The 57,191-nt window shown below is 64.4% G+C and carries 55 protein-coding genes (1 of these 55 running past the window's edge); 35 read left to right on the top strand and 20 right to left on the bottom strand.

Annotated elements, in window-relative coordinates:
• The 5 genes in view from Q319_RS0104130 to Q319_RS0104110 are tightly spaced (at most 40 nt apart) and all read right to left on the bottom strand, a layout consistent with a single transcriptional unit that may run on beyond the window.
• Positions 1–121: the beginning of an ABC transporter ATP-binding protein gene (locus tag Q319_RS0104130; RefSeq protein ID WP_029480730.1), read on the bottom strand. Its footprint begins 1,745 nt before the window's first position; 121 of the gene's 1,866 nt are visible here — the first part of the coding sequence; it begins with the start codon at positions 119–121; its stop codon lies beyond the left edge, outside the window.
• A gap of 40 nt (positions 122–161) precedes the next feature.
• Positions 162–605, bottom strand: coding sequence for a hypothetical protein (locus Q319_RS0104125; protein WP_245618961.1), 444 nt, complete (start codon positions 603–605; stop codon positions 162–164).
• Positions 592–969 carry an ArsR/SmtB family transcription factor gene (locus Q319_RS0104120; RefSeq protein WP_029480728.1) on the bottom strand — a complete coding sequence of 126 codons (378 nt, stop codon included), beginning with the start codon at positions 967–969 and terminating at the stop codon, positions 592–594. Before Q319_RS0104120 ends, Q319_RS0104125 begins: the two co-directional genes overlap by 14 nt.
• A gap of 23 nt (positions 970–992) precedes the next feature.
• Positions 993–1,130 (bottom strand): glutaredoxin domain-containing protein, encoded by a 138-nt coding sequence (locus Q319_RS0104115; RefSeq protein ID WP_081845884.1) that lies wholly within the window; start codon positions 1,128–1,130, stop codon positions 993–995.
• A gap of 3 nt (positions 1,131–1,133) precedes the next feature.
• A complete protein-coding gene (locus Q319_RS0104110) occupies positions 1,134–3,377 on the bottom strand; it encodes a heavy metal translocating P-type ATPase (protein WP_051655090.1) in 2,244 nt (747 codons plus the stop codon).
• A gap of 90 nt (positions 3,378–3,467) precedes the next feature.
• Between Q319_RS0104110 and Q319_RS0104105 the strand changes: the two genes are divergently transcribed.
• The 6 genes from Q319_RS0104105 (at position 3,468) to pepF (ending at position 8,209) form a co-directional block, all read left to right on the top strand.
• Positions 3,468–4,175, top strand: coding sequence for a hypothetical protein (locus Q319_RS0104105; RefSeq protein WP_034413684.1), 708 nt, complete (start codon positions 3,468–3,470; stop codon positions 4,173–4,175).
• A gap of 59 nt (positions 4,176–4,234) precedes the next feature.
• Entirely contained in the window at positions 4,235–4,747 is a 513-nt protein-coding gene (locus tag Q319_RS0104100) for a LeuD/DmdB family oxidoreductase small subunit (RefSeq protein ID WP_029480722.1), read from the top strand.
• Positions 4,748–4,770: 23 nt separating this feature from the next.
• Complete coding sequence (locus Q319_RS0104095; RefSeq protein WP_029480721.1) at positions 4,771–5,127, top strand: hypothetical protein; 357 nt, start codon at positions 4,771–4,773, stop codon at positions 5,125–5,127.
• Between the two features lie 49 nt (positions 5,128–5,176).
• Positions 5,177–5,350, top strand: coding sequence for a lysine biosynthesis protein LysW (lysW, locus tag Q319_RS0104090; RefSeq protein WP_029480720.1), 174 nt, complete (start codon positions 5,177–5,179; stop codon positions 5,348–5,350).
• Positions 5,351–5,428: 78 nt separating this feature from the next.
• Entirely contained in the window at positions 5,429–6,295 is an 867-nt protein-coding gene (lysX, locus tag Q319_RS0104085; RefSeq protein WP_029480719.1) for a lysine biosynthesis protein LysX, read from the top strand.
• Positions 6,296–6,370: 75 nt separating this feature from the next.
• Positions 6,371–8,209, top strand: coding sequence for an oligoendopeptidase F (gene pepF, locus Q319_RS0104080; protein WP_029480717.1), 1,839 nt, complete (start codon positions 6,371–6,373; stop codon positions 8,207–8,209).
• A 150-nt stretch (positions 8,210–8,359) separates the two neighbouring features.
• Here pepF and Q319_RS0104075 read toward each other — a convergent pair whose 3' ends face one another.
• The 3 genes from Q319_RS0104075 to Q319_RS0104065 form a co-directional block, all read right to left on the bottom strand.
• Positions 8,360–8,821: a YbjN domain-containing protein gene (locus Q319_RS0104075; RefSeq protein WP_029480715.1), complete on the bottom strand. Its 462-nt coding sequence runs from the start codon at positions 8,819–8,821 to the stop codon at positions 8,360–8,362.
• A 171-nt stretch (positions 8,822–8,992) separates the two neighbouring features.
• Complete coding sequence (locus tag Q319_RS28950) at positions 8,993–9,337, bottom strand: septal ring lytic transglycosylase RlpA family protein (RefSeq protein WP_281173824.1); 345 nt, start codon at positions 9,335–9,337, stop codon at positions 8,993–8,995.
• A 5-nt stretch (positions 9,338–9,342) separates the two neighbouring features.
• Complete coding sequence (locus Q319_RS0104065; RefSeq protein WP_029480711.1) at positions 9,343–10,392, bottom strand: M24 family metallopeptidase; 1,050 nt, start codon at positions 10,390–10,392, stop codon at positions 9,343–9,345.
• Positions 10,393–10,590: 198 nt separating this feature from the next.
• On the opposite strand from Q319_RS0104065, the gene sucC reads away from it, so the two are divergent.
• The 5 genes from sucC (at position 10,591) to Q319_RS0104040 (ending at position 15,001) form a co-directional block, all read left to right on the top strand.
• Positions 10,591–11,778 (top strand): ADP-forming succinate--CoA ligase subunit beta, encoded by a 1,188-nt coding sequence (sucC, locus tag Q319_RS0104060; protein ID WP_029480709.1) that lies wholly within the window; start codon positions 10,591–10,593, stop codon positions 11,776–11,778.
• A complete protein-coding gene (gene sucD / locus Q319_RS0104055) occupies positions 11,778–12,683 on the top strand; it encodes a succinate--CoA ligase subunit alpha (protein ID WP_029480708.1) in 906 nt (301 codons plus the stop codon). Before sucC ends, sucD begins: the two co-directional genes overlap by 1 nt.
• Positions 12,684–12,831: 148 nt before the next feature.
• Positions 12,832–13,401 (top strand): hypothetical protein, encoded by a 570-nt coding sequence (locus Q319_RS0104050; RefSeq protein ID WP_029480707.1) that lies wholly within the window; start codon positions 12,832–12,834, stop codon positions 13,399–13,401.
• Positions 13,402–13,517: 116 nt separating this feature from the next.
• Positions 13,518–14,255: an alpha/beta fold hydrolase gene (locus Q319_RS0104045; protein WP_342667881.1), complete on the top strand. Its 738-nt coding sequence runs from the start codon at positions 13,518–13,520 to the stop codon at positions 14,253–14,255.
• Positions 14,252–15,001 carry an alpha/beta fold hydrolase gene (locus tag Q319_RS0104040; RefSeq protein WP_029480705.1) on the top strand — a complete coding sequence of 250 codons (750 nt, stop codon included), beginning with the start codon at positions 14,252–14,254 and terminating at the stop codon, positions 14,999–15,001. Before Q319_RS0104045 ends, Q319_RS0104040 begins: the two co-directional genes overlap by 4 nt.
• A gap of 86 nt (positions 15,002–15,087) precedes the next feature.
• On the opposite strand, the gene aspS is transcribed toward Q319_RS0104040, so the two are convergent.
• From aspS to Q319_RS0104025, 3 genes are all read right to left on the bottom strand, one after another.
• Positions 15,088–16,818 (bottom strand): aspartate--tRNA ligase, encoded by a 1,731-nt coding sequence (gene aspS / locus Q319_RS0104035; protein WP_029480704.1) that lies wholly within the window; start codon positions 16,816–16,818, stop codon positions 15,088–15,090.
• A 52-nt stretch (positions 16,819–16,870) separates the two neighbouring features.
• Positions 16,871–18,169 (bottom strand): histidine--tRNA ligase, encoded by a 1,299-nt coding sequence (gene hisS, locus Q319_RS0104030; RefSeq protein ID WP_029480702.1) that lies wholly within the window; start codon positions 18,167–18,169, stop codon positions 16,871–16,873.
• 108 nt (positions 18,170–18,277) lie between these two features.
• On the bottom strand, positions 18,278–18,646 hold the full coding sequence (locus Q319_RS0104025) for an IPT/TIG domain-containing protein (RefSeq protein ID WP_029480700.1): 369 nt from the start codon (positions 18,644–18,646) through the stop codon (positions 18,278–18,280).
• Positions 18,647–18,685: 39 nt separating this feature from the next.
• Here Q319_RS0104025 and Q319_RS0104020 point away from each other — a divergent pair, with 39 nt between their 5' ends.
• The 3 genes from Q319_RS0104020 to Q319_RS0104010 all read left to right on the top strand — a co-directional run bounded on the left by Q319_RS0104020 (position 18,686) and on the right by Q319_RS0104010 (position 21,262).
• Complete coding sequence (locus Q319_RS0104020; RefSeq protein WP_034413678.1) at positions 18,686–19,642, top strand: diacylglycerol/lipid kinase family protein; 957 nt, start codon at positions 18,686–18,688, stop codon at positions 19,640–19,642.
• Between the two features lie 218 nt (positions 19,643–19,860).
• Positions 19,861–20,160: an HNH endonuclease gene (locus Q319_RS27825; protein ID WP_029480698.1), complete on the top strand. Its 300-nt coding sequence runs from the start codon at positions 19,861–19,863 to the stop codon at positions 20,158–20,160.
• A 55-nt stretch (positions 20,161–20,215) separates the two neighbouring features.
• A complete protein-coding gene (locus Q319_RS0104010; RefSeq protein ID WP_029480697.1) occupies positions 20,216–21,262 on the top strand; it encodes a tyrosine-type recombinase/integrase in 1,047 nt (348 codons plus the stop codon).
• Here the strand turns inward: Q319_RS0104010 and lnt are convergent, their stop codons facing one another.
• Positions 21,263–22,732, bottom strand: coding sequence for an apolipoprotein N-acyltransferase (gene lnt, locus Q319_RS0104005; protein ID WP_245618959.1), 1,470 nt, complete (start codon positions 22,730–22,732; stop codon positions 21,263–21,265). It abuts the gene before it with no gap.
• An 85-nt stretch (positions 22,733–22,817) separates the two neighbouring features.
• Between lnt and Q319_RS0104000 the strand changes: the two genes are divergently transcribed.
• On the top strand, positions 22,818–23,522 hold the full coding sequence (locus Q319_RS0104000; RefSeq protein WP_029480695.1) for a metallophosphoesterase family protein: 705 nt from the start codon (positions 22,818–22,820) through the stop codon (positions 23,520–23,522).
• Between the two features lie 62 nt (positions 23,523–23,584).
• Here the strand turns inward: Q319_RS0104000 and Q319_RS0103995 are convergent, their stop codons facing one another.
• Positions 23,585–24,757 (bottom strand): alanine--glyoxylate aminotransferase family protein, encoded by a 1,173-nt coding sequence (locus tag Q319_RS0103995; RefSeq protein ID WP_029480694.1) that lies wholly within the window; start codon positions 24,755–24,757, stop codon positions 23,585–23,587.
• A 190-nt stretch (positions 24,758–24,947) separates the two neighbouring features.
• On the opposite strand from Q319_RS0103995, the gene Q319_RS24200 reads away from it, so the two are divergent.
• Genes Q319_RS24200 through Q319_RS0103970 form a run of 5 tightly spaced genes read left to right on the top strand, consistent with a single transcriptional unit; the run spans position 24,948 to position 29,726 of the window.
• Positions 24,948–25,649, top strand: a complete 702-nt coding sequence (locus tag Q319_RS24200; protein ID WP_029480693.1) for an HAD family hydrolase — start codon at positions 24,948–24,950, stop codon at positions 25,647–25,649.
• On the top strand, positions 25,646–26,629 hold the full coding sequence (locus tag Q319_RS0103985) for a dipeptidase (protein ID WP_081845882.1): 984 nt from the start codon (positions 25,646–25,648) through the stop codon (positions 26,627–26,629). The genes Q319_RS24200 and Q319_RS0103985 overlap by 4 nt, the downstream gene beginning before the upstream one ends.
• A 27-nt stretch (positions 26,630–26,656) precedes the next feature.
• Positions 26,657–27,523 carry a C40 family peptidase gene (locus tag Q319_RS0103980; protein WP_029480691.1) on the top strand — a complete coding sequence of 289 codons (867 nt, stop codon included), beginning with the start codon at positions 26,657–26,659 and terminating at the stop codon, positions 27,521–27,523.
• The gene (locus Q319_RS0103975; RefSeq protein WP_029480690.1) at positions 27,511–28,539 is read left to right on the top strand and encodes a dipeptide epimerase; all 1,029 of its coding nucleotides are present in this window, start codon (positions 27,511–27,513) and stop codon (positions 28,537–28,539) included. The genes Q319_RS0103980 and Q319_RS0103975 overlap by 13 nt, the downstream gene beginning before the upstream one ends.
• On the top strand, positions 28,536–29,726 hold the full coding sequence (locus tag Q319_RS0103970) for a Gfo/Idh/MocA family protein (RefSeq protein ID WP_029480689.1): 1,191 nt from the start codon (positions 28,536–28,538) through the stop codon (positions 29,724–29,726). Before Q319_RS0103975 ends, Q319_RS0103970 begins: the two co-directional genes overlap by 4 nt.
• Positions 29,727–29,811: 85 nt before the next feature.
• Here the strand turns inward: Q319_RS0103970 and pdxT are convergent, their stop codons facing one another.
• The 3 genes from pdxT to rho all read right to left on the bottom strand — a co-directional run bounded on the left by pdxT (position 29,812) and on the right by rho (position 32,806).
• Positions 29,812–30,429: a pyridoxal 5'-phosphate synthase glutaminase subunit PdxT gene (gene pdxT / locus Q319_RS0103965; protein WP_029480687.1), complete on the bottom strand. Its 618-nt coding sequence runs from the start codon at positions 30,427–30,429 to the stop codon at positions 29,812–29,814.
• Positions 30,419–31,318 (bottom strand): pyridoxal 5'-phosphate synthase lyase subunit PdxS, encoded by a 900-nt coding sequence (pdxS, locus tag Q319_RS0103960; RefSeq protein ID WP_029480685.1) that lies wholly within the window; start codon positions 31,316–31,318, stop codon positions 30,419–30,421. Before pdxS ends, pdxT begins: the two co-directional genes overlap by 11 nt.
• Before the next feature lie 195 nt (positions 31,319–31,513).
• The gene (gene rho, locus Q319_RS0103955) at positions 31,514–32,806 is read right to left on the bottom strand and encodes a transcription termination factor Rho (RefSeq protein ID WP_034413673.1); all 1,293 of its coding nucleotides are present in this window, start codon (positions 32,804–32,806) and stop codon (positions 31,514–31,516) included.
• A gap of 618 nt (positions 32,807–33,424) precedes the next feature.
• Here rho and Q319_RS0103950 point away from each other — a divergent pair.
• Together Q319_RS0103950 and ileS are read left to right on the top strand one after the other, a co-directional pair.
• On the top strand, positions 33,425–33,754 hold the full coding sequence (locus Q319_RS0103950; protein ID WP_029480681.1) for a DHCW motif cupin fold protein: 330 nt from the start codon (positions 33,425–33,427) through the stop codon (positions 33,752–33,754).
• 41 nt (positions 33,755–33,795) lie between these two features.
• Positions 33,796–36,990, top strand: coding sequence for an isoleucine--tRNA ligase (gene ileS, locus Q319_RS0103945; RefSeq protein ID WP_029480680.1), 3,195 nt, complete (start codon positions 33,796–33,798; stop codon positions 36,988–36,990).
• A 61-nt stretch (positions 36,991–37,051) separates the two neighbouring features.
• Here the strand turns inward: ileS and Q319_RS0103940 are convergent, their stop codons facing one another.
• A complete protein-coding gene (locus Q319_RS0103940) occupies positions 37,052–37,879 on the bottom strand; it encodes a DegV family protein (protein WP_245618957.1) in 828 nt (275 codons plus the stop codon).
• Positions 37,880–38,115: 236 nt separating this feature from the next.
• Here Q319_RS0103940 and bshA point away from each other — a divergent pair, with 236 nt between their 5' ends.
• The gene (gene bshA / locus Q319_RS0103935) at positions 38,116–39,240 is read left to right on the top strand and encodes an N-acetyl-alpha-D-glucosaminyl L-malate synthase BshA (protein WP_029480676.1); all 1,125 of its coding nucleotides are present in this window, start codon (positions 38,116–38,118) and stop codon (positions 39,238–39,240) included.
• Positions 39,241–39,314: 74 nt separating this feature from the next.
• Here the strand turns inward: bshA and Q319_RS27820 are convergent, their stop codons facing one another.
• Entirely contained in the window at positions 39,315–39,929 is a 615-nt protein-coding gene (locus Q319_RS27820) for a histidine phosphatase family protein (RefSeq protein ID WP_162178616.1), read from the bottom strand.
• Between the two features lie 17 nt (positions 39,930–39,946).
• Entirely contained in the window at positions 39,947–40,660 is a 714-nt protein-coding gene (locus tag Q319_RS27815; RefSeq protein WP_029480674.1) for a hypothetical protein, read from the bottom strand.
• Between the two features lie 147 nt (positions 40,661–40,807).
• Here Q319_RS27815 and uvrC point away from each other — a divergent pair, with 147 nt between their 5' ends.
• The gene (gene uvrC / locus Q319_RS0103920) at positions 40,808–42,658 is read left to right on the top strand and encodes an excinuclease ABC subunit UvrC (protein ID WP_029480673.1); all 1,851 of its coding nucleotides are present in this window, start codon (positions 40,808–40,810) and stop codon (positions 42,656–42,658) included.
• Positions 42,659–42,764: 106 nt separating this feature from the next.
• Positions 42,765–43,685 (top strand): SDR family oxidoreductase, encoded by a 921-nt coding sequence (locus Q319_RS0103915; RefSeq protein ID WP_029480672.1) that lies wholly within the window; start codon positions 42,765–42,767, stop codon positions 43,683–43,685.
• Positions 43,686–43,803: 118 nt separating this feature from the next.
• Here Q319_RS0103915 and Q319_RS26830 read toward each other — a convergent pair whose 3' ends face one another.
• Positions 43,804–43,956: a hypothetical protein gene (locus tag Q319_RS26830; RefSeq protein ID WP_156039160.1), complete on the bottom strand. Its 153-nt coding sequence runs from the start codon at positions 43,954–43,956 to the stop codon at positions 43,804–43,806.
• 195 nt (positions 43,957–44,151) lie between these two features.
• Here Q319_RS26830 and Q319_RS0103905 point away from each other — a divergent pair, with 195 nt between their 5' ends.
• From Q319_RS0103905 to Q319_RS0103860, 10 genes are all read left to right on the top strand, one after another.
• Positions 44,152–44,904 carry a phosphatase PAP2 family protein gene (locus tag Q319_RS0103905; protein WP_245618955.1) on the top strand — a complete coding sequence of 251 codons (753 nt, stop codon included), beginning with the start codon at positions 44,152–44,154 and terminating at the stop codon, positions 44,902–44,904.
• Between the two features lie 294 nt (positions 44,905–45,198).
• A complete protein-coding gene (locus Q319_RS0103900; RefSeq protein WP_051655087.1) occupies positions 45,199–46,233 on the top strand; it encodes a LacI family DNA-binding transcriptional regulator in 1,035 nt (344 codons plus the stop codon).
• Between the two features lie 84 nt (positions 46,234–46,317).
• Positions 46,318–47,565 (top strand): ABC transporter substrate-binding protein, encoded by a 1,248-nt coding sequence (locus Q319_RS0103895; protein WP_029480668.1) that lies wholly within the window; start codon positions 46,318–46,320, stop codon positions 47,563–47,565.
• Positions 47,566–47,683: 118 nt separating this feature from the next.
• A complete protein-coding gene (locus Q319_RS0103890) occupies positions 47,684–48,628 on the top strand; it encodes a carbohydrate ABC transporter permease (RefSeq protein WP_029480667.1) in 945 nt (314 codons plus the stop codon).
• Entirely contained in the window at positions 48,625–49,530 is a 906-nt protein-coding gene (locus Q319_RS0103885) for a carbohydrate ABC transporter permease (RefSeq protein ID WP_029480666.1), read from the top strand. Before Q319_RS0103890 ends, Q319_RS0103885 begins: the two co-directional genes overlap by 4 nt.
• A 2-nt stretch (positions 49,531–49,532) precedes the next feature.
• A complete protein-coding gene (locus Q319_RS0103880; RefSeq protein ID WP_051655086.1) occupies positions 49,533–50,795 on the top strand; it encodes a glycoside hydrolase family protein in 1,263 nt (420 codons plus the stop codon).
• Between the two features lie 72 nt (positions 50,796–50,867).
• A complete protein-coding gene (locus tag Q319_RS0103875; RefSeq protein WP_029480664.1) occupies positions 50,868–52,253 on the top strand; it encodes a GH1 family beta-glucosidase in 1,386 nt (461 codons plus the stop codon).
• Complete coding sequence (locus Q319_RS0103870; protein ID WP_245618953.1) at positions 52,250–53,893, top strand: glycoside hydrolase family 43 protein; 1,644 nt, start codon at positions 52,250–52,252, stop codon at positions 53,891–53,893. The genes Q319_RS0103875 and Q319_RS0103870 overlap by 4 nt, the downstream gene beginning before the upstream one ends.
• Entirely contained in the window at positions 53,890–56,094 is a 2,205-nt protein-coding gene (locus tag Q319_RS0103865) for a glycoside hydrolase family 3 protein (RefSeq protein WP_029480662.1), read from the top strand. The genes Q319_RS0103870 and Q319_RS0103865 overlap by 4 nt, the downstream gene beginning before the upstream one ends.
• Before the next feature lie 37 nt (positions 56,095–56,131).
• On the top strand, positions 56,132–57,142 hold the full coding sequence (locus Q319_RS0103860) for an endo-1,4-beta-xylanase (protein ID WP_051655085.1): 1,011 nt from the start codon (positions 56,132–56,134) through the stop codon (positions 57,140–57,142).
• Positions 57,143–57,191 lie beyond the last annotated feature (49 nt).

The raw sequence follows: 57,191 nt of genomic DNA, 5'->3' as shown, positions 1-57,191 counted from the left end.
TGCTGGCCCGCCACACCAGCCCCAGCGTGTCGGCCAGATCACGCAGGCGGTGCGAGAGGGGCAGATTGTCACTCTGAATTGGAGTTTTTGGAGCTGTATCGAATCTGGGTGGCCGGGTCATTCGCGCCGAGTCTGCCGCAATTCCGTTGTGCTGAAGGTAATTAGGGCCGTCCGCTCAGCGTGATCAGCGTCGTGTCGCCTTCCTGATTCGCCAGATACTGAATTTCCGGCACGCCCGCGCGGCCCAGGAACGCCGAATAATTGCCCGGCCCAATCGGCTCGTCAGTGATCTGGAGGTAGCCGCCCGCCTTCATGGCCGGGAGCAGGGCGCGCGGTTGCCAGCCCTGTACGCGGTACTGTTCCACCCGCGTATCGCCAGAGCGCACCTCTGCCCGGTAACTCTCGCTCTGCGGGCATTCAGGCTCAAAGCCAGACGAAAGCGGTGCCACACCGTTCCAGAGCGTCCCCGCCTGTTCGATGCAGTACAGCGGCCCCCGTGCCTGAATTTGCCGCGCCAGCCAGCCGCCCGCGAAGACACCGAGCAAGACGAACGCAGCCAGAAATGCGCCCAGCCTGAGCCACTGTCCAGTTCTACTCCCTGGCATGGTCAAGCGCGCTCTCGATCAGCAGGGTGACGTGGTGATCCAGCAAGCGGTAATACGCCACGCGGCCCACCTTGCGGAAGGCCACCACGCGTCCCGCCCGCAGCAGCCGGAGCTGGTGGCTCACGGCACTTTCCGACAGGCCCACCACCGCCGCCAGATCGCAGACGCACAGCTCGCGGGTGTTCAGGGCGCTCAGGATTCTCAGCCGCGTGGGATCGGCCACCAGCTTCAGAAAGGCGCTGGCCGTCTCGACATCCTGGCCGCCCGGCAGGGCTGCGCGGGCCTGCGCCACCGCCTCTGGATGAACGCAATTGACCTCGCAGACCGCCTCCTGATCTGCACGTTCTTGAGAGGCAATTATCATTTCCCCAGTGTAGCCCAGCACGCTCATGGATTCCCCGCCAGCGCTGCCGCATCCTCGCGCACGTTCTTCTCGGTGAAGGCGGCCCCCTGGCTGGTCAACAGCCGCCCCACCGCCTCGCAATCGGCGCAGTTGGGCACGGTGTAGACCGTGATTTCCAGCATGGCTTAAACGCTCCCGGACGCGGGCAGGCCAGACGGCGTTGAGGCTTTTTTGACCGTGCCGCCCTTCCACCCCAGCAGCCGCAGCGCGTTCGCCGTGACAATCGCCGTCGCCCCGGTGTCGGCCAGAATCGCCATCCACAGGTTGGTGTAGCCCAGCAGCGTCGTGACTAAAAAGATGGCCTTAAGGCCCAGCGCGAAGGCGATATTCCACTTGATGTTGGTCATGGTGTCGCGCGACAGTTGCACCAGATCGGCCACGTCGCCCACCCGCTCGCGCAGCAGGGCCGCGTCCGCTGTTTCCAGCGCCACGTCGGTGCCGCCGCCCATCGCGATGCCCACATCCGCCTGCGCCAGCGCGGGGGCGTCGTTGATGCCGTCGCCCACCATCGCCACGCCGCCGTGTGCCCGAAGTTCAGCGATGATTCTGAGCTTGTCCTCGGGCAGCAGTTCGGCCTGCACGTCCAGCCCCAGCCCGGCGGCAATGGCCCGGCCCGTGCGGGCATTGTCGCCGGTCAGCATGACCGTGTTCACCCCCATCGTTTTCAGGCGGGCAATGGCCTCGCGGGCGTCCTCACGCGGTTCATCGCGGATGGCAATGACGCCCAGCACCTCTTCCGCACTGTGCAGCACCACTGCTGTCTTGCCCTCTTCCTCCAGCGCAGTCAGCCTGGTCAGCAGGTCAGGAGTCACGCTCAAGGTGCTGCCTGCGTGTTTGGGCGAGCTGATAAAGAGGCTGCGCCCCTCCACCATCGCCGTGACGCCTTTCCCGGCGATGGCTTTTGCGTCCTGTGAGGCAGGAGCGATGACGTTCATCTTTTTGGCCTGATTTGTAATGGCTTGCGCCAGCGGATGGGAGCTGCCCGCTTCCACCGCCGCAGCCAGCCGCAGGACTTCATTCTCGGACACGCCCGCGCCCAGCACATCCGTGACGCGCGGCTTGCCCTCGGTCAGCGTGCCGGTCTTGTCGAAGGCCACCGTCTTGACCGTGCCAATCGTTTCCAGCGCCGCGCCGCCCTTGATCAGCAGCCCGCGCCGCGTGCCCGCGCTGATGCCGCTGGTAATGGCCGCAGGCACGCTCAGCACCAGCGCGCAGGGGCAACCGATCAGCAGCAGCGTGATGCCCTTGTACAGCCACGGATACCACTCCCCGCCGAACAACAGCGGCGGCACCACGGCCACCAGCGCCGAAACCAGCACCACCCCCGGCGTGTAGGAGCGGCTGAAGCGGTCAATAAAGCGCGCAGTGGCGGCCTTGCTACCCTCGGCTTCCTCCACCAGATGGATAATGCGGGCAATGGTGTTGTCGCTGGCCTCCCGGTCCACCACAACGCTCAGCACGCCGTCCGTGTTGATGCTGCCCGCGAATACACTGTCGCCCACGGTCTTGGTGACGGGCATGCTCTCGCCGGTCACTGGGCTGTCGTCCAGGCTGGAGGTTCCTGCCGTGATGGTGCCGTCTGCCGGAACCCGTCCGCCGGGGCGCACCTGCACGGTCTGCCCGATCTGGAGCGAGTCGGCGGGAACCTCGCGCGTTCCGTTGCCCTCCACCAGCAAAGCCGTCTTGGGGGCCAGCGCCGCCAGCGCCTGAATTCCGGCCCGCGCCCGCCCTGCCGCCACGCCTTCCAGCAGCTCCCCAACGGCGAAGAAGAACACCACGACTGCGCCCTCTGCCGCCTCTCCAATGGCAACTGCGCCGATGGCGGCCAGCGAGACCAGCATGTTGATCGAAAACGGATCGCCCAGCCGCGCGCTGGCCCACGCCTGCTTCGCCAGCGGCCACACGCCCAGCACGGTGGCCGCGACATAGCCGTACACCGAATACTGCGGCGCAACAAAGCCCATCGCCCAGGCCAGTGCCAGCAGCACGCCCGAGAAGATCACCAGTTTGCCCTGCCTGCCCGCGTACCACGCCGTCCCGGCAGGCAGCACCTCGTGAACGTGTCCGGCGTGATCGTGCCCGTCGCCGTCATGATCCGCGTGGGCGGAGGCGGCCCTGCTCTGCGCCGTTTGCTGCAACGTGGGCGTGTACCCCAGCGCCAGCAGGTTCTTCTCCAGTACAGTGCGCGGCGTCTGCGTCTCGTCCAGTTCCAGCCTCAATGTCTGTCTGGCAAAACTGGTCTTGACGGCTCCTGTACCGGGCAACCGATTGACCATCCCCTCAACTTTCTGTACGCAGGTGGCGCAGTCCATGCCATCCACGAAATACACCAGGGGCGCGGCACCGGACGTTGGGGAAGAGGAAGTCATGGACGCCAGTATATATGAATGACCGCTCAGATGTTGTGGATCAGCAGGACACCGCAGAGGGGGCAGGCAGATTGAAGTAGCCTCAGGTTCATGCCCGCCGCCAACTACCTGCGCTCCATCTGCGTGATTCCTGTGGCCCCTGGCGCGGACATCCACGATCATGCGCTGTGGGAGCGGGTGTTCAGCGGCTGGCGCTTCATACCCCTGAGGAATGCCGACGGTTCGCTCACGGACCACGGCGAGGCCGTCATCGATCTGGTGATCGCCCATGACCGTGCCGAGGTCCGGGCGGGGGCGCTGGTCCTGCTGTCGTGGCCGCAGGCGGGCGAGAGCCTGCCCGGTCTGGTCAACACCCTCGACGGCGGCAGATTCGTGGTGGTGCGCGTGTTCGGCATCCACCTGACCGAGGTGCAGGACCGCACCGAACGCCTGACCGAGCGGCTGCTCCGGGAGAAGGCATTCGCTTTTTCCGCCGGAACCCGCGTGACCCTGGCCCTGAGCGTGGACGGCGTGCGAACGAACCTGACCAGTGGGCACATCCATACGTCTAGGCGCGGGGCCTGGAGCGGCTTTTACCAGGCAAACAAATACGTCCTGATCGTGATGCTGGTGGTGTTCGTGCTGTCCCTCGCGGTGATGCTGTTCATCACGCCGCAGCGCCCGTACACCACGCTGGGCAAGTTCTACGAGCTGTCGGGCCGGGTGCTGTCCGCTGTCCTGTTCAACATCGTCCTGCTGGGTTCCCAGTTTCTTTTTTACCTGCGCCACCGCAATGTGATCGACTGGGAAAAGCCGTAGCCCTGCCTCCACTTAGACCTTTATTTCCCCATGTCCCTGCCGCGCGCCATACTTCCCCCATGCCCCGCGTCTGGAAATTTGGCGACAGCGTGAACACCGACGACATCCTGCCCGGCAAGTTCGCGCCGTTCATGGCTGGCGAGGACGTGTTCCAGACATTCGCCTTCCACTACACCCGCCCCGAATTTGCCGCCCAGGTGCGGCCCGGTGACCTCCTGATCGGCGGGCGCAACTGGGGCCTGGGCAGCAGCCGCGAGTACGCCCCGCAGGCCCTCAAGAAGCTGCAAATCGGGGCCATCGTCGCCCCCAGCTTCGCGCGCATCCACTACCGCAACCTGCTGAATCTGGGCATCCCCGCCTTCGAGGCCGATCTGACCGGCGTGCTGGAGGACGGGGAAGAGGTCACGCTGGACATCGACACGGGGGTTCTGACCCACCCGCGCGGCACCGTGCAGCTTCCGCCCCCGCCCGAATTCCTGCGTGAGGCACTGGCGGAAGGCAGCATCCTGGCCTTCTTCAAGAAGCACGGACGCTTTCCGGGCGAGAAGCCCACTTCAGACCAGACCCCGTAACCAGACCCCGTAAACTGTGCCTTATGGCTACGCTAGAAATTGAATGCCCCGTCTGCGGCGAGGTGCTGGAACTGAGCGATCAGGACCGCGCCGAATTGCATCCGGGCGACGTGATCGTGTGCGACTCGTGCAGCGCCGAGATGGAAGTGACCCGCAACGGCGGCGGCGAGGACTTCGAGCTGGAACTGCTGGGCATCCTGACCACCTGCCCCAACTGCGGTGAGGAATTCGAGGTCACCGAGGACATGCTCGCCACCGCCCCGGTCGTGCAGGCCAGCGACGGTTCCGAGGTCAGTATCGTGGGCTGTCCGCACTGTCAGGCGGCGATTGAGCTGGAGTTCGAGGACGAGCCGGACAGTGATCCTCTGTCTAGCCAATAGCATCCGAAAAGCTTGAGACACCTTAACCTGTCAAACGAGAGGAGAAAATATGACTGCCATTCAATTTGAAAACCCGGATACGGGCGCACCCATCGAACTGAACAACCCCGAACTGGGCGAACTGGTGATCGACGACGAGACGGGCGTGGAATACGAAGTGGTTTCGGTGGACCCCCCCCGCCTGGCCGCCGCCCCGCAGGAAGCCGAGGACTGGGGAGAGTAGGCCACGTTCAGTGTCGGGCGGTCAGAGCAGTGTTGCGCTGACCGCCCTCTGCTGAGAGGCTCTCTCCCTGCTTTTGCTATGGCCGAACTCGCCGTTCTGTATGACCGCATCCGCCCCGACGAGAAAATGCTTTTTGAGGCGCTGGACGCCCTGGGCACGCCCTACGACAAGGTCTACGTTCCCCACCTGAAACTGACCTTCGACGACGCGGGCGCAGCCGCCGTGCCGTGGAAGGTGGCCATCGAGCGCTGTGTCAGCCAGACGCGCGGCCATGCGGTGACCCGCGCGCTGGAAGGCTTCGGTGTGCAGGTGATCAACCCCGGCCACGTCATCGAACTGTGCGGCGACAAGCTGGCGACGAATGCCCGCCTGTACGCCGCCGGCCTGCCCACACCGCGCACCGGAGTCAGCTTCGACGGCGACGCCGCGCTGGAACAGATCGAATCTCTGGGTTATCCGCTGGTTCTCAAGCCCACCGTCGGGTCCTGGGGCCGCATGGTCAGCAAGCTCAATGACCGCGATGCTGCCGAGGCCGTGATTGAACACAAGGAAGTGCTGGGCGGCTCGCAGCACGGCATCTTCTATGTGCAGGAGCTGATTCACAAGCCCGAACGTGACATCCGCGCCTTCGTGATCGGCGGCGAGTGCATCGGCGCGATCTACCGCACCTCTGAACACTGGATCACCAACACGGCGCGCGGCGCGAAGGCCAGCAACTGCGAGGTCACGCCCGAAATTGCGAACCTCGCTGTGCGGTCTGCCGCCGCCGTGGACGGCAGAATCGTAGCTATTGATCTGGTGGAAGATCCGCAGCGCCAGAACGAGTGGGGCGGCCTGCTGGTCATCGAGATCAACCACACCATGGAATTCAAGAACAGCGTGTCCACCACGGGCGTGGACATTCCCCGCCGGATGGGCGAGTACGCGATTGGATTGCTGGGTTAGAGTCCCGAACACCTCAAGGCTTTAGCCTCTTTGCCATGCTGACTTTTCCATCCCGGATGCTCTAGCCTCGGGGGCATGACAGCATCACAATCCAGCGGCCCACAGTCCAGTGGCCAGTCCCGCCCCCTTCCCGCCCGCGCCGACGTGCCGCGTGAGCAGACCTGGGACATCGAGGCGCTATTTGCCACGCCGGGGGCCTGGGAAGCCGAGGCTGGGGCGCTGCCGGGGTCCATCGACGCCCTGGCCGCCTACGCCGGCCAACTGAACACCCCCGAGTCCCTGCTGACCTATCTGAAGGTTGCTGACGACGTGGAGCTGCGTCTGAGCCGTTTCTTTTCCTACGCCAGCATGGGTGCCAGTGTGGACGGCCACGACGCCGAAGCTGCCGCCCGCCGGGACCGCGCCAGCAGCATTGCCGCCCGCTACGGCAGCGTGTCGGCCTTCTTCCGCCCCGAACTGCTGGCGCTGGACGAAGGCATGGTATCTGGTTGGCTGGAGCGGCCCGACTTTGCCGATCAGCGCGTGCGTTTAGAGCGCATTCTCCGCAACCGCCCCCACGTCCGCAGCGCCGAAGTGGAGGAACTGCTGGGCGCGGTGGCCGCTCCATTCGCCTCCGAGCGCGGCATTCACCCGGCGCTGGCGAACATGGACCTGCGCTTCGGGACGGCTGGTGATGTGCAAGTCACGCAGGGCAACGTGGACAGTTTGGTCAGCGGCCCGGACCGTGAGGTCAGGCGCGAAGCCTGGGAAAACTATGCCGACGCCCATCTGGCCGCCCGCCACTCACAGGCCGCGATGTACGCCACCAACGTGCGCCAGAGCGTTTTCCTGGCCCGCGCCCGCAATTACCCGGATGCCATCACCGCCTCGCTGGCCCCGGACCGCATTCCCACCGAAGTCGTGACCACGCTTCTGGACACCTACCGCGCCAACACTCCCATCTGGCACCGCTACTGGCGGGTTCGTCGCGACTGGCTGGGATTGACGGAGCTGCGCGAGTACGACGTGAAAGCCTCCCTGGTGCCGCCCCGCAAGGTGGAGTACGCGCAGGCTGTGGACTGGATCGCCGAGGGTATGGCCCCGCTGGGCGAGGATTATGTCAAGGATATGCGTTTCGGCCTCACGGAAGACCGCTGGACCGATTATGCCGAGAACGACGGCAAACGCCAGGGCGCATACAGCAACGGCGGCGGGCGGGTCAAGCCGTTCATCTTCATGACCTGGAACGGTACGCTGGGCAGCTATAGCACCCTGGCCCACGAGATCGGCCACTCGATGCACTCGCTGCTGTCCATGCGCGAACACGCGTATTCGGTGCCGCGCTATACGCTTTTCCATGCTGAAGTCGCCAGTAACTTCAATCAGGCGATGGTCCGCCAGCATCTGCTCAAGCAGGCCCGCGCTGCCGGGGACACCACGCTGGAAATTGCCCTCATCGAGGAGGCGCTGGGCAACTTCCACCGCTACTTTTTCATCATGCCCACGCTGGCGGCCTTTGAGTTGGAGTGTTACCGCCGCATCGAGGCCGGGGGAACCCTCAGCGCCCCCGATCTGAACACCCTAACCGCTGATCTACTCTCACAGGGCTACGGGGACGGCGTGACGATGGACCGTGAGCGCAGCGGCATCCTGTGGGCGCAGTTCTCCACACACCTCTACGCCAACTTCTATGCCTATCAGTACGCCACCGGAATAAGCGCGGCGCACCAGCTCCTCGAACAGTTTGGCGAGGATGAGGAGGCTGCCCGCGAGAATTATCTGCGTTTCCTGAAATCCGGCGGCAGTCTCGATCCCATCGACGCGCTGAAGGAGGCCGGGGTGGACATGCTCAGCCCCAAACCCGTGGAGGCCACCTTCCGCACGCTTGAGCAGTACGTGGACCGCCTGGAAGAGTTGCTGGCAGAACGGCAGTAAAGAATTGAAGCTGGGGACTCGTGGATTCAGGACCACGAGTCTCCCCTTTATTTATAGGGGGCAAAAATTTCACGAATAAGATTCATCGTGAATCTTTTCACTTACTGTAGATCAAAGAGAGGCGGGGATCAACCCGCCCACTCCATCAGCTCAGGCCTGAGGCTGCTGCAACTGCGGTCCGGGGACGAAGCCTTCGAGGGTGGCGTAATCGTCCTGGAAGTGCATCAACACGCCGCCAAACAGCGTATCGAAGGTTTCCTGGGGCATCTCGGCCAGGGTGGGGTAGAAGCCCACGTATTCCAGCCAGACGTTGCCGTCGGCGTCGATGCTGCGGGCAAAGGCGCGTTCGCGGTTGCGGTCGTTGAGCATGTTGACCACTTCTTCACGGCGTTCGGTGTAGGTCTTCTGGGTCACGCAGGTGACTTCCAGGCGCGAGGTGTTGTTGGGGCCGTCGTTGACGCTGACCAGCACGGCGGCGTCGCCCATCTCGAAGCGCCAGCCCATGCGCAGGAAGCGCTGGCCGTTGTTCTCTTCCATATCGAGCTGGACTTCCTTTTCCTTCAGGTACTTCGCCAGCGTGTCCAGGGTCAGCAGTGCCGTTTCCATCGTCATTAAAACCATCTCCTTGAGGGGGTAAGCTTCACTCTACAGAGCTTCACTCTACAAAATCGTGGTCCGCAGTTGTGGTGTACAGTCGCGGTGTCATTTCAAGCCCGAACGATTCTAACACCCGCCGCCCTAGAGGAACCTTGAACCCGGGTGCAAAGCGCGGGGGGTGTGCCTTCAGGGTCTGGACAGAATCCGCAGGGACACGGGCGCGACGCCCTGGCTCAGGATGCCCAGCGAGGCGGCGGCGGCGCGCGACAGATCGATGATGCGCCGCGAATTGCCGAACGGCCCCCGGTCATTGATCATCACGTCCACGCTGCGGCCCGTGCCGGAATGCGTTACCCGGACCCAGGTGCCGAAGGGCAGACTGCGGTGTGCGGCGGTCATGACTGTGCCACGCGCCGCCCGCCCGCCGTAATAAACGGCTGAGCCGCTCTGAAACACGGCAGAGGAGGCGCTGGCCGTCTCCAGATCCACGCCGCCAAGAGGGGAGAGGATCAGCGTCAGAGCCAGAGCCACCTGTCTCAAACCGTTTCCTTCGGCGCGTGGCTCAGCACTTCGTGGCCGTCTGCCGTGACCAGCAGCAGGTCCTCGATTCGCACGCCGCCCACGTCCGGCAGGTACGCGCCGGGTTCGATGGTAATCACCATGCCCGCCTCCAGCACGTCCTCACTTGTTCCGCGCAGCCCCGGCCCCTCATGGACCTCCAGGCCGACGCCGTGGCCCAGCGAGTGCGTGAACGCCTCGCCCAGCCCATGACGGGTCAGGATGTCGCGCGCAATCTTGTCCAGATCGGCGGCCCGTACGCCCGGTTTCACCGCAGCGATTGCGGCTTCCTTCGCCTCCAGCACCGCGTTGTAGACCCGCCGCATCTCATCAGGGGGGTGACCCACGGCGACTGTGCGCGTCATGTCGCTGTTGTAACCGTTCAGATACGCGCCCATGTCCACTGTGACCAGTTCGCCGTCCTCGATCACCCGCGCGGAGGCATGTCCATGCGGCATGGCCCCGCGTGGCCCGCTCGCCACGATCACGCCGAAGGCACTCCCGGCTCCGGCTTTCCGCAACCGCGTCTCAATCTCCAGCGCGATGTCCAGTTCCCGCGCTCCAGCGACGATCAGGGGCCGGACCTCGGCGAAGACCCCATCGGCCAGGTCCTGCGCCGCCCGGATCGCCGCGATCTCGTCCGCCGTCTTGATCTGCCGCAGACCCTGGATCAGTCCGCGCAACGGCACCAGCTCGGCGTCCGGCCAGTGTTCCCTCAGGTCTTCCAGGCCCGCCACGGTCAGGCTGTCGGCCTCGAATCCAACCCTCTGCCCCCCGACACTTTCCGCAGCGTGTTTAAAGGTTTCCGGGGGCCGGGCGATGAACTGCGGCAGACCCGATTCCTCACGCGCCTGTACGGTGTAGCGGGCGTCGGTGTACAGCGTGGCCGTGTCCGGCGTGACCAGCACCTTGCCGTCCCCAGGTGACGTGAAACCTGTCAGCACCCGCACGTTGGCCGGGTGGCTGACCCACAACCCCGTGACACCCGCGTCTCTCATCGCGTCTCTCAACTGTTCCAGTCGGCTCATTAATCAAGACGCTAACACCTTGGCCGCCGTCCGTTCGTGCTACCGCCTCCCCCTGTCCCCGTTCAGGAGACAACCCGCCGTTAAGGTTTCGCCCGTGAAAGTGCGCGTCAATCTGACAGGACGCTTATACTCCTCTATCGGGACAACACCAGATTTTTGAGTACAGGCCCACCCAGGCCGCCCCAAGGAGGGAGAAACGTGAAACTTCACGAATATCAGGGCAAGGAAATCCTGCGCCAGTTCGGCGTCAACGTGCAGGAAGGTCGAATCGCCAAGACCCCTGACGAGGTTCGTCAGATCGCGCGTGATTACGGCGACGCTGTGGTCGTCAAGGCCCAGGTCCATGTCGGCGGACGCGGCAAGGCGGGCGGCGTCAAGTTCAGCCCCACCCCCGACAAGGCCTACGAGAACGGCGAGAAGATCCTGGGCATGGACATCAAGGGCCTGACTGTCAACAAGGTGCTGGTGACCAAGGCCGTGGACATTGACGCGGGCGTCGAGTACTACATCGGCATGATCGTGGACCGCAACGTCCAGAGCTTCACCCTGATGGCCTCCGCCGAGGGCGGCGTGGACATCGAAGAGGTGGCCGCTGAGACCCCCGAGAAGATCGTGCATTACCGCGTCGACCCCATTACCGGCCTGCGCCCCTACGAGGCGCGCGACGTGGCGATTCGGGCGGGCTTTAAGGGCAACCTGAACAAGATCGCCGACATGATGGTCAAGCTCAGCCAGGCTGCGCTGGCGCGCGACGCCGTGCTGGTCGAGATCAACCCGCTGTTCGTGGACGCCTCGGGCACCCCGCTGGCGCTGGACACCAAGTTCGAGATTGACGACAACGCCATGTACCGCCACAAGGATCTGGCCGACTGGCGCGAGATGGAAGCCGAACATCCCCTGGAAATCGAGGCCAGCAAGTACGGCTTTGCCTACGTCAAGCTCGACGATGGCAACGTGGGCGTGCTGGGCAACGGCGCAGGCATCGTGATGACCTCGCTGGACGTGGTCAACCGCGCCGGGGCCAAGCCTGCCAACTTTCTGGATATTGGCGGCGGTGCCAAGGCCGAGATCGTCTACAACGCGGTCAAGCTGGTTTCCAAGGACACCGACGTCAAGGCGATCTTCATCAACATTTTCGGCGGCATCACCCGCGCCGATGAAGTCGCGAAGGGCGTGATTCAGGCCCTCCAGGACGGCATTCTGACCAAGCCCGTCCGCATGCGGATCGCGGGCACGGCAGAGGAAGAAGCCAAGGCGCTGCTGGCCGAGGTCAACAGCCCCCTGATCCAGATGTACCCCAACATGTTCGATGCTGCCGCCGAAGCCGCCAAGGAAGCCAACGCCGCCTCAGCCGCTGCATCGGGCAAAACTGTGGAGAACAAGTAATGGGCATTCTCGTTAACAAAGACAGCAAGGTCATCGTTCAGGGCATGACCGGACGCGAGGGCGCAAGCCACAGCCGCGCCATGAAGGAATTCGGCACCCAGGTCGTCGCAGGCGTGACCCCCGGCAAGGGCGGCATGGACTTCGAGGGCTGGCCGATCTACAACTCGGTGGCGGAAGCCAAGGAAGCGACGGGCGCGAACGTTTCCATCATCTTCGTGCCCCCCGCCGGAGCTGCCGACGCTGTGCTGGAAGCAGCGCACGCGGGCATCCCGCTGGTGATTCTGATTACCGAGGGCGTACCCACGGTGGACATGATGCGGGCCGTGCAGGAAGTCAAGATGCTGGATGCCCAGAGCCGCGAAAGCGGTGGTGAGGGCGTGCGCCTGATCGGCGGCAACTGCCCTGGTCTGGTGACCAACGGCGAGGCCAAGGTGGGCATCATGCCCAACAAGATCTACACCAAGCCCGGACGCATCGGCCTGATCAGCCGCAGCGGCACCCTGACCTATGAGGCGGCCAAGCTGCTGAACGACGCCGGAATGGGCACGTCCACCACGGTGGGCATCGGCGGCGATCCCGTGATCGGCACCACCTTCGCCGACGTGCTGCCCATGTTCGAGGCCGACGAAGGCACCGATGCCATCGTGGTCATCGGTGAAATCGGCGGCGCGGATGAGGAAGCCGCCGCCGAGTACATCAAGCACAACATGAAAAAGCCCGTCGTGGCTTTTATCAGCGGACGCAGCGCCCCGGCAGGCAAGCGCATGGGCCACGCTGGAGCCATCATCATGGGCAACGTTGGAACTCCCGAGAGCAAGCTGGCCGCTTTCGCGGACGCCAACGTGCCAGTGGCAGACACCATGCCCGAGATCATCGATCTGGTCAAGGCGGCGCTGAGCAAGTAATTTCAACCTTTCCAAGAGACTGCCGATTCGCTGGCAGTCTCTTTCTTGTTTTACCGACACGTCTTGCCTGACGTGATGCCTTCAACCAGGGCAATTGACGGAATGATGGAGTCACGTCCAGATCAGCCGCACGGCATACACTGGACCCATGAATACCCGCTTCCTGCTGTCTCTGGCGCTGGCCCTGACCGTGGCCCCGGCGTCGGCCCTGACCGTCACGGGCACAGTGCAGGGCAACGTGACCCCGGAGTCGCGTCTCGGCGGCTTCGCGGTCACGCCGTTCGGGCAGCCCGTGCAGGAACTGGTCAGCGCGCCTCTGGACGGCGGAAGTTTCCGGCTTGACATTCCTGCCGCCGCGCCGCCCGCCCGCGCTCAGGCGGTGCTGACCGCCCAGAATGTGTCGTGGCCCGGTGTGATCGATCCCGTGCAGATCAGCGCCGCCGCGCAGGCAGGCGAACTGAAGTTCTTCGTGTACCGCGATCAGAACGGCAATGCCCGTCACGACGACAACGAGGTCCTGCGGGAGGTCAGTCCGATGGTGGGAAAATCGCCACTGTTCGTTCCCTGGGTCAGTGTCGACGTCACTGTGAGCGCAAACAAGGGCTATCAGGTGGCCCTCAAGAAAGGCTGGAACGCCTTTCTGGTGGACGTGGGGCGCACCGTCAATGTGCGGACCTATCCCGACGGCACAGCAGTCCTGCTTCCAGTAGGCCGGTAACTACGAGAACATAAATTTCACGATCTAGAATCATCGTGAATAGATTCACTTACTTAGTATTTTCGTAGAGCTGATCTAACTCAACCCTTCAGGATCGGCGCGCTATGCTGCCCGGCGTGTCCAGCGGTGTCTACGAACGTTCAGGAGTAAAGATGCATTACCGCGTCTCGGGAGAGGGGCCACCGATGGTGCTGGTGCATGGGCTGAGCGGCTCCGGGCGCTGGTGGCGCAGGAATCTCAAGGCCCTGACCCAACGGCACCGGGTTTACGCCCTGGATCTTTCGGGCTACGGTTTGTCTCGCCGCCAACGTGCCCTGTCCGTGCGTGAAAGTGCGGCCCTGATCGCCGACTGGCTGGACGCCGAGGACTTGCAGAACATCACCCTGATCGGCCACTCGATGGGCGGCCACATCTGTATCCGGCTGGCAGCGGGCCATCCGCAGCGCGTGCAGAATCTGGTGCTGGTGTGCGCCAGCGGCCTGCTGAAAGCCAGCGCCTACCGCACCGCCCTGAATCTGCCGCGCGCGCTGATCACCGGGCGCAAACGCTTTGTGCCGCGCATCCTGACCGACGCCCTGCTGGCCGGGCCGCTGAACCTGTGGCGCAACGCCAGCGATCTGCTTAAAGACAGCGTGCAGGACTGCCTTCCCATGATCAGGTCCAGAACCCTGGTGGTCTGGGGCGAGGACGACGCCCTGGTGCCCCTGGCGCTGGGTGAGATGCTGAGCCGCTCGATTGCCGGAGCGCAACTGGAGATCATTCCCCACGCCGGGCATGTGGTCATGGTGGACGCGCCAGAGGCGTTCAACGCCGCCGTGCTGAATTTTGTCGATGGTCCGCAGGCTGCCGGGTGAGTCAGGGACACGCGCTGTATCTGGATGTCGACGGCCTGTCCACCCACGCCTGGGTGCGTGGCAGTGGGCCGCCACTGGTGATCGTGCCGGGCCTGGGCTGCGCCTCGTGGATGTACGTGCGCGTCTCGCGTGAGCTGGCGCGCAGCCGCACGGTCTATGTCTATGATCCGCCCGGCCACGGCTACAGCCAGGGGATGCGCCATCTGCCGGACTGCATCGAGCAACTCACCGATCATCTGGCGGGCTGGCTGGAGGTGGCGGGACTGAAGGGCGCACCCATTTTCGGCCACTCCCTGGGGGGAGAGGTGGCCTTTGATCTGGCCGCCCGCTACCCGGCACATGTGGGCGCACTGATCGCCTGCGCCCCCACCGGCATTCCCGAGAATCCCAGCGTGTTTGCCCAGCTCGTCCGGCTGCTCGTCGACCTGCCCCGCGAGAGGCTGGGCCTGCTCATTCCCGGCCTGCGCGCCTACGCCCACTGCGGTGTGCGCCGGATGCTCAAGCTGGCCCAGGATCAGGACCATCACTACACTGGACCCCTGCTTCCGCAGATCGAGGTGCCGACCCTGTTGATCGACGGAACCTCCGATCCGGTGATCCGCCTGTGGACGCTGGAGGCCATCCGCGAGGCCATCCCCTCCGCCTACTTCTGCGAAATCAAGGGCGGAACACACGCCCTAACCGACGTCTTTCCGCGCACAGTGGCCCGCTATACCCTGGACTTTCTGAAGGCGGTCAATCAATAGAGCATAAAACTTTCACGATATAAGCTTATCGTGAAAAGATTCACTAGATATTCAGAAGAATGAGGAGGCAAGTGCCTCCCCGTTCTTTACTCCTGTACCAGAGCCAATCCCACCTCGGCCATCTGCGCCGGCGAAACAGGGGAGGGGGCCAGGGCCATCAGGTCCGCGCCACGGTTGTTCTTGGGGAAAGCGATGACCTCGCGGATGCTGCTGGCTCCGGCCATGACCATCACCAGACGGTCAAACCCCCAGGCGATGCCGCCATGCGGAGGCGTGCCGGATTCCAGCGCGCTCAGGAAGAAGCCGAACTGCCGCCGGGCTTCTTCGGGGGTAAAGCCGATGGCCGCGAACATCTGCTCCTGCACCACCGGATCGTGAATACGCACGCTGCCGCCGCCGATCTCGAAGCCGTTGAGGACCAGATCGTAGGCCTGCGCGCGAATCTCGCCCTGACGTTCGGTGCCGAAGAGGGCCACATCGTCGGGGTGCGGGGCGGTGAAAGGGTGGTGCATGTAGGTCCAGCTCGCGCTGTCCTCGTCGTATTCCAGTTGGGGAAAATCGGTGACCCAGGACACGTGGAACTGTGGACCATCCGCCGCCAGACCAAACAGATCGCGCAGGCTCAGGCGAACTGCGCCCAGCGCCGTGACCGCCCGCTTCCACTCGCCCGCTGCAAAGAGCAGCGTGCCGCCGTCCTGCACGCCCGTTTTCTCCAGCAGCGCCGCTGTTTGATCGCCGAGGAACTTGCTGATACCCCCGGTAAGTCCTTCCCCGTTTCGCTTGGCCCAGGCCAGACCTTTCGCACCATTCTGTTTGGCTACCCGCTCCAGCTCGTCAATCTGCTTGCGGGTCAATTCCGATGCGGCCAGAACCTTGACCGTCTGGGCGCTGGCGAAAGCAGCAAATTCACCGCCCGCAAACAATTCGGTCACGTCCGCGAACTCCATTCCAAAGCGCAGATCGGGCTTGTCGGAGCCGTAGCGGTCCATCGCGTTCTGGTAGTTCAGGCGAGGAAAGGGGATAGGCAGGTCCACGTCCAGCACGGTCTTGAAAACGTGCGACAGCAGGCGTTCCTGAAGTTCCAGCACGTCCTCCTGATCCACGAAGGACATCTCCATATCGAGCTGCGTGAAGTCCGGCTGGCGGTCTGCGCGCAGGTCCTCGTCACGGAAGCAACGGGCGAGCTGGTAATAGCGGTCAAACCCGGCGATCATCAGCAGTTGCTTGAACAGTTGCGGACTCTGCGGCAGGGCGTAGAACTCGCCAGGATTCAGGCGGCTGGGCACCAGAAAATCCCGCGCGCCCTCCGGGGTGGACTTGGTGAGCATGGGGGTTTCGACGGCCACGAAACCCTCTGCGTCCAGAAAGGCCGTGACCGCCGCCGTCGCCTTGCTGCGGAGCATCAGGGAGCGCTGCATTTCAGGGCGGCGCAGGTCCAGATAACGGTACTTGAGGCGGATGTCCTCGGCCACGTCCGCACCCTTTTCCAGCTCGAAGGGCGGCGTTTTGGCCGTATTCAAGACCTTCACACGCGAGGCGATCACTTCGTAATCCGCCGCGCCGCCCTTGCGCTGGCTTTCGGGGCGCAGTTGATAGAGGCCCTCCACCTCGGCCACGTACTCGGCGCGCAGGCGATCCGCCTCGGCAAAGGCTGGGGAATCCGGCTCCACCTGCACCTGGACCAGACCGCTGCGGTCCCGCAGTTCCAGGAAAATCAGGCCGCCCAGATCACGGCGGCGGTTGATCCAGCCCTGCAAGGTGACGGTCTGAGCGGCGTGGGTGGGGGAGAGGTGGCCGATCATGGCGGTGCGTTTCATGGGGACTCCTGGGGAGGTTGATGGTTAAAGGGTGATGGTTGATGGAAAAAGATCAGGTGGCCTGCTGATCTTGTAGGAATTCGGCCAGGTCTGAAACGTTGACGACACGCTGCTCGCCACTGCTCAGGTTCTTGAGGCTCAGCGTACCGTTCTCGATTTCCTGAGAGCCGAGCAGCGCGATCCAGCGCACGCCCCGGCGTTCGGCATCCTTGAAAGCACTGCCCGGTTTCATGGCACGGTAAGCAAATTCGGTACGCGCCACGCGGCGGGCGTCCATTGCGATCTTCGCCGCATGGGGCACGTTCGCCTCGTCCAGCGCGACGACATAGAGGAGTGGTCCCTCAGTCTGAGGTAACTCGGCACCTTCCGCTTCCAGCGCCAGCAACAGCCGCTCGACACCAAAAGCCCAGCCGATCCCTGGCGTGGCCTGTCCGCCCAGAATCTCGGCCAGACCGTCATAGCGTCCGCCTCCGCCCAGCGCGGATTTTGCGCCCACGCCCTCATGATGCAGTTCCCAGGCGGTGCGGCGGTAATAGTCCAGCCCGCGCACGATGCTGGGATCGAGGTCATATGGCACGCCCCAGTCTTTCAGGTAGCCCTGAACGGCCCCGAAGTGCGTGCGCGCTTCCTCGCCCAGAAAATCGAGCATCGGCTTGACGCTCAGCTCGGTAATCAAGTCCTGATCGCCCTCGCTCTTGGAATCCAGAATTCGCATCGGGTTACGGACCAGTCGGTCTTTGGAGTCGTCCGAAAGCCTGTCGCAATGCGCCGTGAACAACCCACGCAGATAGGCGTTATAAGCCTCTCTATCCGCCGGATCGCCGATGCTGCCCAGCTTGACGCGCACTTCCTTGAGGCCCAGCTCGCGCACCACGTCCACCATCAGGGCAATCGCCTCGGCGTCTACCAGGGGATCGGCGCTGCCCAGTACTTCATAGTCCACCTGATGAAACTGGCGATATCGGCCCTTCTGGACGTTCTCAGCGCGGAAAATTGGCCCGGAAGTCCACATCTTCAGGGGCGTGGGCAACTGCTTGAGGCCGTTCTGGAGGTACGCCCGCACGATGGCCGCCGTTCCCTCCGGGCGCAGGATGAAACCGCCGTGGTCCCCGAAGTAATAGACGATGAACATCTCCTTGCGGACGATGTCGGTGCTGTCGCCCACGCCACGCTTGACGAGGTCGGCTTCCTCAAAGATAGGCGTATCGATACGCTGCGCCCCGGCCCGCTCCAGCACACGCCGCGCAGTTTCAGTCAGCCAGACATGCGCGGCGGCGCTGGTGACGGGTGAGAGTTTGGGGCTGCCCGGTGGCAGCAGATCGTTGGTCCCCTTGGGGCGGGTAATCGCCATAACAGAGGGGAGTCTAAGGGTCTGAAGGTCAAAGGGTCAAAGACGGGGGCGCAAACAGGGGAGAGGCCACCTCCCCCATTCAGGACAGGCGGCCTCTGGCGTGAGGGTTTACTGGCGGACGCTGTAGGGCAGCCCTGTGGACTGCTTGCCCGCGACTTCCACGAACAGCCAGCTTCCGCCCACCGGGGCGTCGGTGGGGATGGTCATGACGATCTCGCTGTCGGTCCAGGACTGAACGGCAGTGGCCGGGATCACGTAGCCGCCCTTACCGGATTCATCGGCCCCCAGACGAACGCGTCCAGTGGACGGGCCGCCCAGATACCGGCCCTGAATGGTGAGTGAGCCGCCGCGCGTGGCGGCTTCCGAAACTTTGATCAGTACAGGCGTAACCGTCACGAAGCGGTCTGTGGATTGAGAGGGCGCGCAGGACGCCAGAGCGCCTACCATGAGTGAAGAAGCAACCAAGAAACGCAGCATAGCAACAGCCTCCGAATTCACAGTCTAATGAAAGGTCAGATGACAGGTCAAACCTCCCCCCCCGGCCCCCCCAACACTCCCAAGGCCCAGCGCGTGCTGGTCGTCTTTAATCCCAAGAGCGGCAAGGGCGACAGCGATCTGCCGGAATTCGTACGCCTGCTGCGTGAGGCCGGGGCCGAGGTGGTGCAGCGGGAAACTAAAAAAGACACGCCGCTTTCGGAGCAGGTGAGCGATCTGGACGCCTTCGACATTCTGGTGGCGGCTGGGGGAGACGGCACGGTCAGCAGCCTGGCCTATACCATCCGGGACAGTGGCGTGCCCCTGCTGGCCTTTCCCGCCGGTACGGCCAACCTGATCGCACAGAATCTGGACCTGCCCACCACTGCGCCGGAACTCGCGGCCCTGGTGCTGGCCGGACACTGCATCACCGTCGATCTGGGCGAGATCGAGGTAGGCGGGGAGAAAAACGGTTTTGCCATGCTGGCGGGGGCGGGCGCGGACGCCGCCATGATCAAGGGCAGCGAGGAACTGAAAGAACAGTTTGGCGTGATGGCCTATGTCCTGAGCGCCATGAAGCAGCTCAATCCCAGGAAGACCACCTTCAAACTGACCGTGGACGGCCAGGAACGCGAGTTCGAGGGCATCGGCGTGATGGTGGCCAACTTCGGCATGGCCAATTACCGGATGCCGATCACCACGGACATCAACCCCAGCGACGGTCAGTTCACGGTGGTGCTGCTCAAGGCGGGCAACCTGTTGCGCCTGATTCCCAACCTGATCGACTCGTTGCGCGCCAAGCTGAATCTGGGAGACCCAATGTTCAGCGGCAACCTCGAAACCCTGAACGCCTGCGAGATCACTGTGGACGCAATCGATCCCTTTCCGCTGCAATACGACGGCGAACTGATGGTGGAGACGACGCCGTTCACGGCGCGGATTTTACCTGGCGCAGCGCGGTTTATTACTGCGGCCAGGGAAGAAGAGGTGGAGACTTAAGCGCAGGGCGTGATGCTCCAGCAATGGTGGCCCCTATGCTCGTGACTGAAGACGAGCGAAGCTGCCGGGTCTGTCACCAGACCAAGCTCCTGACACTTTTCCCAAAGAACCGCCCCGATGGGAGTCGATTTTTTCGCTGTCTGGACTGTCAGGCCGAGTCTTATAAAACGAGATATTACCAGGATGATCGCCGCCGCGCCTTTCAGATTGCATACAGCATGAATGGAAGTGTGGAGCGGCGCTTTCCAGATCTGGAGCGTTTGCCGCCCGAGCAACTTGTCGAGATCATGATGACAACGAGAACCTGCCGCTACTGTGGTCTGCCCAATAGCGATTCGGGGCGCGGCTTTCAACTCGATCACGTCATCCCGTTGTCCAGGGGCGGCCCACATGAACTCAGCAACATCGCGCTGTGCTGTGACCGCTGCAACCGTGCCAAGTGGGATTCCACAGAGGCCGAATATCTGGACTGGCTGCGTGAGGTGGCGGCAAGATTGACCACCATCTCCAAAGAATAATCTTATGTCCTATAATTTCACTTATGGGAAGTAGAAGCCTGAAGATGGATCAGCAATGACCGAGGGTGCCCTGGTCCTAGCCTCACGCTGGTCAAACGCCGCCAACCGTCGGCGTGAAGGTTTGCGGGCCGCGCACGAGCAGAATGCCGACGCCCTGACCGATCTGCTGGTGACCTATATGCGCCTGAAATCCAGCCGGGGCGCGCGGGTCAGTCAGATGACACTGGACCATTACTGCGAATCGGTCCGGCGCTTTCTGACATTCACCGGACCGCCGGAATCGCCCGAACGGGCACTGAACCAGTTGGCCGCCGAGGACTTCGAGGTCTGGATGTTGACCATGCAGCAGGCGGGTCTGGCCGCGTCCAGCATCAAACGCCATCTCTACGGCGTGCGGAACCTGATGAAGGCGCTGGTGTGGGCCGGGGCGATTGCCAGCGATCCCAGTGCCGGGGTCCGTCCGCCCAGTGACACGACACCCGCCCACGCCAAGAAACAGGCTCTGTCTGTGGCACGGTATGCGGAACTGCTGACCTTACCTGCCTCGATGCACCCAGCCGACACCCTGCGCGCCCACCGGGACACACTATTGCTGGAACTCGGCGGTAGCCTGGGCCTGCGCGCAGCAGAACTGGTAGGGCTGAATGCCACAGACATAGATCTCAATGAACGTCAGTTACGGGTCCTGGGCAAGGGCGGCAAGGGGCGGACCGTGCCCCTGACCGCGCGTGTAGAACGCAGCCTGCGCCACTGGCTGATGTCCCGCTCGTCGCTGCAAGCCGTGAACAAGCTGGGCACAGCGGCCCTTCTGGTCTCGCTGAGTGGACGCAACTATGGAGGGCGGCTGACCACCAAGGGCGCACGCACGATTGCGGCCACGTACTATCAGGAGCTGGGCTTAGCGCCCGAGTTGTGGGGCCTGCACACCCTGCGGCGCACGGCGGGCACCCACCTTTACCGCGCCACGCGTGATCTACACGTCGTGGCAGACGTACTGGGCCACGCTTCGGTCAATACCTCGGCCATCTACGCCAAGATGGACACCGAAGTCAGACGTGAGGCGATGGAAGCGATGGAACGCATGCGTGATCCACAGGACTGATCACCGACCCTCCCGCCGGTCCACCCGCACCCCATACCCGATCATCCCCAGCGCCAGCAGCAGCGCAGGCCAGTCGCCCAGGCGGTTGAACAACGTTCGCCCACTCAATAGTCTGGGCCGCACGCTCAGCGCCTGGGTCGTGTCGCCGCTGGAGATCACATCTACCGGCTGCCCCAGATCGTTGACCGCCCCCGCCACTCCTTTATTCACGCTGCGGACCAGCCAGCGGCGGTTTTCGATGGCACGCACCCGGCCCATCATAAAGTGCTGCTGGACGCCCCAGCCGCTATACCAGCCGTCGTTGCTGGGATTGACCAGAAGTTGTGCGCCCTGCCGGGTCAGGCTGCGGGCCACCCACGGAAACACGCTGTCGTAACAGATATATGCGCCGTACTGAACGCCGTTCAGGGCTAGAGGAGCGATGGACCGGGCTGGTTCCACAGCAGGTAGTCTGAACCCGATGGCGTTCTCGATCAGGCCATATGCGGGGCGCAGAATGCTGTCGTACAGGATGAAGTATTCGCCAAACGGCACCAGCTTGGCCTTGCGGTTCCTGGCTGTGACCTGACCATCAGCATTGATCGACACCGCCGTGTTCTGTTGTTTTTCGCTCTGGGTGGGCGGTACCCCCAGTCCACTGATGCCCGGTCCCGGAAAGTCCGGTAACAACGCCTCGGTGGCTGGGGCCGTCAGCGCCGTTTCACTCCAGACCAGAACCTCACCGGGGATGCGTCTGGCCGACGCTTCCCGCTGGACCTGAAGCTGCTCCTCTGGCGTCAGGCTCCCTGTTGCCCGCCCGAACGAATCGAAATCTGTCCGCAGCACCAGCATCGGCTGCTCTGGCCCCTCGCCCGCCGTGCGGGTCAGGCCGTAGGCGAGGGCGGCTGTCCAGCACACGGCGGCCAGCAAGACCGGGCGGCCTCTCCCCCATCCTTGCAGAGTGACTCCGGCCAGCGCCGCCGCCGTGCCCGCCACCAGCACGCTGCCCAGCAAGACTCCTCCCAGGTCTGCGATCTGGATAGCGGGAGTGGGCAGCAACGTGTAGCCCAGCGTGGGCCAAGGGAAGGACAGCGGCCCCAGGAAGCGTGTCCACTCCAGCACCACCCAGCCGCCCGCCAGTGCCCAGACGCGGGCCACGGGCGAGCGGACCAGCCGGGCCAGCGGGTAAGCCATGACCGCCAGAAAGATTCCTTCCAGAATGAACAGGGCAAAAGCCAGCACGCCCGCTGGGGGAAAGCTGAACAGCTTGCCCAGAAAGGCGGTCAGCCACCACAGATGCACCGTGAAGTAGCCCACGCCGGACCAGAACAGCCGCCCCGGCACGCCTTCGGTGGTGCGGGCGCTGGCGGCGTAGGCCAGCACCGCAGACAGGGGAAGAATGCTCAGGACACTCCACGGCAGCGGCAGGCCACACAGGCCGAGAAGCGCGCCCAGCAGCAGGGCCAGAAGGGGTGGGGGAAGGGGCGGCACGCCCGCCATGATAGGGGGCAGGGGATGAAAAGGTCAGGGGGGGTGCCTGTCCCTCACGCGGGCTGTGGGTTAAGATGACGGCACTTTGAGATTGGCTTTCATCAGCGACATTCACGGAAATATCCACGCCCTGACGGCAGTCAAACGGTTTCTGACCGAGAACATCGTCAATCAGGTGATCGTGGTGGGCGATCTGGTCGGCTACGGCGCAAGCCCCGGCCCGGTGATCGATTTCGTCAGGCGCGAGGGCTGGTCCACTGGGCTGGGGTCCAGCGACATGCGCGTCGCCATCGATCTGGGGGACCGCGAGGGCCGGCGCGGCGTGGCCGATCAGGTGCTGACCTGGACCAAAAAGATGCTCACGCCCGAGCAGACCGACTTCCTGCGCCGCCTGCCGCCGGGCGGACGCATCGTGACCCCGGTGGGCCGGGTGCGCTACTTCCACGGCAGCCCCCATGATCCCGAACAGCGGCTGGACCTGATGTCGTCCGAGCGGGAGCTGGAAGACCTGGCCGACACGCTGGGCGCGCGGGTGATCGTGGTGGGCGGTTCACACGTTCCGTTCAGCCGCGTGATCGGTGAGACCACCTTTGTCGATCCCGGCAGCGTGGGCCTCAGCCTCAACCACGAGCCGGGTGCGGACGTGGTGATCGTGGACTGCGTCGGGCGCAAACCGAAGGTGTCGCTGCACAAGGTGACCTATGACTATGCCTCCAGCGCCTTCGACATCATGGCCTGGAACCTGCCCCAGGTGATCGCGGACGTGATCAAGACGGGGCGGATGGGGTAGCGGGGGCGGAATGCAGAGGGGGGGCAAGTCAGAACGGCTTGCCCCCCCCTCCTATTTCCGGATCAGGCCAGCACGCCGTTCAGTGACCCGTCGAACCGCTCTACCAGACCCTTCTCGCCCAGCAGATCCTCCAGCGCGGTCATCAATGAGCGGTACGGGCCGGGCCGGGCCGCTTCTCCCATCAGACCCAGCCGCCAGATCACGCCTGCGGTGGGGCCGAGGCCGCCAGTCACGCTGATTTCGCGCTTCCGCAGGGCCTGACGCACGCCCGCATCGTCGAAGCCCTCGGGCAGTCGCAGGGCCAGCACGGTGGGCAGGCGGTCTTCCGGGCGGCGCACGTAGGGCGAGAAGCCCAGCGGCTTCAGCGCGCCGACAATCGCTTCTCCCACCTGCTGCACGCGACGCTGACGGACCCCCATTCCCTCCTCCAGCGCGGCCTGTAAAGCGGCGTGAAAAGCGAAATGCAGGTTGACCGGCACGGTGTGGTGGTAGGTGTGGCGGGTCCAGTAGTCCCGCAGGCCCTCGAAATCGCAGTACCACAGCGGGGTGGGCGTGCGGCGTGCGGCGTAGCGGGCCAGGGCACGTTCGCTGATGGCAATGGGGGCCACGCCGGGGGGGGCGCTCAGGCACTTCTGCGCCCCCGTGTAAGCGTAATCCACGCCCCACTCCGCCATATGGAAGGGTTCCATTCCGGCGGTGGTCACGGCGTCCACCGTCAGTAAGGCTCCCGTGCCGCGCACCAGTTCGGCAATCTCGGGCACCGGGTTCAGCACGCCGGTACTCGTCTCGCCGTGAACCACCGCCACCATGCGGATATCGCCGCCCTGTTTCAGTTGCGCGGCCACGTCTTCCGGGCGGATCGCCTCGCCCAGTGGGGCCGTGACCAGCCGCACCCGCGCGCCGTAGCGGGCCGCCATCTCGGCCATGCGGCGGCCAAAGCTGCCGTTGGCGCAGACCAGCACCTCGTCACCTTCCTCCACCAGATTGGCGAAGCCCGCCTCCATGCCCAGGCTGCCAGTCCCGGCCAGCAGCGCGGTAAAGCCCTCGGGCTCCGCGCCGTACATCACGCGCAGGTCCGACTGAATTTCGCGGTTCAGGGCAAAGACCTCCGGATCCATGTGGCCCAGCATCGGGCGGGTCATGGCGTGCATGGCGCGCGGGTGGATCGGGGTGGGTCCAGGAGTAAGCAGGATGTGTTCTTTGAAGCTGGGTTCGGGATAGGCGTCCAGAGGCATGACATCAGAATAGGGTTTAAAGACCGATTTGGCAATACTATTGCGTCAAAAGAGAATTTAGACTGGGATATATTATAAATATTGCGTACAAATCCCGAAAATGGAGCAGGAAGATGGCCCGGATGCAAATTCAGGTTCGATTCAATCCGCCGTCACCTCTCCGGCGCGCAAAGTCACTAGGATTGACCCCATGACCACCCCGCCTGCGGCCCCTCCTGTTCCACTGAAAGCGGTGTTGTTTGACCGCGACGACACCATCGCGTACACGGACCGCGAGGTCTACGCCGAGGCCGCGCGCTGGGCTGCCGGGAAGTACGGCCTGGACGCCCGCGCGGTGGGCGCGGCGATGCTGGGGCAGTGGCAGGAGCGGGCGCTGACGTGGTGGGACCTGCGGACGGAAGACGACGAGACGGCCTTCTGGGACGGTTATGGTCTGGAACTGGTGGGGAGGCTGGGCCTGCCCGCCTCCGACGCTGCCGCTTTCATGGCCGCCTATCCCTACGAGCGGTTCATGAAGCCCGTGCCGCACGCCCGCGAGGTCTTGCAGACGTTGCGCGCCCGTGGCCTGAAGATCGGCGTGCTGAGCAACACGCTGCCCAGCATTGCCCGCACGCTGGAAGAGGTGGGGCTGGCCGATCTGGTGGATGTGGCGGTGGCGACATGTTCGCTGGGCATCCACAAGCCGGACGCGGGCGCGTTTCTGCATGCGGCGGGGGCGCTGGGACTGCGCCCGCAGGAGGTGCTGTTTGTGGATGACAAGGCCGAGAATGTGGACGCTGCCCGCGCCCTGGGCATGCAGGCCACCGTGATCGATCTGCAAGGTCAGGACCGGGACGCCATCCACGATCTGCGGGCGGTGCTGGAGCTGGTGGGCGAGTTGGTGCGCGCGTGAGACTGATCGACGGGCATCTGGACCTCGCCTACAACGCGGTCAGCGGGCGCGATCTGACGCTGACGCTGGAAGTGTTGCGGCGGGTTGATCCGGTGGAGGGCCAGACCGCCACCACCACTTTCACGGAGTTGCGGGCGGCGGGCGTGGGGGTCTGTTTTGGCACGCTGTTCGCCCTGCCACGCACGCCCGACTCGCCGCAGGGCTACACCGATCATGCCGGGGCGCGGGCACAGGCGCTGGCCCAACTGGACGTGTACCGCCGCTGGGAGGATGGGGGTTTTCTCCGGTTGCTGCGCTCCGGGGCCGAGGTCAACGCCCATATGGCCCAGGCAGATGCCCCGCTGGGTGTCGTGCTGCTGATGGAAGGGGCGGACCCAGTGCGGGATGAGGGTGAACTGCCCTTCTGGGTGGACGCGGGCGTGCGGATCATTGGCCCGGCCTGGGGCGCGACAGCTTACGCGGGCGGCACGGGTGCGCCGGGGCCTTTGACGGACGCAGGCAAGGCGCTGGTCACGGCCATGCGTGATCTGGGTATCGCGCTGGACGCCTCGCACCTAGACGACGCCGCGTTCTGGGACGCGGCTGAAATTGGGCCGAGGATGATCGCCTCCCACTCCAATTCCCGCACCCTGGTCCCCGGCAACCGCCACCTGAGCGACGAGATGGCCTGCGCCATTGCCGAGCGCGGCGGCGTGATCGGGCTGGTGTTCCTGAGTTCGTTTATCAAACAGGGTGCGGAAACGGGGGCGACGCAAGGCGATCTGGCCGCCCATGCCCGCCACTACGCGGAAGCGGAAGTTGTCGGCTGGGACCGGGTGGCACTGGGCAGCGACATGGACGGCGGGTTCGGGTCCGAGAAGACGCCCGTGGGTATCGGACGATACTCGGAATTGCCACGTTTTCTGGATGAAGTGCCCGAAGAACACCGCGCGGCAGTGGCGGGTGGAAATTGGTTGCGCTGGCTGACGGCGTACCTGTAACGCCCGTTTCCCGCTACCCTGTCGGACATGTCCCTCCCCGATCCCCGCACCCACGCCTATCAGCCCGACTCCCGGCTGGCCGAGGACGCCCTGCGCGGCCAGCTTCCAGAGGGCGACTGGGCCTACATCACTCCACGTCCAATGGCTGCCACCAGCCGTCTAAGCCTGCGCTCTGGACCCCGCGCCGACGCAGCCCAGGTCTCGGAGGCGCTGCCCGGCGAGGCACTGGAGTTGCTGTGGGAGGACGCAGGCGGCTGGGCCTATATCCGTACCGTCCATGATCGCTACCTGGGCTGGACCCCGGCGGCAGGGCTGACCGGGCCACAGCACGGCGATTTACTGACGGTGACGGCCCTGCGCGCCCACGCCTACGCCGGGCCGAAGGTCAGCCAGCCCATCGTCGGGGAATTGTGTCTGGGGGCCAGGATCATTCGCGCGCCGGGCGAGACCGTGACCGAGGGTGGGCGGCGCTGGCTGCCGGTCTCGCTGCCAGACGGCAGGGACGCCTGGGTGGGCGAGGCCACGCTCTCCCCCATCCCCGAAGCCGATCCGGCGGCGCTGGCCCTGCGCTTTCTGGACACGCCGTATGTCTGGGGCGGGCGAAGCGCGTGGGGGCTGGACTGCTCGGGCCTGACGCAACTGGTGTTCGCGGCGTTCGGCCAGCCCATTCCCCGTGACGCCGATCAGCAGCAGGAATTTCTGAATGTGGTGGAGCGGCCCCAGCGCGGCGATCTGGCTTTCTTCCCCGGTCATGTCGGCCTGATGCTGGACGAACGGCGAATGGTCCACGCCAACGCGACAAACATGCGCGTCACGGTGGAGACGTTGGGCGAGGGCGAGTACGGACAGAAGCTGGCGGAAGGCTGCACGGGCTTCGGACGGTGGACGGCGTGAGCGTCTCCTGGGAAACGCTGGAACTGCACACCGCCCAGCCCTTCGGGATCGCCCGCTGGACGCACAGCGTTTATCCGCGCACCATCGTCACGTTCACTCAGGATGGAATCGTGGGCCGGGGCGAGGCAGCTCCAAACGCCTTTTACGGCGAGACGCGCGGCACGGTGGAGGCGGTGTTGCCGCTGCTGGCTGAAGCGCTGACCGATCCCTGGGACTGGGATGGCCTGCGCGCGGGCCTCTCGGCGCGGATGCCACACGATCACCCCTCGGTCAAATGCGCGCTGGAGATGGCGGCGCTGGAATGGTGCGCGGCCTCGGTGGGCCTGCCCGTCTGGAAACTGCTGGGCCTCTCCCCCGCCCCGCTGCCCCGCAGCAGTTACACGGTCAGTCTGGCCGACATCCCCGACATGCGGCGGCAGGCGCGCGAGGCCGTGGCCGCCGGGCACACGGTTCTCAAGGTCAAGCTGGGGACGGAGCGGGACACGGCGATTCTGGAAGCCTTGCGCGGGGAGGCTCCAGACGTGGCCCTGCGCGTGGACGCCAACGCCGCCTGGACCCGCCCGCAGGCCAAACGCATGCTGGGCGTGCTGGACGCCGCCCGCGTGGAAATCTTGGAACAGCCTCTGGCGGCGGACGATCTGGACGGCCACGCCGAACTGCGCCGCCTGTCGCGCGTGCCCCTGGTGGCCGATGAGAGTTTGCACCACGTCCAGGACGTCATCACGCTGGCCGATGCTTTTGACGGCGTGAACCTCAAACTGGCCAAGCTGGGAGGGCCGCTCCAGGCACTCGCGGCATTGCGGCTGGCCCGCGCCCACGGCCTGAGCGTCATGATCGGCTGCATGATCGAAAGTAGCCTGGGCATCTCTGCCGCCGCGCATCTGGCCGGGCTGTGCGACTGGGCCGATCTGGACGGGGCGCTGCTGCTGGCCGATGATCCGTTTACCGGCATGGAGTGGACGGCGGGCGAACTGGCGAGGCCGGACGGCGTGGGCTGGGGCGTGACGCGGGGATGAGAGAGGTCACCGTCGCCGTCATCGGCTGCGGCAACCGGGGCGGCGACGTGTACGCCCGGCATCTGGCTGCACATGGCGCGCGGATCACGCATCTGGTGGACCCCCGCGCCAGCAGACTCGCGGTGGTGGCCGGACGTCATACCCTCGGGCCGGAGGTCTGTTTCTCCCACTGGCATGACTTCTTCGCGCTGGGACGGGTGGCCGACGCCGTGGTGATCGCCACCCCCGATGACCAGCATGTCCAGCCGTGCTTGCAAGCTCTGGCGCTGGGGTACGACGTGCTGCTGGAAAAGCCGATCTGTCTGGCCGAGGCCGAACTGGACGTGCTGCTCCAGGCCGAGGCCCAGTCGGCTGGGCGCATGACGGTCTGTCATGTGCTGCGGGCCACGCCGTTCTTCCGGGAGGTGAAGCATGTCCTGGATTCCGGGCGGCTGGGCCAGTTGGTGGGCATTCAGCACGCGGAAAATGTGGCGTACTGGCATTACGCGCACTCCTACGTGCGGGGCAACTGGCGGGCCTCTCCCCCATCGGCACCGTTTATCCTCGCCAAGAGTTGCCACGATCTCGATCTCTTGCGCTGGTTCGCGGGTGCGCCGCCGTCACGGGTGGACAGTCAGGGCGGCCTGCACCACTTTCGCCCCGAGAACGCGCCAGCAGAAGCGTCTGACCGCTGCGTGACCTGCCCGGTAGTGGATTGCCCCTACGATGCGCGCCAGATTTACGGCAGTCGCCCGCTGGAAAGCTGGCCCAACACGGTGTTGACCGCCGGGGGCCAGACTCTGGCCGGGGCGCTGGAGACCGGGCCATACGGCCAATGCGTCTACCTGGGCCTGAACAATGTCGCCGATCATCAGGCCATGACCGTCACCTTCGAGAATGGCGTGACTGCTGGCCTGACCGTCAGCGCTTTCACCCACAACAACACCCGCACCCTCAAGCTGCTCGGCACACACGGCGAATTGCGCGGGCAGATGGAACGCGGTGAGCTGGAACTCCACGATTTCCGGCACGACACCGTGGAGCGCTGGACAGTGGCGGCAGATGGCAATCACGGCGGCGGCGACGTAGGGCTGGTGATCGGCTGGCTGGCCTTTCTGCGGGGCGAGGCAGGGGTTCCCACTCCTCTCTCCGAATCGCTGGATTCCCACCGGATGGCGTTTGCAGCGGAGCGCTCCCGGCTTCGCTGAGTTGTCTGAATTCCCAGATGTTCATAGCTTGCAATAAGCAAGTGAATAGTTTCACGATAAACCTTATTCGTGAAATCTATATTTTCTATTTATTTGCGACTTGAGCTTCCTGTGCCATTTTCATAAAAAGTTGGTGGATTCGGGCATCTCCACTCAGTTCAGGATGAAATGCTGTCGCCAGAATTCGGCCCTGACACAGCATCACGGCCTGACCGTCCCACTCGGCTAGAACCGTGGCCTCTGCGCCAGCACCGCTAAAGGCTGGCGCGCGAATGAAGACGGCGGGAAAGGGCAAATCCAGGCCCTGAACGATCAGGGGGGCGGCAAAGGAATTGATCTGCCGCCCGAAGGCGTTCCGCTGCACAGTGGCGTCCAGAAGCCCCAGACTCTGCTGCCTGCCGCCAAATTGCGGCGGCGCACCCTGAACCTCTCGGGCCAGCAGGATGGCCCCGGCGCAGGTGCCCCAGATGGCTCTCCCACCCGCATGAAAGTCCCGAATCGGTTCCCACAGGGCGTACTCGCTCAGCAGGCGGGCCATCGTCGTACTCTCCCCGCCGGGCAGGATCAGACCGTTGAGGCCCGCGAGATCGGCGGGCAACCGCACCTCCCGCACTGCCGCCCCCAGCGAGTCCAGCAGGCGGCAGTGTTCACGGAATGCGCCCTGAAGGGCAAGGACGCCAATGCTGAGCGGTTTACCAGCCACGCGAGGCGAGACGTTCGGCGGGAATCAGATCGTCGATGTTGATACCGGTCATGGGCGCGCCCAGATCCTCACTGATCTCGGCCAGCAACTCGGGGTTCTGGAAGTGAGTGACGGCCTTGACGATGGCCTGCGCGCGGCGTTCGGGGTTGTCGCTCTTGAAGATGCCGCTGCCCACGAACACGCCGTCCAGCCCCAGCACCATCATCAGGGCCGCGTCGGAGGGAGTAGCGATGCCACCGGCAGCAAAGTTCACCACGGGCAGCTTGCCGTTCTGGTGGACGTATTTCACCAGTTCGTAAGGGGCTTGCAGGTCACGGGCCACCGTCATCAGTTCCTCGACGGGGCGGGCCTGGATGCTGCGAATCTCGCCCAGGATGGTGCGGGCGTGCCGGACAGCTTCCACCACGTTGCCGGTGCCCGCCTCGCCCTTGGTGCGGATCATACTGGCTCCCTCGGCCACGCGGCGGAGCGCCTCACCCAGATTCTTGGCCCCACAGACGAACGGCACCTTGAACTCTGTCTTGAGGATATGAAACTGCTCGTCGGCAGGGGTCAGCACTTCCGATTCGTCGATAAAATCCACGCCCAGCGCCTGCAAGATCTGCGCCTCGACGATGTGGCCGATGCGGACCTTGGCCATCACCGGAATGGTCACCGCCGCGATAATTTCCTTGATCATCTTGGGGTCGCTCATACGGGCCACGCCGCCGTCCACACGGATGTCGGCAGGCACGCGTTCCAGGGCCATCACGGCGGTTGCGCCCGCTGCCTCGGCAATGCGGGCCTGATCTGCGGTGACCACGTCCATGATCACGCCGCCCTTGAACATCTCGGCGAAACCGAAGTTGAGATCTGTCTGCTGGGGCATACCGTTCTGTGAATCGCTCATGACGGCAGCATAGGCCGCGACTGACCCCCTGCATAGGGCCAGAAATGAATATTGGATGGGGTCAGTTTGGGTCGAAGCTGGTGACTTGAAGTTGTGGCGGAAGTCGCGATGCAGGAAAAAAGACCCCCGATAGCGTGAGCCATCCAGGGTCAGAGGAGAAAAATCAGGTGTCAGCTTTCTACAGAGAAAAAAGGCTCAGCCGCCCGCCAGATTTTGCAAGAATTCCACGTTGTTGCGGGTCTTGCCCATGCGCGTGAGCAGCATTTCCATCGCGTCGGCGGGGTCCATGTCACTGATGACTTTTCGCAGCAACCACATTTTCTTGAGGACTTCCGGCTGAAGCAGCAGCTCCTCGCGGCGGGTGCCGGATTTGATGATGTCCAGCGCGGGAAAAATTCGGCGTTCTTCCAGGCGGCGGGAGAGAACGAGTTCGGCGTTGCCCGTGCCCTTGAATTCCTCGAAGATCACGTCGTCCATGCGGCTGCCGGTTTCTACCAGCGCCGTGGCCAGGATGGTCAGACTGCCGCCCTCGCGGATATTGCGGGCCGCGCCCAGAAAACGCTTGGGCCAGTGCAGCGCATTGCTGTCCAGGCCGCCCGAGAGGGTGCGCCCGGTGGGCGGCGTGACCAGGTTGTTGGCGCGGGCCAGACGGGTGATGCTGTCCAGCAAAATGACCACGTGGCCGCCGTCTTCCACGATGCGGCGCGCACGTTCGTGAACGAATTCGGCCACCCGGACGTGGTGCTGCGGCGGCTCGTCAAAGGTAGAGGCCACCACCTGCGCGCCCTGCACGCTCTCACGGAAATCGGTCACTTCCTCGGGGCGCTCGTCCACCAGCAGCACCATCACGGTCACGTCGGGATAGTTCTTGACGATGGAGTTGGCAATCTGCTTCAGGAGGGTGGTTTTCCCGGCTTTCGGCGGCGCGACGATCAGTGCCCGCTGTCCGCGCCCGATGGGCACCAGCAGATCGACGACGCGCAGGCTCAGGCCATCGGGGTTGCCGGGGTCTTCGAGGACCAGTTGCGCTTCGGGAAAGGTGGGGGTCAGGTCATCGAAGCGGGGGCGGCGGCGGGCGGCTTCGGGGTCCAGACCGTTGACGGCCTCCACCTGCACCAGAGAGCCGAAACGCTCGTTCTCGCGTGGGCGGCGGGCGCGGCCTATCACGTCGTCACCGGTCCGCAGGTGGTTGGCCTTGATCAGCCCAGCCGTCACCAGCACTGTGCGGCTGCCCGGGTCCAGCAGGTCCGCTTGCAGGAAGCCATAGCCGTCGGCGCTGATTTCCAGGTAGCCGCGCGCCAGCAGTTGGCCCTCGGCGTCGGCCTGATGTTCCATGATCGCCAGTGCCAGCGCGTCTTTTTTCAGCTTGCGGTAGTTGTCGATACCGTATCCGGCGGCGATCAGGTGCAACTCGGGCAGAATTTTCTGCTGCAATTCCTGGAACGGCAGCGCGGCGGCGTAGGGAGAAGCTCCGCTGGATTCAGTCACCGTTGCCCGCCTCCCGGTTGATCGGCTGTACGGATTGAGGTATCAAAGATGGGATCAAAAAATTCATGTGGCACTTCCTGGCTTAGATTGTATGTGCCTGACGCCAGATACACCGTGACGGCGGGTGGCACGGGACAAAGAGGGATGGAATCACTGCCCAGCATAACCCCGTAGGCGTCACATTCTCCATGCCCACGGCGTCTTTATCGCTCAGGCTGTGCTGGACGGCGCTGCCCACTACGCCGCACGGCGCATTGACCCGCACGGTCCCGCCGCCCTACCATGAGGGCCACTCCTGAAAACGGGGTGAGCAAAGAGATGCGAACGCGAGGACAGTAGCCTCGGCAGGGCAGTCGCTAAACAGCGAGTCAGGGACAGTGGGAGCCTGACAGACAACGCCACCGAAAGCGAAGATCACCTCCCGCGCAGACGGAAGAAAGGTCCACAGGGGCCGATTAGACCCGCCCGGACGCCCCCCGACAGAGGGCCTTGCAACGAGGCCGGAGCAGGATGCGGCGAAGTTGGGTGGTACCACGCATCAGCCCCTTACAGGCGGCGCGTCCCAGCAGTGAAGCTGAGGCGTGTCGTCTTTTTTGGGTGTGGGTGGGAGGGAAAGCTATGCAGATGCAGGACATTCCGTTTGGCGTCACCGACTGGGCAGGCGTGCCAATCACCGAACATCCCGGCGTAACGGGCGTGGCCCACTGGCGCACTCAACACTTCGGTGGCATTCGCGTCCGCATGGTGGAGTATTCACCGGGCTATCTGGCGGATCACTGGTGCAGCAAGGGTCACATCCTGCTGGTGCTGGACGGCCAACTGGACACTGAACTGGAAGATGGCCGTACCTTCACCCTTCTCGCCGGCCAGAGCTATCAGGTGGCCGATCACGCCGAGGCCCACCGCTCCAGCACGGCGTTTGGGGCAAAACTTTTTATCGTCGATTAGCACCGTTTCTGTGACGCACTCTCCCCCACCGAGGTTTCCCCATGTCCATGTTTAATCCCGTCGAACCCAATCCCAAATTCCCCGCGCTGGAGGAAGCCACTCTCAAATGGTGGAACGAGCAGAAAATCTTCGAGCGCAGCCTGGAAGGCACGCAGAGCGGCCCGGTCTACACCTTTTATGAAGGTCCGCCCACCGCCAACGGTCAGCCGGGCATCCACCACGTTCAGGCGCGCAGTTTCAAGGACCTGTTTCCGCGTTTCAAGACCATGCAGGGCTACCATGTGCCGCGTAAGGCGGGCTGGGACACCCACGGCCTGCCCGTGGAGATCGGCGTCGAGAAAAAGCTGGGGCTGAACTCCAAGCGTGAGGTGGAGGCGTACGGGATCGACAAATTCAACGCCGAATGCCGCCAGAGCGTGTTCGTGTACGAGGCCGACTGGCGCAGGTTTACCGAGCGCATGGGCTACTGGGTGGATCTGGACGACGCCTACATGACGCTGCACAAGGACTACATCGAGTCGGTGTGGTGGAGTGTAGCCGAGCTGGAGAAAAAGGGGCTGCTGTACCGGGGCTTCCGCGTCGCGCCGTACTGCCCGAAAGACGGCACCACGCTCTCTAACGCCGAGGTCAGCGAGGGCTACAAGGACATCCAGGACCCCAGCGTTTACATCACTTTTGATTTGAAAGAGCCGGAAAAACTGGGGCTGGAGGCGGGCGCGGCGTTTCTGGTCTGGACGACGACGCCGTGGACGCTGCCCTACAACGTGGGCGTGGCCATTCACCCGGAGTTCGAGTACGTGGCCGCGAAGGACAAGGACGGCAAGGTGCTGATCCTGGCCCGCACGCTGCTGGACGAGGTGCTGGGCGAGGGCGCGGAAGTCGTGAAGTCGTTCAAGGGGACGGAACTGGACCGGCTGAGCTACGAACCTCTGTATACCGAGGCGTATGAAGCGGAGGGCGACGGCGCACCGATCTGGATGAGTGGCCTGGATACTTACGTTTCCGACAGCGACGGCACCGGCATCGTCCACACCGCCCCGGCCTTTGGCGAGGACGACATGCGGCTGGCGAAGAATTACGGCTTCCCGGTGATCGTGGGCGTGGACCCGGAAGGGAAGCACCGTTACGGGCCAGAAGGAAAAAACGGCTGGAAGGGCGTGTTCTTCCGCGACGCCAACACGGACATCATTCGTGATCTCAAGGCACGCGGCCTGATGTGGCGCGACAAGAACTTCATGCACAGCTACCCGCACTGCTGGCGCTGCGGCACCCCGCTGATGTACTACGCCACCGAGAGCTGGTACTTGAACAACACCTCCATGAAAGAGCGGCTGATCGAGCTGAACCAGACCATCGACTGGCACCCGCCACACATCAAGAACGGGCGTTACGGCGGCTGGCTGGAAAACCTGATCGACTGGAACCTGTCGCGCAACCGCTACTGGGGCACGCCTTTGCCGATCTGGGAAACGGCGGACGGTGGGAAATACAAAGTTGTGGGCAGCTACGCCGAACTGGCGGAACTCAGCGGACGGCCAGAGCTGACCGGGCCGGACTTTGACCCTCACCGCCCCTTCGTGGACGACATCACCTTCGAGCTGGACGGTGAGACCTATAAGCGTGTGCCCTACGTGATGGACGTGTGGTACGACAGCGGCTCCATGCCGTTCGCGCAGCACCATTATCCGTTCGAGAACAAGGCGAAATTCGAGAACGGCGGCTTTCCTGCCGACTACATCGCCGAGGCCATCGATCAGACGCGTGGGTGGTTTAACAGCCTGCACCAGATCGGCACGATGGTCTTCGATTCGGTGGCCTACAAGTCAGTGATCTGCTCTGGTCACATCCTGGACGAGAAGGGCTTCAAGATGTCCAAGAGCAAGGGCAACATCGTGGACCCCTGGGAAGTGTTCGAGCAGTACGGGGCCGACGCCGCACGCTGGTACATGTACGTGTCCGCGCCGCCCGAACTGAGCCGCCGCTTCGGCATGAATCTGGTGGGCGAGGCGTTCCGCAGCTACTTCCTGACGCTGTGGAACACCTACAGCTTCTTCGTGCTGTACGCCAATCTGGACAAACCGGACCTGCGGGCCGCGCCGCCGCTGGAGGACCGACCGGAAGTGGACCGCTGGCTGCTGGCGAAGGTGCAGGCGCTGATCGAGACCGTAACTGAGCGGTTGGAAAACTACGATCCCACCGGATCGAGTCGGGCTTTGCAGGACTTCGTAACGGAAGATTTGAGCAACTGGTACGTGCGCCGCAACCGCAGGCGCTTCTGGAGTGGGGACGGGCAGGTGGACCTGAGTGCCTATTCCACACTGCACTATGCGCTGGTCACGGTGACGCAACTGACCGCGCCGTTCACGCCGTTCCTGGCCGAGACGCTGTATCAGAATCTTGTACGGAGTGTGGACGATAGTGCGCCGGAAAGCGTTCATCTCGCCAGTTGGCCGGTGGTGGACGAGGCCCTGACCGCGCCGTCGCTGGTAGGCGAGATGGACGCCGTACTGCGGGTGGTGGGATTGGGACGGGCCGTGCGGGCCAAGAGCGGGATGCGTCAGCGTCAGCCCCTTCCGCGCGTGATGCTGCGTGCCCGCACGCCAGACATGACAGCGGCGCTGGGCCGTTTCGGTGAACAGATCAGAGAGGAACTGAACGTCAAGGAAGTGGAATTGCTGGACCAGTACGCCGAACTGGTCAGCTACGCGCTGCGCCCCAACCTTCAGCTCCTCGGCAAGAAATTCGGCAAGGCAGTACCACAGGTGCGCGCAGCTCTGGCAGCGGCGGACGCCTCCGAGATCGCGCGGGCGGTGCGGGACGGCAAGCAGTTCGAGGTGCTTGCGCCCACAGGCGAACGCTTCGAGCTGGGGCCGGACGAGGTGCTGGTGGACGCCAAATCCCCCGAAGGCTACGCCGCGCAGGAGGAGGCCGGGTATCTGGTGGCCTTCGACACCACGCTGACGCGAGAGCTGGAGCTTGAAGGGCTGGCCCGTGATCTGGTGCGCGGCATCCAGGACGGGCGCAAAAAGGCCGGATTCGAGGTGCAGGACCGCATCACGCTGCATCTGGAGCTGGAAGGCGACGCCCGCGCCGCTGCCGAGGAGTGGCAGGACTACCTGATGTCCGAGACGCTGGCCGAAACGCTGGTTTTCGGTCAGGCATCAGGATTTAAGGCCGAGGTGGAGGGCGGAGCAGCGTATCTGGAGAAACTGGAGGCAGACGGACTGACGGCGTAGAAATGATGTCAGGAGGACGCGGCTGAGCTATCGCCGCGTCCTCTTCCTTGCTTCTGTGCCCTTATGCGGGCCGCGCCATGAATCCGAACGTTCCCGGCCCCACATGCGCGCCGATGGCCGGACCCATCAGGTGCATGCGGGCGCTTTTCACGTTCAGGCCGCTGCTGGTGACGGCGTGGCGCAGGGCCTGCATGCGGCCACTGTCACGCCCGGCGTGAATCACCGAGATGCACAGCGGCTGGTCGCCGAAGCGGGTGTGCAGGCCGTCCAGCATGTCGTCAATGGCGCGGTCCGACTTGCAGCGCCGCAGGGGCTTGAGTTCACCGCCCTCGAAACCCAGGATCGGGCGCAGGCCCAGCATGTTGCCGAAAAACGCCTGGGCGCGGCCAATTCTTCCTCCCCGGCGCAGGTATTCCAGAGTCGGTACGCTGAACTCGGCGTGAATCTGGGCGCACACGGCTTCGGCGGCCTGGACCGCACTGGCCGGATCGCTGCCGCTCAGGACCGCTGCACGGGCCGCCAGCACTGCTTCGGCCAGCGGCGTGCAGGCCAGGCCGCTGTCTACCACGTGAATGCGCCGCTCGAGATTCAGCAGGGTGGCGGCCCGCCGGGCGTGTTCCACCGTCTCGGAGAGCTTGCCCGACAGGTGAATGCTGACCACCTCGTCGTGGGTTTCCAGCAATTCGCGGTAACGCGCTGCGAAGGCGGCCACGGCCACTGGTGTCGTCCTGGCCGTGCCACCTGCTTTCATGTGGCTGTAGACGGCGTCGGGATCGACCTCCTGCCAGTCCAGAAGCTCCCGCTCCTGCATGTGAACGGTCAGGGGAATGATGTGGATACCAAGTTTCTGGGCTTCCTGCGGGGGCAGGTCACAGGTGGAATCAGTCAATACAGCGATCATTCATTTATTCTCAGCCTGTACTCATCTCTACTTCTGTATCGTTTCTCGCGTGTCTCCCGCCATTGGGGGGTGTGGGGAGGGGGTGAATCCAGGCGAAATTCCCCGGTCAACATGAAGGTGCTGTCCGACAGTGAGGTCCGGGCGGCGGCACTATACTTTCGAGCCGTGAACACGAACGCCCCACAGGTCTGCAAACCAGAAGTCGGCCCGCCAGGAGTCCAGCAGTGAAAGTCGCCGTGCTGTGCCACGCCAGCGCGGGCGGCTCGGGCGTCGTGGCCACCGAACTGGGCCTCCAGGTGGCGCGGGCCGGGCACGAGGTGCATTTCATCGGCTCGGCGCAACCCTTCCGGCTCTCGGGGCAGTGTGGAATGCGCGGGCCGTATTTCCACCAGGTCAGCGGGTTTGCCTACGCGCTGTTCGAGCAGCCGTACCCGGAACTGGCCGCCGCCAACACCCTGACGGAAGTGATGCTGGAATACGGCGTGGAGCTGGCGCACGCCCACTACGCCATTCCGCACGCGACGGCGGCCATTCACGCCAAAGCCATTACCGGGCAGGGGCGGGTGCTGACCACGCTGCACGGCACCGACGTGACGCTGGTGGGGGCCGAACCCGCCTTCCGTCACACCACCCGCCACGCCATCGAACGCAGTGATCACGTCACCGCCGTGTCGCGTTTTCTGGCCGAGCAGACGGGTGAAGTCTTCGGGATTGACCGCGAGATCGAGGTGATCCATAACTTCGTGGACGCTGAGCGCTTCCGGCGCATCACCGATCCCGAGGTGCGGCTGCGGTTCGCCCACCCCGAGGAGGCGCTGCTGGTGCATGTCAGCAACTTCCGTCCGGTCAAGCGGGTGGAAGACGTGGTGCAGATCTTTGCCCGCGTGGCCTCCGAACTGCCCGCCCGCCTGCTGATGATCGGCGACGGCCCGGAGCGCCCGCGCGCCTTCGAGCTGGCGCAGCAACTCGGCGTGATCGGCAGGACGCATTTCCTGGGATCGTTCCCGGATGTGGAAACCGTGCTGGGCATCAGCGATCTGTTTCTGTTGCCCAGCAGCAACGAGAGCTTCGGGCTGGCCGCGCTGGAGGCCATGAGCTGCGAGGTGCCAGTGGTGGCCGCCCGCGCTGGGGGCATTCCCGAAGTCGTCGAGGACGGCGTGACTGGCTTCCTCTGCCCGGTGGGCGATGTGGACGGCATGGCCGACGCGGCGCTACGGGTGCTGCGCGACCGCGAGCTGTACCTGAGCATGGGCGCGGCGGCGCGGCAGGCGGCGGTCACCCGCTTCTCCCCCACCCTGATCGTGCCGCAGTATCTGGAAGCCTACGAAAGGGTCTTGCGGGAGGCTTGAGGTCTGGATGCCACTGACACATGTGTCCAGATTTACTAAGTGAAAAGATTCACGATAAATCTTGTTCGTGAAATTTAGATTCCTTCGCTCTTTTCGTCTGATTGCCTGATCTGCAAGCCATCTGTCGTCTGGACCAATTCCGTCAACTCCGCGTTGGCCTGCGCGAAGCGGTCTGAACGCCAGCTTTCCACCACCGGAACACGCAGCAGGCGGATCAATATCGAGGTCAACGCGCCGCCGTGCGAAACGACGATGGGCGTTCCGGGCAAGTTCAGGACGGATTGAAGGGCCGCCTCGAACCGGTCCGCCACGTCGCGCTGACTCTCACCGCCGGGGAATGAAATGCTGTCGCCTGGGCCGATGAGTTCGCCGAATCCGGTCTTCAGATCGCTGTAAGGCCGCCCGCGCCAGTCGCCCGGATCGATCTCCTGAATGCCGTCCAGCACGGTCACGGGCACGCCCAGCAATTCAGCGACAGGAGCGGCGGTCTGCTGGGTGCGGATGTAGGTGCTGGCATAGACACGGGGAGAATCGAGATTCAGAGCGGCTAACTTTCGGGCCAGCGCCTGAGCCTGCGCATGGCCCTCGGCGGTCAGTTCGTCGTGCTGGCTGTCCACGCCGCGCAGCACGCCCGCAACGTTTCCGGTGGTCTGCCCGTGACGGGCTAAAAAAAGGCGAGAGGAAGTCACCGCAGGAGTGTAACCAGTCAGGACGGCCCAGAGGGCAGCCCTTCCCACACGCCCCGGACCCCCTGCACCTCGAAACGGGCAAACAGTTCCTCGCTGTACCAGTTTTCCTGGCGGGTGCGGGCAATGACGTGTCGGTGCGCGCCGCCCTGATACGCGTAGGCACGCATACTCGCCTGGTCCTGCCAGACGCTGAAGGTGGCCTGCTGCACCACCGGCCACTCGCCCAGCCCCAGCGCGGAGATCAATCCGGGCTGATCTGGCAGAAACTGCTGCGTGCCCGGCACCGCGCGCCAGAAGGCCAGCAGTTGCGAGGGGCGAATGACGGCGCGGGTCAGGACCGCGACGGGGAATTCGCCGGAAGGATGGCGTGAGATGGCGGGGCCGAACGGTTCCTGTCCGGCCCATTGCCCATGCCAGCGCAGGGGCCGCAGCAGCAGGGTCACGGTGTCGGCCACTGCCTCCCGCTCCTGCCGACGCCAGGGGCTGTCCTCGAACAGCTCGAAGGCGGCGCGTGACTGCCACACGGCGAAACGCCCCCAGCGGCGCGGATCCACGCTCAGCGAGAGTTTCGCGCCCTGCCCGGTACCCAGCAGACGGTAAAAATCGAGGCCCGGCAGCCCGCGCAGGTGGCCGTGATCGGTGGCCATGCGCCGCATTCCTGAGCGCAGATCGGCGGGCGCAAAACGGTTGACGGTCAGGGTCACGAGTGGGGCGGGGGGCGGAGCAGACATCAGAGAACAGTTTAGGCCGCGCGTGGGCGCAGACTTTGGCCTGCCCCACGGTTGCTGCCCTGGCACATTCTTTCCCAGCACAGACGCTCAAGGTTCTCGGAAACCCCTGTCACGGTGCGCGGACCGCCTCTCCCCTATGCTGGGAACGTGCATTTCGACGATCTGCCCGTGCTGCCCACCACCCCCGGCGTGTACCTCTTCCGCAAGGGGGGCGTGCCGATCTACATTGGCAAGGCCAACAACATTCGCAGCCGGGTGGGACAGCATTTCAAGGCCGGGGGCAAGAGTGGCAAATTCACCTCGCTGGCCGAGTCGCTGGAATTTATTACCGCCCGCAATGAAGTCGAGGCGCTGGTCTTAGAGGCCAACCTGATCAAGCAGCACCGCCCGCATTACAACGTGACGCTGAAGGACGACAAGCATTACCCCTTTCTGAAGCTGACCAACGAGAAATTCCCCATGCTGGTGGTCACGCGGCGGGTGATCAAAGACGGCGGCAGCTATTACGGGCCATACCCGGACAGTTCGGCGGTGCGGCGGGTCAAGAACCTGATCGACACCATGTTTCCACTGCGCAAGAACAGCGGCCTGCCGATGCAGAAAAAGCCGCGCCCGTGCCTGAATTTTCATATGGGGCGCTGCCTGGGGCCGTGCGTGGACCGGGCCGATCCGCTGGAATACGCCCGCGTGGTGGACGACGTGAAATCGCTGCTGGAGGGCCGCGCCGCCACTGTCATCACCCGCCTCAAGGAAGACATGAAGGTGGCCGCACAGAGTCAGGACTTCGAGCAGGCCGCCCGTGTGCGGGACCGCGTGCTGGCCGTTCAGAAACTGTTCGGCACCGAGCAGCACGCCTTTGTCAGCGACGAGACCGATCTGGATTTTCTGGGCGTGGCGCAGGCCGGGGAATACGCGATGGTGCAACTGTTCCGCATGCGCGGCGGGCGGGTGGTAGGGCGCGACAAACGCTTCCTGACGAATGCCGAGGAAGGCACCCCTGGCGAGATCGTGGGGGCCTTCGTGCAGGACTACTACACCCAGGCGACGCATGTGCCGCCGCTGATCCTGCTGCCCGCCGAGTTCGAGGACGCGCCGCTGTGGTCCGAATTCCTGAGCGAGAAGGCCGGGCGCAAGACGGCCATGCGGACGCCGAAGCGCGGCGACAAGGTGGACCTGATCGAGATGGCCCAGCGCAACGCGGTCAACGGTCTGGATTCCGAATTGGCGGTGCTGGAGCGGCGCGGCGACCACCCGGGCCTGGACGCCCTGCGCGAGATGCTGGCGCTGCCGGACCGTCCGTGGCGCATCGAGGGCTACGACAACTCCAACCTGTTCGGGACCAACATCGTCTCAGGCATGGTGGTTTTTGAGGGCGGGCGGGCGCGGCGTGGGGAACACCGCCGTTTCAAGGTCAAGGGTCTGGACCACCCGGACGACTACACCGCCATGAAACAGACGGTGCATCGCCGCTTCACGGGCAGCCTGGCCGACAAGTTGCCGCTGCCCGATCTGATCGTGATCGACGGGGGGCGCGGACAGGTCAACGCTGCACTGGACGCACTGAAGGAGGCCAATATTCAGGTGCCGGTGGTGGGTCTCGCCAAGCGCGAGGAAACCATCATTCTGCCGGGGCGTTATGGTGCGCAGTGGTGGCTGGAAACGGGAACCGAGGTGGGCGTGAACCGCGAAATGCTGCTGCTACAAACGCACCCGGCGCTGAGAATCCTGATCGCCGTACGCGACGAGGTTCACCAGTACGCCATCACCTATCACCGCAAACTGCGCGGCCAGGACATGCTCCGCAGCGTATTCGACGATCTGCCGGGCATCGGGCAGAAACGGCGCGACGCGCTGCTGGAGGAATTTTCCAGTCTGGAGGATCTGGCCGCTGCCCCCGTCGATCAGATCGCCGCCGTGCCGGGAATGAACGCGCGGGCGGCGCAGAGCGTCAAGGATTTCCTGGTGCAGCGTGAGGCCAACCGGGTGCCGCTGGGTTAGCGTTCCGAATCTGTGATTCAGCGTCTGCCCACCGTCTCTTGAGGCAACCTTTCAAGTGTGTGGGAGGGTAGGTTCTGTGGCCAGGACGGCGGTAAGACTTGCGGGCATGACCAAAGACACCAGCACCACCCCACCCGTGAACAACCAGTACGAGATGCGCGATCCCCTGAGCCAGTACCCGCGTCCGCCGTTTCCCAGACAGCCGCAGTCCGCACCGGGTCTGGCGAGCGAGATGGACCCGAAACCGGACCACGGCGAGGACAGCTACGTGGGCTTTGGCCGCCTGAAAGGCCGCAAGGCGCTGATCACCGGGGCCGATTCGGGCATCGGGCGGGCCGTCGCCATCGCGTTCGCGCGTGAAGGGGCGGACGTGGCGCTGAACTACCTCAAGGTGGAGGACTCCGACGCCGAGGAAGTGATCCGGCTGATCGAGGCCGCCGGGCAGAAAGCCGTGGTCATTCCAGGGGACCTGACGGACGAGACGTTCTGCAAGGAACTCGTTCAGAAAGCTGTGGACGGGCTGGGCGGGCTGGATATTCTGGTCAGCAACGCGGGCAAGCAGACGGCAGTGGAGGCCATCGCCGACCTGACCTCCGAGCAGTTTGATGAGACGATGAAAACCAACATCTACGCCATGTTCTGGATCACCAAGGCCGCGCTGCCGCACATGGGGCCGGGGTCCAGCATCATCAACACCACCTCGATTCAGGCGAGCCAGCCGTCCAAGAATCTGCTGGACTACGCCATGACCAAGGCGGCGATGGCCAACTTCACGGGTGGTCTGGCCAAGCAGGTGGCCGCGCTGGGCATCCGCGTGAACGCCGTGGCCCCCGGACCGTACTGGACGGCCTTGCAGCCCAGCGGAGGGCAGCCCCAGGAAGGCGTGATGAAGTTCGGCGAGAGCGTGCCGCTGGGCCGCCCCGGACAGCCCGCCGAGATCGCGCCGCTGTACGTGCTGCTGGCCTCGCAGGAAGGCAGCTACATGACCGGGAATGTATACGCCAGCACGGGCGGCACGATCTACTAGGATTGGGACACTATCAACGCCGCGCACCACTGCTAGCTGCGCCGCGTTGACGCCACAAAGAAGCGCCGCCCACTTCACTGTCGAAGGGGGCGGCGTCTGGTGTTCCCGGGGATCGCGGTCACGCGGGGCGGGGGCGCTGGAACAAGGCTCTCAGGCTGAAGCGGGGGCGCTGTTCGGGGACGGGGCGGGCTTCACGGGCGCGGCGGGCCTGAGCGGCTTCCTGCCGCAGTTCCTGGGCGCGTTGCTGGCCGTACTGAAGATCAAAATGCATGGTGTTGTGTCCTGGGGGCGCTGGCTGCCGAGGCGGCATCCGTGGGTCCAGCGCTGATGGACTTATGGTGCGCCGCAGCGGGGGCGCAGCACATCCGGCAGGTGGCGCACCGGGACTGAATGATCTGGCCTAGCACCGAAAGCGTTAAGCATCCGCCAAGCGCGCAGAAGGCGGCGGACAGAGTGTAATGACGGCGTGTTTCCCACCCTCCTCCATGAGATCGTTGCCTTTGCCAGGGGCCACTGGCGCGGCCTGCTGCTGCTGCTGCTGGGCGTGCTGCTTCCGCTGGTGCTGATCGCGGAGCTGACCGAGGACGTTTTCCGCGACGGCGGCTTCGCCTGGGACACGGCGATTCTGGAGTGGTACCGCGCGCACCGCACGCCAACGCTGACCTCTGCCGCGCTGGCACTGGGAGTGATCGGTGGGGTCCGGGTGCTGCCCTTTGCCGCGCTGGCCATAGCGCTGCTGCTGGTGCGGGCGGGCGCACGCGTCCACGCATGGTATCTGGCCCTCGCCCTGTCGGGAGCCGCGCTGCTCAATCTGCTGGCCAAGCTGATCTTTCAGCGCCCGCGCCCGGATGAGCTGGGGGCGGTGCTGGTGGAATCGGGCTTCAGCTTTCCCAGCGGACACGCGATGGGCAATGCGGCCTTTGGGATCGCGCTGGGGCTGATCTTCTGGCGCTCACGGCTGGGCTGGCCGGTGTCGGTGCTGGGCGTGTTCTGGGGCGTGCTGCTGGCCGCCAGCCGCAACTATCTGGGCGTGCATTACCCCACCGACGTGATCGTGGGTTTCCTGAGCGCCGCCGCCTGGGCTTACGGCCTGTACCTGATCATGGGCCGCCGTTGGCCTGCGCTGCGGCGTTCACCGGGCGGAGTGGACGACACCCTGGGCACGCCCGAAACAGAGGCCGAGCCGCTTGCACCCAGTGAAAAGGGCCGCACGCACTGAGGGTGCGGCTCCGGCAGATGACGGCCCATCTTTACCTCCGTCCAGCACGGCGCTGAGCGGCGGCAGAACCGGAGTCGGCAGAGTCCGGCAGATGGGCAGCCTTTGGTATGCCGCGCCGGACATCAGCACCCTGTTTTGACAGTGTTGAAGCCAGACCTGCCCCCTTATACCGTGGTCATTGCGTCTGTCCGGCCTACGCTTGACAGCGCTTTCAAAATCGTCTAAGCTCAAGTTGTTCAACAAGTCTATATCTGGATTCACGAGCAGGCGACCGTGCCTGTCAGGAGCTGTCCTATGTCTGCAACCGTCACGCTGATGCACGTGGCGCGGGAAGCGGGGGTCTCACCCAGCACCGTGTCGCGCATACTGAACGGCACCGCCAATGTCACGCCGGACAAGCGTGAACGGGTGGAGGCCGTGATCCAGCGCCTGAATTTTGCTCCCAACGTGCAGGCGCAGGCATTGGCGAACGGGCGGAGTTTCTCGGTGGGGGTCCTGACCCAGAAACTGAGCAGCGCATTTTATGGTGAAACCCTGGCCGGGATCGAACAGGGACTGGACGGCAGCCCCTACCATCCCCTGGTGGTGAGCGGCCACTGGCGGGCAAAGCAGGAACAGCAGGCGCTGGACCTGCTGATGCGCCGACGGGTAGACGCCTTGATCGTGCTGGGAGGCGTGATCGAGGACGCGGCCTTACAACGGGTGGCGGCGCAGGTGCCGCTGGTGGCCGTGGGCCGTGAGGTCAGTGGACTGCCGGAGCGCTGTGTGCTGATCGACAACCACGCGGGTATCCGGCAGGTGGTGGCGCATCTGGCCGGGCTGGGCCACCGGGACATCGCCTACATCGGCGGAGACGAGTGCCAGCAGGACGCGGTGGAGCGCCGTGAGGGCTTTGAAGACGCGGTGCGTGAAATGGGGCTGCCGTTTCAGCCGCACCTGATGCTGACCGGCAACTACACCGAGGCCAGCGGTGAGCAGGCCGCCGCCGAACTGCTGGCCTCGGACCTGCCCTTTACCGCGCTGGTCTGCGCCAATGACCAGATGGCCTTCGGCGCGCGCCTGAGCCTGTACCGCCGGGGCCTGCGGGTGCCGGAAGACATCTCTCTGACCGGCTTCGACGACCTGTTTTCCTCACGCTACACCACACCGCCGCTGACCACCGTCCATCAGGCGGTCAACGAACTGGGGCAACTGGCCGCAGAGACTGTTCTGCGCCTGCTGGCCGGGGAACATCCCCGCATGTCTCCATACGTGCCGCAACTGGTCATCCGCGAATCCACGGGGCCGGCGTCCGGCGTCCCGCGCACCACGCCACGGGGGGCACATTAATGCACGACAGTTCCTGATGGCCCGAGAGTCCGCTGGTGTACATCCTTTGAAAGCGCTTTCAACTCTGACCCCTGGAGGTCTCCCATGAAGAAAATCGCCACGCTCGCCCTCGTGACCGCCCTGCTCGCCAGCACCGCCAACGCCCAGGAGAAGATGACCCTGACCGTGGCCGCCTTCCCCAGCCTGGATACCGCCATCAAGGCCATTATTCCGGCCTGGAACAAGAAATACCCCAACGTGACCATCAAGTTGCAGGCGCAGGAATTTGCCGACCACCACAACGCCATGACCACCGCGCTGGCCACCGGGCAGGGCCTGCCCGACGTGATGGCCGTGGAAATCGGCTACGTGGGCAAGTTCGCCGAGGGCAAGGGGCTGGAAGACATGAACAAGGCCCCCTACAACGCCACCCAGTACAAGAAGCTGTTCACGCCGTTCACGGTGGCGCAGGCCACCAGCGCGGACAAGCGCTTTGTCGCCATGCCCACCGACATCGGCCCCGGCACCTTCCTGTACCGCAAGGACATCCTGGACAAGGCGGGCGTGAACCCGGTGACCATGATGAAGGACTGGGACAGCTATATCGCCGCCGGCAAGACCATCAAGGCCAAGACAGGTGCGGCGCTGATCAACACCGCGCAGGGCATCTACGGCGTGGTCAGCCGCACCAACCTCAAAGCGGGCGAGGGCATCTACTTCGACAGCAAGAACAACCTGCTCGTCGGCCCCGACAACGCCCGGTTCCTGCGCGCCTTCACGCTGTCCAAGCAGGTGCGCGACGCTGGCCTGGACGCCAAGATCGGCGAGTGGAGCAACGAGTGGTACGACGCCTTCAAGAAGGGAACGGTGGCCACCCAGTTCAGCGGCGCGTGGCTGACCGGCGCGCTGCAAAGCTGGATGGCCCCCGACACCAAGGGCCTGTGGCGCGTGCAGAATCTGCCCGAGGGCGGGTACGCCTCGTGGGGCGGCTCGTTCTACGCCATTCCCAGCGCCGCCAAGAACAAGGCGATGGCCTGGGAGTTCATCAAGTTCATGACCATTGAAAAGTCCTCGCAGGTCACGGCGTTTATCGACAACGGCGCATTCCCCGCGCTGCTGACCGCCCAGAACGACGGTATCTTCAGCCAGGGCGTGCCGTTCCTGGGTGAGCAGAAGGCCCGGGTGCTGTGGCGCGACGCCGCCCGCAAGACCCAGCCCATCGACGTGAACAAGTACGACTCGGTGGCCGATCAGATCGTGAACACTGAACTGACCAACGTGCTGGAGCAGGGCAAGGACATCAAGCAGGCGCTCACGGACGCCCGCGCCCAGATCCTGCGCCGGGCCCGCTGAGGACACTTGACCTGAGCCGGATGCTTTGACCCTCTGGGGGAGCGAGAAAGGCGGCTCCCCCATTTCCATTCCCCGACTGCACTCTTTGGCCCAGCGCACGGCGCAAAAGGATGGCCCCATGCAAGAACGTGTTCCCCTGCCCACCAGTCCGCCCCGCCGCCGCTGGAGCTACGACCGCTTTCAGCAGCGCTTTGCGCCGTACATCTTTACCAGTCCGTTTTTTATCCTGTTCCTGATCTTCGGGCTGTTTCCGCTGGGCTTCAGTCTGTTCCTGGCCTTTCACCTGTGGAACCCGCTGGATGGGCTGGGCAACTGGGAGTATGTGGGCTGGGAGAACTTTGGGCTGGCGCTGGGCGCACCGGATCAGTTCTGGGTGGCCCTGAAGAACACCCTCTGGATCGGGCTGCTGTCCGGGGTGCCGCAGCATCTGGTGGCATTGCCGCTGGCCTTTGTCATCAATCAGTCGCTGCGCCGGTGGCAGGGCGGCATCAGCACCATCCTGTTTCTGCCATACATCACCAACGCCGTGGCGATCACGATCGTCTTCGGGATGCTGTATTCCGAGAACCTGGGGCTACTGAATTATGCCCTGTCGGTGGTGGGGCTGGGGCCGGTGCGCTGGCTGGCGGTGCCGGACCTGGTGCCGGTGTCGGTGGCCGTGGTGGTGTTCTGGCGCTACGTGGGCTGGAACGTCATCCTGTACCTGAGCGGTTTGCAGGCCATCAGCGAGGATGTCTATGAGGCGGCCACGGTGGACGGCGCGAGCAGCGTGCAGAAGTTCTTTTACATCACGCTGCCGCTGCTGCGCCCGATGATGTTCTACGCCTTCACCCTGACCATTGTGGGCAATATGCAACTGTTCGAGGAACCGTTCATCATGGTGGGGCAGGCGGGCGGCAGCGGAGGCACTGCGCTGACCTCGGCCATGCACATCTATAACGTGGCCTTCCGCGACCTGGACATGGGTTACGGCTCGGCGATGGCGTGGCTGCTGTTCCTGGCGATCTTCGTGCTGAGCATGATCAACAACTTCCTGTTCTCACGGGGCGGGGGGCGTTCATGACCACCCAGCCACTGGAAACGCCCGTGACCGCCACGCCCAGACCGCCCCGGCGCAAATCCAGATTGAACCTGAGCCGTGTGGGGCTGTGGGTCTTCGTGGGCATCGCCTGCTTTCTGTCGCTGGTGCCGTTTTACCTGATGTTCGTGTGGGCCACGCTGCCCAGCGCCCAGATCTTCGCCGTGCCGCCCAATCTGTGGTTTGGCAACGCCTTCGTGGAAAACCTCCAGAAGATGATGGAGGCCACCAACAACATGGCCCTGCGCCAGTTCTGGAACTCGCTGTACATCTCGGTGCTGTCCACGGTGACCACGCTGTTTTTCTGCTCGCTGGCCGGATTTGCCTTTGCCATGTACGACTTCCGGGGCAAGAAATACCTGTTCGGCTTCATTCTGGTCACCATGCTGATTCCGCCGCTGGTGATGGACATTCCATCTTTTCTGGTGATGAACAACTTCTTACAGTGGATCGGCACGCCGCGCACGCTGTGGGTGCCGGGCATGGCCAACGCCTTTGGCATCTTCCTGATGCGTCAGTACATCGTTTCCGCATTGCCCAAGTCGCTGATCGAGGCCGCGCGGCTGGACGGGGCCAGCGAGTTCGGCATCTATATGAAAGTGGTGGTGCCGCTGATCCGCCCGATTCTGGCGACGCTGGGCGTGGTGACCTTCGTGGGATCGTGGAACAACTTCAAGGGCGCGCTGATCATGCGTCTGAGTGAGGACAGCACCATGACCCTGCCGCTGTCGCTGCGGCGCATCACCGGGGGCGCAACCAACGTCAATGCCGACTGGGGCGCGACGCTGATGATGGTGGTCCTGACCGTGATTCCTCTGCTGATCATCTTCCTGTTCGCCAGCCGGCAGGTCATTTCCGGTCTGACCAGCGGCGCGGTCAAGGACTGAGGATGAGGGGAATTTTCACGCTCAGCCTCGGCCTGTTGCTGTCGGCCCAGGCGGCCACAGTCACCCCGTCCGGCGCAGCGCCAAGACCGATCCTGCCCGCCAGCGTCAGCGCCTTCAACCTGGGCAACTGGATGCCGGTGACCGAGGCGGTGGACGGATTGAACGCCCTGAAGCCTGCTGCCCTGCGCTGGCCCGGCGGCAACATCGGCGACGAGCAGAACCGCACGCCCGAAGCCATGCAGACGCTGAAATCCAACTGGACGCTGCTGGGCCAGCCGCCGCTGATGATTCAGACCCGCGTGTTCACCCGGCCTGGCGGCAACCGCGACAATGTGCCGGCCAAAAATACCCCGGAAGACGCCGCCGAACTGGTGCGGATGGCGCAGGGCCTGGGCCTGAACGTCGCGTACTACGAGATCGGCAACGAGCCGGACCTGTATGCCACCAACCGCAGTGACCCGAGCTGGACGCCCGAAAAATACTGCGGCGTGGTGCGGGCGCAGAGGGCCGCCATTTTGAAGGTTGACCCACAGGCCAAGATTGCCGGGCCAGCCGTCAGCAACCCCAACGCGTATCTGGACGCGGCGATCAGGGAATGCGGCGACGCCTTTGATCTGGTGACGTGGCACCTGTATCCCTCCAACGGTGACGGCACGGCGGCTGAAGCGTTCGCCAGCATCATCAGGGTGACGGACACCGTGGAGCGCGTGAAAAAGCTGTGGGCGGACCCGGCCACCAATCCGAAGGGGCAGGGCAAGACACTCACGCAGGGCGTGACCGAGTACGCACAGTCGTACCGCTCGGACCGGGGCACGCATCTCTCAGACGCGGTGGGCGGACTGTGGGCGGCGGAGGCGGCGCTGCGGATGTCGGAAGCCGGCGCAGTCTTCAATCCCTACTTCTCGCTGATGGCCACCGGCAATCACGGCCTGCTGGACGACGCCGGATTCCCGCGCATGTCCTACGCCGCCTTCCGCGAACTGGCGAACTACCGGGGGCAGACCTTCGGCGTGCAGAGCGACGACGCTGACCTGTGGGTTCACGCCTCCAGGCAAGGCAACCTGTTGACGCTGTTCGCTATCAACACCCAGCCAGACGGCAAGACTTTGAACCTCAATCTGCCCGGCTACCGCGTGATCGGGGCCAAGACCGTGACGGACGAAGACGTGAATGCCGATAAGCCGCCGCGTGCGTTGAAGATTGGCGAAGCGCTAACGCTGCCGCCGCTGAGCTTCACACGCGTGGTGTTGAAGGCTTTGCCCTGACGCCGAGCCGTATTCACCAACTCTCGCCCCTCGCTTTCATTCTCAGACAGGATCACTTCCCCAGGAGTTTCTATGACCCAGCCCAACACCAAACAGCCCAACCCTGCAAATTTCCCGCCCCGCTTCACCTGGGGCGTCGCCACCAGCAGTTACCAGATTGAAGGAGCCGCCCACGAAGATGGCAGGAGCCAGAGCATCTGGGACACCTTCTGCGCCACACCCGGCAAGGTGCTGAACGGCGAGAACGGCGACGTGGCCTGTGACCATTACCACCGCCTGGACAGCGATCTGGACCTGATTCGCGGTCTGGGCGTCAACGCCTACCGCTTCAGCGTGGCCTGGCCGCGCATCGTCCCGGACGGACGCGGGGCCACCAACCGGGCCGGGCTGGACTTCTACAGCCGACTGGTGGACGGCCTGCTGGCGCGCGGCATCACCCCGTGGCCGACGCTGTACCACTGGGATCTGCCGCAGGTGTTGCAGGATCGGGGCGGCTGGCCTGCCCGCGACACGGCCCTGGCTTTTGGCGACTACGCGGAGGTGGTGACCGCCGAACTGGGGGACCGCGTGAAGCACTGGATCACCATCAACGAGCCGTGGTGCGCCGCCTTCCTGGGCTACGGCAACGGTATCCACGCGCCGGGCCATACCGATCTGGCCGAGAGTTTCGCCGCCTCGCACCACCTGCTGCTGGCGCACGGGCTGGGCGTTCAGGCGGTGCGGGCGAATGCGCCGGGCGCGCAGGTGGGCATCACCCTGAATCTGGCGGGAGCGTATCCGGCAACGGACAGTGAGGCGGATAAAGCGGCGGCCCATCGTCAGGACGGCTTCGCCAACCGCTGGTACCTGGACCCGGTGTTTGGGCGCGGCTACCCGCAGGACTTCGTGGAATTGCTGGGGGCCGCCAGCCCGCAGGCGCAGGGGCTGGTGCTGCCGGGCGATCTGGAGACCATCGCCGCGCCGACGGACTTTCTGGGCGTCAACATGTACTCGCGCAGCGTGGTGGAGGACGCGCCCGGCGAGGGCTTCCTGGGTCTGCGGCAGGTGCATGTGGCGGGCAGCGAGTACACCGGTTTCGACTGGGAGGTGGCCCCCCAGAGCCTGACGGACCTGATGCTGCGGTTGCAAAAGGACTACAACCCGGCGGCCCTCTACATCACCGAGAACGGCGCGACGTACCCCGACAGCGTGGAAGACGACGGCACCGTGCATGACGGGGCGCGGACGCGCTACTTCCAGCAGCACATCGCGGCGGTGGGAGACGCGCTGGCCGGCGGCGCGAAGATGGCCGGGTACTTCGCGTGGTCCCTGATGGACAACTTTGAATGGGCAGAAGGCTACGACAAGCGCTTCGGCATCGTGCATGTGGATTTTGAGACCCAGGCGCGCACCCTGAAGCAGTCGGGGCAGTGGTACCGCGATTTCCTGGTTCGCGCGCAGGAGGGACAGCCCGCGTGACCACGCCACTGGAGCGGCCCTCTGCGGCCACCGTGACTCTGACCAACCCGGTGCTGCGCGGCTTTCACCCCGATCCCAGCATCGTGCGGGTGGGACAGGACTATTACCTGGCCACCAGCACCTTTCAGTGGTCTCCGGGGGTGGCCGTTTACCACTCGCGCGATCTGGTGAACTGGCGGCCCGCCGCGCAACCGCTGGACCGCACGAGTCTGCTGGACATGCGCGGCAACGCCGATTCCGGTGGCGTGTGGGCACCGGCCCTGTCGCACGACGGCCAGCGCTTCCATCTGATCTACACCGATGTCAAAAGCTGGGGCAGCACAGAGGTCTTCAAGGACAGTCACAACTATCTGACGACTGCCGAGAACATCGAGGGGCCGTGGTCCGAGCCGATCTACATGAACTCCAGCGGTTTTGACCCCAGCCTGTTTCACGACACCGGGGGCAGCACGGGCGTGGACGCAGGCGGCGACGGGCGCAAGTGGTTCGTGAACATGCGGTGGGACCACCGCGCGGGGCGCAACTCGTTTTCCGGCATCGTGTTGCAGGAGTACAGCCCCGAAGAAAAGCGGCTCGTCGGGCCGCGCGAGGTCATCTTCAGGGGCACTGAACTGGGCGTCACTGAAGCGCCGCACCTGTACCGCAGAGGCGGCTGGTACTACCTGCTGACGGCGGAGGGCGGCACCAGTTGGGAACACGCCGTCACCGTGGCCCGTTCGCGCAGCCTGCACGGCCCGTATGAGGTGCATCCCGACAACCCCATGCTGACTGCCGTGGACGCGCCGGGGCTGCCCATTCAGAAGAGTGGGCATGCCAGCTTTACCAACACGCCGGACGGTCAGTGGGTGATCGCCTATCTGTGCGGGCGGCCTATCAGCGAGCATGGCGAATGCCCACTGGGACGTGAAACGGCGTTGCAGTCGCTCACTTGGGACGAAGACGGCTGGCCGCGTCTGACTTCCGGCGGACACCACCCGCAGCTTCACGCCGCGTTGCCCGCGCTGCCGCCGCATCCCTGGCCACAGGCTGCGGCGCGCGACGACTTTGATGGGTCTGAATTGCGCTCCGAGTGGATGACCCTGCGTGCGCCCGCTGAACTGATGGGCGTGGAATTGACGGGCGGCAGTCTGAAACTGACCGGGCATGAATCGCTGAACAGCAAGCATCAACTGGCGCTGGTGGGCCGCCGACTGCAAGCGCTGGACGCCCGTTTCCGCACCGCCGTCAGCTTTGACCCGGAGGACTTTCAGCAGATGGCGGGCGTGTGTGCCTATTACGACTCCCGCAACTGGGTTTATCTGCGCCTGAGCCGGGACGAGCAGCGGGGCCGCACACTGGCGATCCTGCAATCCGAGAACGGCGATTACCGCGAACTACTTCCAGATGAGGTGGCCGTGGGCGAGACTGGCCCGGTGCATCTGGGCATCGTGTACAACAGTGGACAGTTCTGGTTTGAATACAGCGTGGACGGCGAGGACTGGCAGCCGATTGGCGAAAAACTGAGCGCCGGACTGCTGAGCGATGAACATTGCGGCGGCCTCAGCTTCACCGGCACCTTTCTGGCGCTGACCTGTCAGGACCTGAGCGGACGCAAGCTGGCTGCTGAATTTTACTGGGCCGAATACGTGGAGACGGCATGAAACTTTTTCTCCTCGGGGCTGCGCTGCTGGCCGCATCGGCAGGGGCGCAGACTGGAGCGGGGGCGCTGGCCGTTCCCAGGCTGCCGCAGGCCGAGGCCGAAATCCGTGCCCGCGCCGTGCTGGTGAAGATGACGCTGGATGAAAAGATCGGGCAGGTCAGCATGGCGCATTTCTTCCGTTTCCTGGAAGGTGGGAAAAGCGGGCCGATAGCTGCCAACGCGGGTGACATCTTTGCCCAACTGTTGCCCGGCGCGACGCTGAACGGCGGTGGAGACGCCCCGCAGCCCAACACCCCGCGTGGCTGGGCCGACGCCCTGCGCGGGCTGGAAACGCTGGGCCGGGCGAATCTGCCAGGAGGCATTCACGCCGTGTTCGGCACCGACGCGGTACACGGCGTGAACAACGTGCCGGGGGCCATCCTCTACCCGCACAACCTGGGACTGGGCGCGGCCTTTGACCCGGCGCTGACGCAGGAACTGGCCCGCGCCACTGCCGCCGACATGCGGGCCATGAACATGGACTGGAATTTCAGCCCGGTGGCCGATCTGGGCCGCGATCCGCGCTGGGGCCGCTTTTACGAGACCTTCGGCGAGTCGCCGTGGCTGGTGGCCGATCAGATCACTGCCAGCGTTCAGGGGCTGCAATCGGGCGGGGTGGCCGCCACCCTCAAGCATTTTGTGGGCTACGGTTCGCCGGGTCTGGGCCGGGACCGCGCCAATGCGGAGATCAGCACGCGGGCGCTGCACGAACTGTATCTGCCCCCGTTCAAGGCCGGAATCCGGGCCGGGGCCATGTCGGTGATGGCCAACAGCGGCAGCGTCAACGGCGTGCCAGTCCATGCTTCCAAAAACATCCTGACCGATCTGCTGCGGGGTGAACTGGGCTTTGGGGGGCTGGTGGTCAGCGACTGGAATGACATTGACCGGCTGGTGGGCACCTTCAAGACCCACGCCGATCTGGTCCGTGCTGCGGCGGCCAGCGTCAACGCCGGAATTGACCTGTACATGGTTCCCAACGATGTGGAGAAGTACGGGGCGGCCCTGAAAGAATCGGTAGAAGGCGGCCTGGTGTCTCAGGAGCGGCTGGACGAGGCGGCGCTGCGGATGCTGACCTTCAAGGCCCAGCTCGGCCTGATGGACGCCCGGCCTGCGGGAAGTGGCGTGATCACCGAGGGGCGGGCGCTGGCAAAACGCGCGGCGGCGGCCACCCTGACGCTGCTGGAAAACGACGGGACGCTGCCGATCAAAACAGGCCAGGTGCTGGTCACGGGTCCGGCGATGGACAGCGCGGCCATTCAACTTGGGGGTTGGAGCGTCAACTGGCAGGGCGTGGGCAAGGGCAACGTGAGCTACGTGCCGAAAGTCAGCACGCTGGCGACGGCCCTGAAAGCCTCGGCCCCAGCGGGCGTGACCGTCAGCGCCCTGCCGGACGGCAAACGCGAGGCGCTGCTACGGGCTGCAAAGACTGCTGACACCATCGTTGTGGCGCTGGGCGAGGCTCCGGCGGCTGAGAGTCAGGCGAACAATCCCGAGTTGGCGTTGCCCGCTGAGCAGGTTCAATTGCTGCGCGACCTGCTGGGAACGGGAAAACCTGTGGTGCTAGTGCTGATGGCGGGCCGTCCGATCCTGCTGCCGGAAGACCTGCAAAACCGCCTCCCGGCTTTCGTGATGGCGTACCTTCCTGGCAGCGAGGGCGGCGCAACCCTGGCCGACGCGCTGTATGGCCGCGCCGGGTTTCCGGGCCGCCTGCCGTTTACCTGGCCCGGCAGTCTGGGCGAGGTGGGCCTGACCGCAGACCGCCCCCCCGAAGGCGCAGGCGACGCACCGCTGCCGCTGTACCCGCTGGGTTTTGGGCTGGATTACACGGCTTACCGCACCAGTGACGGGCAGGCAGTCAAGACAGCGGACGGCGTGAAAGTCAGCGTCACCGTGACGAACACGGGCGAGGTGGCAGGCACAGCGACCTTGATCGTCAACGCCAGCCTGCCGCCCGCCGGGAATCTGGAAGCGGTGAAACGCCCGGTGGGGGTGGTCCGGGCTGAACTCAAGAAGGGCGAGGCCCGCACACTGAGCCTCGACATTCCAGCGGAACGGCTGGAAGCCTTCACAGGTGACGCGTTCGGGGCGGTCAGGAGTGAGGTTCTGGCGGGCCAGTACACCTTTGCAATCGGGGACGAATTGATCCGTTTCAGCCTGCCCTGAACACCCACATGACCGTTCAAGAGGAGAGGAGATACCTGTGCAACATCACACGGTCCGCCTGGGCCTCGCAGCGCTGGCCCTGAGCCTCAGCCTGACGCCCGCCCTCGCGTCCGGTCAGGCCCCCAGCCTGCGGTCCCTGGCCAGCGCGCGGGGCCTGCTGCTGGGCGGGGCCATCAGCGGCGAGCTGTTCAACACCGACAACCCGGACGAGGCCGCCACAGTCAACCGCGAGTACAACGCGGTGGTGGCCGAGAATGCCATAAAGATGCGGGCGATTGCCAACTCGCCGGACCCCGGCAATTATCTGTTCGCCACCGCCGACGCGATGGTGGCCTCCGCGCAGAAGAACGGCCAGACGGTACGCGGCCATACCCTGGTCTGGCACGACAGCGCCCCGGCCTGGGTGTACGAGATCAAGGAAAAGGCCGCCATGCGCGCGGCCATGACGCAGTACATCACCACCGTGGTCAAGCACTTTGGCGACAGGATCAATGTCTGGGACGTGGTGAACGAGGCCATTTCAGACGGGCCGGGGAACCCGCTGCGGAACAACAACCCCTTTACGGTGGCGGGGCCGGACTTTATCGCGCTGGCCTTCCGCACGGCGCACGCGGCCAATCCGGCGGCCAGACTGTATTACAACGACTACAACGTGGAGGGGCTGAACGGCAAGAGCGATGCCATGTATGCCCTGGTCATAGGACTGCTGGCCGATGGCGTCCCGATTGATGGCGTCGGCTTTCAGGGGCACATAGACATCAATTTTTCAGTCAAAGATTCAGGCATGCAGGCCAACTTGCAGCGTTCAGTACCGGACAACTTGAGTTCAGGCGGTGCTGAGCGCAGGAAAAGGGTGACTCAGGAGGCCAAAGTAGGCTTCGGCCTGTGGGCGATCCCATCTCAGCGCTCTCGCCAGATATTGCCAGCCATACTGGTACACGCTTGTTGCGCGGCGACCATGAGCCTTGATCAGAATCGGTTTGCACGCGTTCATCCAGACGCCCACCCTCAAACAGCACACCCAGGCCAGCGTGACCAGTCCAAATAACCGCTCCAGTCGGTCAGCGTGGGTCACCGCTGACCGTTCCAGGTCGAAG

Origin of the sequence: Deinococcus marmoris DSM 12784 (genome assembly GCF_000701405.1) — a bacterium.
GTDB classification, from domain to species: Bacteria; Deinococcota; Deinococci; order Deinococcales; family Deinococcaceae; genus Deinococcus; species Deinococcus marmoris.
Note: the sequence above shows the minus strand (reverse complement) of the source record. Positions and strands in the feature narration are given on the sequence as shown.

Excerpts from the sequence above, each read along its gene's own strand:
- Q319_RS0104125 (WP_245618961.1), bottom strand. The coding sequence starts at position 605 with ATGCCAGGGAGTAGAACTGGACAGTGGCTCAGGCTGGGCGCATTTCTG.
- Q319_RS0104120 (WP_029480728.1), bottom strand. The coding sequence starts at position 969 with ATGATAATTGCCTCTCAAGAACGTGCAGATCAGGAGGCGGTCTGCGAG.
- Q319_RS0104115 (WP_081845884.1), bottom strand. The coding sequence starts at position 1,130 with ATGCTGGAAATCACGGTCTACACCGTGCCCAACTGCGCCGATTGCGAG.
- Q319_RS0104110 (WP_051655090.1), bottom strand. The coding sequence starts at position 3,377 with ATGACTTCCTCTTCCCCAACGTCCGGTGCCGCGCCCCTGGTGTATTTC.
- Q319_RS0104105 (WP_034413684.1), top strand. The coding sequence starts at position 3,468 with ATGCCCGCCGCCAACTACCTGCGCTCCATCTGCGTGATTCCTGTGGCC.
- Q319_RS0104100 (WP_029480722.1), top strand. The coding sequence starts at position 4,235 with ATGCCCCGCGTCTGGAAATTTGGCGACAGCGTGAACACCGACGACATC.
- Q319_RS0104095 (WP_029480721.1), top strand. The coding sequence starts at position 4,771 with ATGGCTACGCTAGAAATTGAATGCCCCGTCTGCGGCGAGGTGCTGGAA.
- lysW (WP_029480720.1), top strand. The coding sequence starts at position 5,177 with ATGACTGCCATTCAATTTGAAAACCCGGATACGGGCGCACCCATCGAA.
- lysX (WP_029480719.1), top strand. The coding sequence starts at position 5,429 with ATGGCCGAACTCGCCGTTCTGTATGACCGCATCCGCCCCGACGAGAAA.
- pepF (WP_029480717.1), top strand. The coding sequence starts at position 6,371 with ATGACAGCATCACAATCCAGCGGCCCACAGTCCAGTGGCCAGTCCCGC.
- Q319_RS0104075 (WP_029480715.1), bottom strand. The coding sequence starts at position 8,821 with ATGACGATGGAAACGGCACTGCTGACCCTGGACACGCTGGCGAAGTAC.
- Q319_RS0104065 (WP_029480711.1), bottom strand. The coding sequence starts at position 10,392 with ATGAGCCGACTGGAACAGTTGAGAGACGCGATGAGAGACGCGGGTGTC.
- sucD (WP_029480708.1), top strand. The coding sequence starts at position 11,778 with ATGGGCATTCTCGTTAACAAAGACAGCAAGGTCATCGTTCAGGGCATG.
- Q319_RS0104050 (WP_029480707.1), top strand. The coding sequence starts at position 12,832 with ATGAATACCCGCTTCCTGCTGTCTCTGGCGCTGGCCCTGACCGTGGCC.
- aspS (WP_029480704.1), bottom strand. The coding sequence starts at position 16,818 with ATGAAACGCACCGCCATGATCGGCCACCTCTCCCCCACCCACGCCGCT.
- hisS (WP_029480702.1), bottom strand. The coding sequence starts at position 18,169 with ATGGCGATTACCCGCCCCAAGGGGACCAACGATCTGCTGCCACCGGGC.
- Q319_RS0104025 (WP_029480700.1), bottom strand. The coding sequence starts at position 18,646 with ATGCTGCGTTTCTTGGTTGCTTCTTCACTCATGGTAGGCGCTCTGGCG.
- Q319_RS0104020 (WP_034413678.1), top strand. The coding sequence starts at position 18,686 with ATGACAGGTCAAACCTCCCCCCCCGGCCCCCCCAACACTCCCAAGGCC.
- Q319_RS27825 (WP_029480698.1), top strand. The coding sequence starts at position 19,861 with ATGAATGGAAGTGTGGAGCGGCGCTTTCCAGATCTGGAGCGTTTGCCG.
- Q319_RS0104010 (WP_029480697.1), top strand. The coding sequence starts at position 20,216 with ATGACCGAGGGTGCCCTGGTCCTAGCCTCACGCTGGTCAAACGCCGCC.
- Q319_RS0103995 (WP_029480694.1), bottom strand. The coding sequence starts at position 24,757 with ATGCCTCTGGACGCCTATCCCGAACCCAGCTTCAAAGAACACATCCTG.
- Q319_RS24200 (WP_029480693.1), top strand. The coding sequence starts at position 24,948 with ATGACCACCCCGCCTGCGGCCCCTCCTGTTCCACTGAAAGCGGTGTTG.
- Q319_RS0103980 (WP_029480691.1), top strand. The coding sequence starts at position 26,657 with ATGTCCCTCCCCGATCCCCGCACCCACGCCTATCAGCCCGACTCCCGG.
- Q319_RS0103970 (WP_029480689.1), top strand. The coding sequence starts at position 28,536 with ATGAGAGAGGTCACCGTCGCCGTCATCGGCTGCGGCAACCGGGGCGGC.
- pdxS (WP_029480685.1), bottom strand. The coding sequence starts at position 31,318 with ATGAGCGATTCACAGAACGGTATGCCCCAGCAGACAGATCTCAACTTC.
- Q319_RS0103950 (WP_029480681.1), top strand. The coding sequence starts at position 33,425 with ATGCAGATGCAGGACATTCCGTTTGGCGTCACCGACTGGGCAGGCGTG.
- ileS (WP_029480680.1), top strand. The coding sequence starts at position 33,796 with ATGTCCATGTTTAATCCCGTCGAACCCAATCCCAAATTCCCCGCGCTG.
- Q319_RS27815 (WP_029480674.1), bottom strand. The coding sequence starts at position 40,660 with ATGTCTGCTCCGCCCCCCGCCCCACTCGTGACCCTGACCGTCAACCGT.
- Q319_RS0103915 (WP_029480672.1), top strand. The coding sequence starts at position 42,765 with ATGACCAAAGACACCAGCACCACCCCACCCGTGAACAACCAGTACGAG.
- Q319_RS26830 (WP_156039160.1), bottom strand. The coding sequence starts at position 43,956 with ATGCATTTTGATCTTCAGTACGGCCAGCAACGCGCCCAGGAACTGCGG.
- Q319_RS0103900 (WP_051655087.1), top strand. The coding sequence starts at position 45,199 with ATGTCTGCAACCGTCACGCTGATGCACGTGGCGCGGGAAGCGGGGGTC.
- Q319_RS0103895 (WP_029480668.1), top strand. The coding sequence starts at position 46,318 with ATGAAGAAAATCGCCACGCTCGCCCTCGTGACCGCCCTGCTCGCCAGC.
- Q319_RS0103890 (WP_029480667.1), top strand. The coding sequence starts at position 47,684 with ATGCAAGAACGTGTTCCCCTGCCCACCAGTCCGCCCCGCCGCCGCTGG.
- Q319_RS0103885 (WP_029480666.1), top strand. The coding sequence starts at position 48,625 with ATGACCACCCAGCCACTGGAAACGCCCGTGACCGCCACGCCCAGACCG.
- Q319_RS0103880 (WP_051655086.1), top strand. The coding sequence starts at position 49,533 with ATGAGGGGAATTTTCACGCTCAGCCTCGGCCTGTTGCTGTCGGCCCAG.
- Q319_RS0103875 (WP_029480664.1), top strand. The coding sequence starts at position 50,868 with ATGACCCAGCCCAACACCAAACAGCCCAACCCTGCAAATTTCCCGCCC.
- Q319_RS0103865 (WP_029480662.1), top strand. The coding sequence starts at position 53,890 with ATGAAACTTTTTCTCCTCGGGGCTGCGCTGCTGGCCGCATCGGCAGGG.